Below are 55,967 nucleotides of genomic sequence, written 5' to 3'. Positions count from 1 at the left end.
CCAAAGCGTCTGCTTTTGCTTTTTCCTCAGCAGCTTTCTGAGCGGCAAGAGCTTCGGCTTTCGCCTTGTTTTCAGCGTCCAGTTTGGCTTTCGCCAAAGTGTCTGCTTTTGCTTTTTCCTCAGCAGCTTTTTGAGCGGCAAGAGCATCAGCTTTCGCTTTGTTTTCAGCGTCCAGTTTGGCTTTCGCCAAAGCGTCTGCTTTTGCCTTGTTTTCAGCGTCCAGTTTGGCTTTGGCTAAGGCAGCTGCTTTAGCTTTTTGTACGGCTAATGTCTCGGTTTTCGCTTTATTTTCAGCTTCCGATTTTGTTTTTGCTAAGGCTTCGTTTTTAGTTTTTTCTTCGGCGTTTAGTTTTGCCCGGATTATAGAATCTATTCGTGCTCTGTTTTCGGCGGCTTTTTTTGCTCTGGCTAAGGCGTAAGCTTTGGCTTTTTCTTCTGCGGCTTGTCGTGCTTTAGCCAAGGCCTCCGCTTTGGCTTTGGCTTCTGCTGTTTGTTTCGATTTGATTAAGGCGTCAGTTTTTGCTTTTGCATCAGCGGCTTTTTTAGCTTCTGTTAAGGCAACTGATTGTGCTCTTGCATCCGCGATGCGTTTGGCCTGCGCAATAGAATCGGCTTTTGCTTTTTGTTTTGCTTCAGCGAGTTGTTGCTGTCTTTTTTCTTGCTGTTCTAATTTTAAAGCTTCTTTAAGTTCTCTTAGTCTTTGCGCGTCTTTTGGAGATAGAAGCGGAGAATCTTTTTGCTTCGCAGCAACATATTTTTTCTTTTGTGCTGGCGGGATAATCGAACCTTGTTCGTCTTCGTCGTTGTAATAAAATGTCTTTTTGTTGAATTTGTAAGCAAAAACAATTTCGTGAGAAGCACCAAAATTGGATAAATTTCCAGTGCCTTTTTCGAAATTGTATTCAATAGAAATCTTGGGTGAGATGTTTACTCCAAGGCCGGCGCTCATTCCGTAAACCGAATTGTAACCTGCCTGAGCCCAGATTCCGCTTGGAACAGCAAATAAGACTAAGCCGGAAACTTCTGTTTTGTCTTTTTTTAAATCGGTTTTAATCAATGCCGAAAATTTACTTTTGTCAAAAAAACCATAGGTGTCAAGATAACCGGTGTGCATAATGTGAGCTTCAATGCTTCTTTCGGGATCATCCTGAACAATTTTTGAAGTTTTAAGGTTGTATAAAACCAAGTTGTTTACCGAAACTCCAAAATCCAGAAAAGCCGTTCCGTAGTTGATACCCGGATTGATGCTAATGAGGGAATTGTTAGGGATGTTATTCAGTGAAGGATCATCGTAATTTGTAATTACACGTCCTTTGTTGATGCCGCTTTTGTAAAAACCAAGATTTAATCCAAAGGTTAAATTATTGTCTTCCTGAAGCATGACGTTGTGTGCAAAATTGACGACTCCTCCAAAAGTGGAAAGGACACCGTAATTTTGTTGGAATAATCCAATGGCTGCTCCCTGATTTTCGGCTATTCTGCCGGAATAACTAAATAAATAAGTTTGTGGAGCATCATCAAATTGAACCCATTGTTTTTTGGTATAAAAACTAATATAAGAGCTTTGTTCGCGAACAAAACTAAAAGCAGGGTTGATTAAATATCTGTTGAATTTTAAAGAATTTCTTACGGGAAGACGGTACGAAACAACACCGTCTTCCTGCGCCTGTAACTGCTGGAGAACACAAAGAAATAAACTTAAAATTATAAAAACATTCCTCATTTTATTTCACTAGTGTTATAGACCCCTTTTTGGTTTTTTGATCTTTTGTGGTAATGATATAGTAATACACCGGATTTACATTTTTGAAATTAGTGCTAGTTTCCGGCCAGTTATTTTGATAATTATTGGTTTTCAGTACAATTTCTCCCGTAGCGTTCATCAATACAATTTCGGTATCGGTTCCGCTGGTATATTCCTGAGGAATAATCCAGGTATCGTTGAATCCGTCGTTATTGGGACTTACTAAATTGGGGATTTTTTCTGCATTAGGATCTATTGAAGAAATGATTCTGAAAGTTAGTTCCTGAGCTAAAACACAAGTGGAAGTTTGGGTAATCTCTACTTTGTAATTCCCTGGTTCAGTTGCTTCATACGAAGCTGTGGTCGCATCAGGAATAAGAGTTTCGTTTAGAAACCATTTGTATTCCGGATTTAGTGCATTTGTGGTAACTGTTACCGGAAGTGTTTCATCAGCATTGATAAAATTTGTTTCCGAAACGTCGATACTACTTGAAAACTGATAGGATTGTAAATTAATTGCAGCTGTTGCGGTACATCCTCCAAAATTTACAGCAACGGAATATTGTCCCGCCTGAGTTGCGGTGTAGGTTTGATTGGTTGCTCCAGAAATTGCTTTACTGTCTTTGTACCACTGGTAGCTGTTTCCGGAAACCGTACTCAGAGTTGTAGTGCCATCATTAGAACAAAACGGATTGCCCTGACTGGAACTAATGGTTGTAGTATTGCCGGAAGAAGATTCACTTACGGTTACTCTGTTAGAATAAGAATAAGATGTGCAGCTGCCGTAATTGGTTTCAGCATAATAAACTCCGGGTTGAGTTACGGTCAGACTGTTTCCTGTTGCAATGGGAGTTGTGCCGGGTTCTTTGAACCAGTTAAAAGTCAATGAAGGGTATTTTAACGGCGAATCATTGGTGCCGGTTCCGGGATTATCAATGTTTAAAATATAGCTTGCCCCCGGGCAATAAGTGGCTGTTGAAACAAAATTATTTATTGTAAACGGACTGTCCTGAATTTTGTAATAGGCAGCAAAAGAGGCAGAGTTTGCACTGGTATTTCCCGGGGCAGTACTTTTAATGCGTATTTTATAATTTTCTCCAGCTGTATTTGTTGGTATTGAAAAAGATATCTTCCCTGGTGAAGTTGTAATTTCTCCCGGATTAGAAGTAGCCAGAACTGTTGGTGTGGTACCAAAAAAACCATTTGCAGCTGAAAGCTCTACTATAAATTGATTGGAAGGACTTAAAGCTGTTTCAGGTGTAAAAGTAAAAGTTACCTCAAAAGGCTTTTGAGCATTATAAGTTGCATCGGTACAAATTTGGGTAAAACCTAAAGATGGATTTCCAATAACTAACTGAGCATAAATTTCTTTAGTTAAAGGGGAAAGAAAAAAAACGAGACATAGGAAATAGTTGTGTAGTTTTTTGCTCATTATCTTCGGCGGTTTAATTATTTGTCCTTCGCATTTCGGATTCAATTAATGATTTCGAAATCAGTTTTACATTATTCACTTGAAACGGTAATTTTGCCTATTCGTAATCTGTAATCCGGTTTTTTATCATCTGAAGTGTTTATGAAAGTTTCAACATTGTCGCTTTTAGCATAAACATTGGAGAAGGCGGCATTGCCATACCAGTCTTCTAAATCTTCGTTGTTTTGATTAAATTCGGTAAAAATATTGCCGTTACAGGAATTGAAATACATGTCTTCAAAGCCTAATTTTCGAAGGTTTTCATCGTTAATTTCAATTTTGTTGCTTAGTAATACAGCCGGATTAAATCCGGAAACAACGGTTCTTTTAAAGTTTATTTTAGCATTTTCAGCAATGTAAATCGCTTCTTTGATAAGACCGGATTGGATGTCGGCATTGATGTTTTCGCTGTCGTTAACCAGTGTCATATTAGTAGCGGTGACAAAGGTTTGTTTTTTAGAAAAATCAACTTCTTCTTTTTTGTCATACGAAGCTACATTCATACATCTTGAGCCTAAACTGCTGGTTAAAAAGGAAGAACGAACCGCCAGCGAATTGTTTATTTTACATTGAGCACCATAGTTGAATTTATAATCGTCCCGACTGCATTTGTACGAAACCATTTTGTTCATGTTAAGATTACCGCCGTATATTTCAAAAGAATCTCCTGCGGCATAGCTTACCATAATGTTTTCTAATACAGTTTTGTTTCCTACTCCGGCTAATAGTAATCCGTTGAAGTTTTCTTCTCCTCTTATTTTTTTTCCGGCAAATTCAATACGAACATATCTTAAAATCCCGGAATTGCTTTCGGAGTTTTCACCTCCATAAGTTGTTAAAGAAGTATCCAGTCCCAGATTTATCGAAGAGGAATTTCCGAATTTGTTAATTGGAGCGTCTCCTAAAACGATAATTCCTCCCCAGTCTCCGGCTTTTTTTAAACCCTTATTTGAGGTAAAAACAATTGGATCTGTTTCAAGTCCGTCGGCAATTATTGTAGCTCCTTTGGTGATAATCAAAGCAGCATTTGTTGCATAATCACCAATGATTGTTGTTCCGGGTTCGATGGTTAAAACAGCGTTATTGGTAATATATACATTTCCCTGTAGGATGTATTTGTTTTTCTTGTATAATTTGGTATTAACCGCAATATTGCCTGCTAATATTTGGTCGGCTTCACCATAATCGACTTTGTTTGGTTTAAACTCGGTCCAATTATTTAACCAATTGTTCGAACCAGTGATTCCTTTTTCCTGTTGCGCCTGAACACCAACAACGACCAAAAGGAAAATGCTTAAGATTTGGGATATGCTTTTCATAGGTTGCTAAAGTTTAATGGTTAATGTTAATTGTTTGGGTCTTAGTTATAAAATTAAGAATGCACCGAGAATATATTTAATCGAATGAGTTATAATGCGCCTTTTTTTGTTTTGGCTAAAGGTTTAGCGCTTATATTTCATTAAATTCATGCAAAGCTTTCAGTGTGTTCTCATAAAATAAAATAGCTGCAATTAAATTTTTAGTGTCCGAATAAGGCATCATTCTTTTTTGAAATTCAGTTGTTACATTTAGAAAATCAGCTGTGCTTTCTTCCTGTTCGGTTAATGATTTTTTGTTTTCGTTATTGTCCGGAATTCCTAAATCGGTCAAAGTAACGCCTGGTTTAGTAGCCAAAGCAATATAAGGCAGTGTTTTTACCAAAACAGTAATACGTTCCGTATATAAATCCAATAGTTCTCCTTTTTTCATTTCCTGAAGCTCTTTCAGGTTGTGGTATTTTTTAATCGTGGCGCTGGTGCTAATGATGCTTTTGGATGCTTTTTTATCCTGAGCAGATGCCAGATTTATAGTTGTTAAAAAAAGAAAGCTTAGGAAAATAATTTTACTTTTCATGAAATGAGAATTATAAATTAATATTATTCAAACAAAAATAGATAATTAATCCCTATTAACAACTTTCTTGGAGCTTTTTTACTTGTAAAAAGATTACAAAATTTTAAAAAAAATGCATTTTGTCCGATAAATTTGTATTTTAAACGATGTTTTCGCTGTTTTTGAAAATCCTAAAAGCCTTGAACAACGGAGCTTTTGTTTATAAGATGTTGAAAAAAAATAAATCAGAGTGATTTTTGGAATTATTTTTTTGTTTATCAAATAATTACTTACAATTTGTTTTTTCGGGTAGCGGTTTTTGAAAAAAAAATTGAAAAATAAAGGGTTTTAAAGCGTTTTTTCGGGTAAATTAATTAGTGTTTTGGTGATGAAAAACACATTTGAAAAGGAAGAAATTGGACGGAAAAAATTATTTAACCTGATTGTTTTGACTACGATATTCTCCCGGTGTCAAACTAACGATTTGTTTGAAGATTTTCGAAAAATGAGGTAAATTAGAAAAACCGGTATCTAAGGCAATTTCTAAAAAAGTCTTGTTAGTAGTTGCAATAAGATATTGTGCTCGTTCTATCTTTTTTTCGTGAATGTAATTTAAGGGTCTTTGTCCGGTGTGTATTAGGAATTGTTTTGAGAAATAATCCTGATTTTGATTGACTCTTTGGGCTAATTCAGCAATAGTCAGGTTTTTGTCCAAATGAAGCTGGATGTAACTCATGGTGTCTAAAATTTTTGAAGGAGTACTTTGAGGAGTGCTTGGTTTGAAATTTTTAGTGCTCAAAAATTTGGAAATTAACAGGAGCAGTGTTCCCTGATTTTCGAATTTCAAGTGTAGTTTGAGTTCTTTGTTAAGTGCTTGATATTCCTTGTAATAAGCTTCTTTTTCATAAACTTCAGGATTATCAGAACGATTAATTCCTCTGCCGGGATTGTTTTGAAGCATTTGTTTGATAAGAGTGATGTCGGTTTCGGTGGCGGGTAATTTCATCACATTTCTATTTTGATTAAACAGTGAAATTCCATCGGGAGATTCTTCAAAAAACTGGATGAAATATTGGCTTAGGTATTTTTCACAGTTTAAATTACAAATGGTAAAACTTGGTATAAGATACAGAAATCCGGGTTCTAAAATCAATTTTCCTGAATTATCCGAAATGGAACCCATGCCTTCGTCGATGTAATAAAGTCGGTAATACGGACTAATTACATTGTTGAAATTCCATTTTTGATTCAGTTTTACATAATCAATGTGTAGCAGTGAAAAATAATATTTAAAAATGTTTTTGGACATAAATTGGTTTTGGTAAAAAGTCGGTTTTGTGTAATAAATAATCGGTTTTGGGTAAAAATAGAAGTTGAAGCCTTGTTTATATTTGTAATTATATCCTTTTATTAAGAATCAAAAATAATGAATAATATATTTTTAGTCTTAAATATTTGTGTAAAATATAAGATTAATTCGTTTTTAATAATTGATGTTCGATTTGATAAAATGAATTTGTTGAAATAATTAAAAATATAAAGTCGGAAATAAATAAATGACTTTTTAAAAATAAATACAAATGAACAGAAGAAATGCTTTGAAATTAGGTGCATCGGCACTGGCGGGACTTTATTTATCTCCTCTATTAGGACAATCCTCAATTTTGAATGCTGCTAAAATTGACGGTCCATTCCAGCCTGACTGGGGTTCCTTAGGGAAATATCAGGTGCCGGATTGGTTTCGGGATGCTAAATTTGGTATGTGGGCGCATTGGGGGCCACAGTGTGAACCCGAAGCAGGAGACTGGTACGGAAGAGGCATGTATGAAGAAGGCTCTCGTCAATATAAATTTCATGTTGAAAAATACGGACATCCTTCAAAATTTGGTTTTAAAGATGTGATTAATGTTTGGAAAGCCGATAATTGGAATCCGGAGGAATTGGTGAATTTGTACAAAGATTCCGGAGCCAAATATTTTATGGCAATGGCTAATCATCATGATAATTTAGATTTGTATGATAGTAAATACCAACCACAATGGAATTCGACCAAAGTGGGGCCTAAAAAAGATATTATTGCCGGATGGGAAAAGGCGGCCCGAAAAGCAGGATTGCCTTTTGCGGTAAGCGTTCATGCGGCACACGCCTGGAATTGGTTTGATACTTCTCAGGGTGCCGATAAAAACGGTCCGTTGGCAGGAGTTCCTTATGATGGAAAATTAACTAAGGCTGACGGAAAAGGAACTTGGTGGGAAGGTTTAGATCCTCAGGATTTGTATGCGCAAAATCATGAATTGAGTGCTAAACCATCTGGAAATTCATCTGTTCACAGTCAGTGGGATTGGGGAGATGGAGCTTCAGTTCCTAACTCGGCTTATTGTGAAAAATTCCACGACCGTACCCTTGATTTGATTGACAAATACAATCCGGATATGATTTATTTTGACGATACCGCATTGCCTTTATGGCCAGTGAGCGATGCTGGTTTGCGTATTGCAGCACATATGTATAATAAAAGTTTACAAAAAAATAAAACGGTTCAGGCGGTAATTACCGGTAAAATTTTAACCGAACAGCAGCGCAAAGCTATCGTTTGGGATATTGAAAAAGGGCAAAGTAATAACATCGAACCTTTACCTTGGCAAACCGATACCTGTATCGGGAATTGGCATTACGATAGAAGACTCTATGATGAAAAGCGCTATAAATCGGCAAAAACGGTTATTCATACGTTGGTAGATGTGGTGAGTAAAAACGGAAATTTAATGCTGAATATTCCGGTGCGTGGCGATGGAAGTATTGACGAATTAGAGCGTGAAATTGTAAAAGAAATTGGTGTTTGGATGAAACTGAACAGCAAAAGTATTTACGGTACGCGTCCCTGGAAAATATTTGGCGAAGGCCCGCAACAGGCAAGTGCCGGAGCTTTGTCTGCTCAGGGTTTTAATGAAGGAAAAGGGAAACCTTATACAGCCGAAGATATTCGATTTGCTCAAAAAGACAAAAAGCTGTACGCTACGGTAATGGCATGGCCAGAAAATGGGATGGTGGTAATAAAAAGTTTGGCAAAATCTAATTCGTATCATACAGAAAAAATTAGACAAGTAAAATTAGTGAGTACCGGAGAAAAGTTGAAGTTTAAACAAACCGAACAAGGACTTGAAGTGTATTTTCCGAGTCAAAAACCACAGGCTTCGTATGCAAATGCGTTGGAGATTGTTTAAAAAACCATGCTGTTTATGAAAACCAAGAGATTATGCTTTGCCTGTGATTTAATTGATAAACCAGAATTGATTTTGGAGTATAAGCGTTATCATGCTAAGGAAAATGCCTGGCCGGAAATTACTAAAAGTATCAGGGATTCCGGAATTATTGATTTGGAAATTTATATATTGGCAAATCGCCTGTTTATGATTATGGAAGTAGATGAAACTTTTAGTCCGGAACGCAAACAAGAGATGGATGCTGCCAATCCAAAAGTGCAGGAATGGGAAAAGTTGATGTGGCAATTTCAACAGGCGCCTCCGGGAGCAAAAGAAGGGGAGAAATGGTTACCGATGGAAAAGATTTATAAATTGCCTGACAATTAAACAGCCTGTAGCTGTTGTTATTCTATTGTTGTTTAGGTTTTAAATAAGCTTTTTGCGTCTTTAAACTTTACCATCTAAAATTTTAGACTTATCCATTTTCTGCTATCTTTGCTTCATGCAATTTTCGGAAATTTTAGGACAGGAACATATTAAAAATCATCTTACCCGAACAGTCGATTTGGGTCGGATTCCACACGCGCAACTCTTTGTCGGACCGGAAGGCAGCGGAACTCTGGCAATGGCCATTGCCTATGCACAATATATTTTATGTAATAATTCCGGAGGCGAAAATGATGGTGAAAATCACGCCTGTAATATTAAGTTTCAAAAGTTATCCCATCCCGATTTGCATTTTGCTTATCCTACCGTTACCACCGATGAGGTAAAGAAAAATCCGAAGAGTATCGATTTTATAGCCGATTGGCGGGAGTTTGTGCTTCAAAATCCTTACGGCGGTTTGTTTGATTGGTATGCCGTTTTAGGTGTTCAGAACAAACAGGGAGAAATCCGGGTTGATGATGCACAGGAAATCCTGAAATCCCTTTCTTTAAAAGCCTATGAAGGCGGTTATAAAATTATGATTGTCTGGATGGCTGATAAGATGAATATTGCAGCCTCTAATAAATTACTGAAATTAGTAGAAGAACCGCCAGAGAAAACCATTTTTATCCTTATTTCTGAAAACGAAGAAGATATTATTCAAACCATTCGTTCCCGTTGTCAGGTATTGCATTTTAACGGATTGAGTGAGGCTGTAATTGCCGATGCTTTGGTGGCTCGGGAAGGAATAGATTCTAAATTGGCGGCTAAATTAGCACATCAGGCACAGGGGAATTTTAATGCGGCTTTGCAATTATTGCATGATAATGACGAAGAACATCCGTTTGAACAATGGTTTGTTACCTGGGTTCGTGCGGCTTTCAAAGCTAAAAAAGACGCAGCAGCTATTCAGGATTTGATTCTTTGGAGCGAAAAAATCGCAGCTTTGGGAAGAGAAGCCCAAAAGAAGTTTTTGCAGTTTTGTATGGAAATGTTCCGTCAGGCATTGTTGCTTAATTATGAAGCGCCCAGTTTAGTTTATTTCGAACCAAAAGTTGATAAATTCAAATTGGAAAATTTTGCACCTTTTGTAAACGGAAATAACATTCGGGATATTTTCAAAGAACTTTCAGATGCGATGTATCATATCGAACGCAACGGAAATGCCAAACTTATTTTAACCGATTTATCAATCAAACTGACACGTTTAATCCATAAAAAATAACTGTTATGAATAATCCGGCTTCATTTTTAATTTTGGTGTTCTTCGGGATTACCTATTTACAATCCAGTTATGAAAAACTCTTTTATTGGGAAGATAATCTGAATTGGTTAAAAGGACATTTTGCCCAAACCCGATTAAAAAATCATGTAAAATTAGCGCTGATTAATCTGGTAATAATGGAGCTGATTTCTACCATTTTGTGCTTTGTGGGCTGTGTCGAATTGTATGTTAGCAATGGAAGATTGTTTGGTTTTTATGGTGCGGTATTTTCAGCCATAACTTTGCTTATGATGCTTTTTGGACAACGATTAGCTAAGGATTATGATGGGGCAAGAACCATTGTGATTTATTTTATTCCGGCTGTAATGGCGGTATATTGGTTGAACTAGATATTCATCATTCCAACCAAATCTGAAATTTAAAATCGTTAATCAACGTTCTGAAATCAAATAAGATTATGTCTTTAACTCCAAAAACTCCATCGGAATCTTTAACAATACATACTGATTTGGTTTTGCCAAGTGAAACCAATCACATTCATAACTTATTTGGGGGAGAATTATTAGCCCGAATGGATCGTGCGGCCAGTATTGCAGGGCAAAGACATTCCAGATGTATTACCGTTACAGCTTCTGTAAATCATGTGGCGTTTACGAAAGCAATTTCTTTGGGAAGTGTGGTCACAATTGAAGCCAAAGTTTCAAGAGCTTTCAAAAGTTCGATGGAAGTCTATATTGATGTTTGGGTTGAAGATCGCGAATCGGGAAGTAAAACCAAGGCCAATGAAGCGATTTATACCTTTGTGGCGGTTGATGAAAATGGGAAACCTGTTGAAGTAGCTCCGATAATTCCTGAAACCAAACTGGAAAAACAGCGTTATGATGCCGCTTTAAGACGCAAACAACTGAGTTTAGTTTTGGCCGGAAAAATGAAACCCGAAGAAGCTACAGAATTAAAAGCCTTGTTTGTATAGGTGTTATTTTTTTTGATTCGAAATCTTTGCATCAAAAAAAGAAGTATTTTTACGAACATAAAAAATGAAATGAATCAGTGTTGATTGATTTTAAATCCTTGAAAAAAAATAATTTAACGATAGAAAAGCGAAATAGAAGATGAGTACAGAGAAAGAAGCCAAATTAAAAGCCTTGCAGCTTACCCTTGATAAACTGGATAAAACCTACGGAAAAGGAACCGTTATGAAAATGGGGGATAAAGCCATTGAAGAAGTAGAGGTGATTTCTTCAGGGTCTTTAGGTGTCGATTTAGCCTTGGGAGTAAACGGATATCCAAAAGGAAGAATTATTGAAATTTACGGACCGGAATCTTCAGGTAAAACTACTTTAACACTTCACGCTATTGCCGAAGCGCAAAAAGCAGGTGGAATTGCGGCTTTTATTGATGCGGAACACGCATTTGACAGAAATTATGCAGAGAAATTAAACGTTGATATCGAAAACTTAATTATTTCGCAACCGGACAACGGAGAGCAGGCTTTGGAAATTGCTGAAAATCTAATTCGTTCGGGAGCAATTGATATTGTGGTAATCGACTCGGTAGCGGCTTTGACTCCAAAAAGTGAGATTGAAGGCGAAATGGGAGATTCTAAAATGGGTCTTCATGCCCGTTTGATGTCTCAGGCTTTGAGAAAATTAACGGCTACGATTAGTAAAACTAATTGTACGGTTTTCTTCATCAACCAGTTGAGAGAGAAAATCGGAGTGATGTTTGGAAACCCTGAAACAACTACCGGAGGTAATGCGTTGAAATTTTATGCTTCGGTACGTTTAGATATTCGTCGTTCGTCTCAAATTAAAGACGGAGAGAATGTTATTGGAAACCGAACTAAAGTTAAAATTGTTAAAAACAAAGTGGCGCCACCTTTCAAAGTTGCTGAATTTGATATTATGTATGGAGAAGGAGTTTCTAAAACAGGAGAAATTTTGGATTTAGCAGTAGAATTTGAAATCGTAAAAAAATCAGGTTCCTGGTTTAGTTATGGCGAAACCAAATTAGGGCAAGGTCGTGATGCGGTAAAATCCTTAATTAAAGACAATCCGGAATTAGCTGACGAACTGGAAGTAAAAATCAAATCCAGAATCAAAGAATTGGCTGATAATTAATAAAATACAGTTTGAAATTATAGAAAATGCCCGGTTTTTTGCTGGGCATTTTTTTGTTAAAAAAAAGGTGTGATTGTAATTTTTTTGAAAAAAAATCGTTTTATAAAGCAACCCTTTTAAATGTTCACGCTCTTTATAAAAGAAACCTAACGAAAGATTGTTAATTTATAAAATCAAAAGAGAATGAAAAAAATTGCTTTATTATTAGTTTTAATGACCACTTTTTTAAGTTGTAGTGTAGGAGACGGAGATACTTATACCAATTATGTTTTGCCGGTAGATAGTTATACTTTGCCGGAGGGGACTTTAGAAGTTGGTCAGATTTATCAGGTAAAATTAAAATATGATAAACCGGGTGATTGTTTTAATTATAGAGGAGTTTATTATTATAAAGTTGAAGGGACTAAGGAAAGACTTATCGGTGTTTTAAATGATAAAAAAGACGGAGATAGTTGTTCAGATGATTCTACTGAGCTAACGGAAGTGTCATTTAATTTTCAACCCGAAACTGCAGGAACTTATACTTTTAAATTTTATAAAGGAAAAGATGTAGATGATGCAGATGATGATGGAGATACTACCGAAGATCTTTTTGAAGATGTTGAAATCGTTGTAAACGAAGCGCCATAAAAACTTTTTTTGCCCTAAAATGAAAATGCACCTGCCTTGGCGGGTGTTTTTTTTATATGGTTTCCAGTTTTTTTTCGTTTTCAAAGATTACTAACTGCTGGTAAATGGTTTTATGCACATCTTCCCTAATGGCTTTTCTGTGCGATTCGTTTTTATCAATAGTATCTACCAGTTTGTGGATTTTTACTCTCATAATACCCGGACTTCCTGCAAAAAAAGTATAAGGAAAGCGTTTTTTATTGTCCCCAAAGCTTATCGGAAGAATAGGGATTTGATGTTGAATTGCCAGTTTAAAAGCGCCTTCTTTAAAATGATCTAAAAGAATCGATTCGTCATCCGGAACACCGCCTTCCGGGAAAATACAAACACTGAGTCCGCGCTCAATTCGTTTGTGAGCTTTCGTAAAAACAGCCATCCGACTCTGTGAATCTTTACGATCCACGAGAATACAAGTTCTTTTATAGAAAAAACCAAAAACTGGAATTTTAGCCAATTCTTGTTTGCCAACAAAAACAAAAGGATTTTTGATTACAGCCAACATTAGCATAATGTCGGTCATGGAAGTGTGATTGGCTACAATCATATAACTTTTATGAAGGTCAATTTCCTGTTCGCTATCGACTTTATAATAAAATCCCATGCCAAAAAGGATGAATTTGGCCCAAATTCTGGCTATCATAAAAAAATAAGGATAGCCTTTTTCCGAAATTATCGTTAGAATTAATATTGGAAAAAAGAGTAAAATAGGAACCGCCATTAGTATATAAAACCAAATGCGCCAGAGAATCCAGAAAATTATTTTGATGCCTTTCATGTTTTCAAAAATAAGGAATCAAAAAATAGCATTTTAATTAAATTTATTTTTTTAAACCATATAAGTGTATTAAAGTTTTTTGTCAATCTAAAACTTATATGGCTTATATGGTTCAAAATAGACAAAGTTGTTTTTAAAATTTGCGAATTTGCGGTAAAAAATAAAAAACTTTGCGAACTTTGCGGTTTAAAAATTTCAGCTAGAGAATAAAATATAATGGCAAAAATACTTACAGGAGTTCAAAGTACAGGAACTCCGCATTTAGGAAACTTACTAGGAGCAATCATTCCGGCAATTCAATTATCAAATAATTCTGAAAATGAATCCTTTCTTTTTATCGCCGATTTGCATTCGGTTACCCAAATAAAAAACGGAGAAACCTTAAGAAATAATACCTACAGCGTAGCTGCTGCTTGGTTGGCTTTTGGGTTGGATGTGAATAAGGTAGTTTTTTACCGTCAGTCGGATGTGCCACAAACAGCGGAATTATCTTGGTATTTAAGCTGCTTTTTTCCGTACCAAAGATTGACTTTGGCGCACTCTTTTAAAGATAAAGCCGATCGATTAGACGATGTAAATGCGGGATTGTTTTCGTATCCAATGCTGATGGCAGCTGATATTTTATTGTATGATGCCGAGTTTGTTCCTGTAGGTAAAGATCAATTGCAGCATTTGGAAATGACGCGTGATGTGGCTTCTCGTTTTAATCACCAAATGGGAGAGACTTTTGTACTACCGGAAGCTAAAATTCAGGATGACAGCATGCTGATTCCGGGTACGAATGGAGGAAAAATGAGTAAATCAGCCAATAACATTATTAATATTTTCTTGGACGATAAGGCTTTGCGCAAACAGGTAATGAGCATCGAAACCGACAGTACACCACTGGAAGCTCCAAAAAATCCGGATACTTGTAATGCTTTTGCTATTTATTCTTTGTTAGCCAATGAAGAGCAAATTGCACAAATGCGTGCTAATTATCTAGGAGGAAATTATGGTTACGGTCACGCTAAACAGGCTTTGTTTGAATTAATCTGTGAAAAATTCAAAACTGAAAGAGAAAAATACCACTACTATATCAATAATCTTCAGGAGGTAGATGCCTTGTTGAAAATAGGAGCTGAAAAGGCTGCTGCTGTAGCCAATGGTGTTTTAGGAAGAGTAAGGGAGAAATTAGGTTTCGAACCTAGATAATTTTTAAAAAAATAATTTACCGCAGATTCACAGATTATTATTTTAAATCTGCGAATCTGCGGTTTTTTTGTTTAAAATTTGACAACTTTTTGAAAGTTGTCAAATTAAGTAAATCTGTGAATCTGCGGTTCGCTTTTAAATAGCTTCAAACAATTTCCCTGGTAAAGGTCTGATTACTCCTTTTAATTCCATATTCAATAAAATACTGGAAACTCTGTAAATCGGAAATTCACATTCCAGCGCAATAATATCCATTAATTCCTTTCCGGTTTTGATTAGATAATCGTATATTTTTTGTTCGTCATCATCGAGTGAAACGAATAATTGTTTTTGTATGCTTTTGGTTTCTTCTTTGATGTCCCAATTGAGCATATAAACCAAATCGGCGGCATTGGTGAGTACATTTGCTTTTTGGGTTTTGATAAGGTGGTTACAGCCGGCGCTATATTTATCGGTGGTGCGACCCGGAACCGCAAAAACATCTCTATTGTAATCATTCGCCATATTAGCAGTAATTAAGGATCCACCTCTTTCAGCCGATTCAATTACAATCGTAGCTTCGGCAATCCCTGCTACAATGCGGTTTCGTTTCACAAAATTTTCCTTATCAGGATTGGATGAACTCCAAAACTCGGTCATAAAACCGCCGTTTTGTTCCATTTTGGTCATGTATTTCTTGTGGTTTTTGGGATAAATTTGGTTCAAACCATGAGCCAAAACGCCTATGGTTTGTAAATTATGTTCCATAGCCAACTGATGTGCAACAATGTCAACGCCATAAGCAAATCCGCTAACGATTACCGGATCTAACGGTGCTAAATCTTCAATGAGTTTTTTGCAAAATTCGGTCCCGTAAGAAGTAATTTGGCGGGTTCCCACAATGCTGATGATTTTTCTGTTTTTTAAATCAATCGTGCCAGAAGTGAATAAAATTACCGGTGCGTCAACACAATGTTTGAGTTTGTCAGGATAATTTTCGTCCTGAAAATAAGTAACATTGATGGCGTTTTTTTCAATAAATGCTAGTTCTTTATGTGCTTTATCAAAAACGCTTTCGTCTTTCAAATTTTTGAGAAGCATGCTTCCAATGCCGTCAATAGATGCCAAGTGTTGCTTTTTTGTTTTAAAAACCGCTTCGGCTGAACCACAATGACTGATTAGTTTTTTAGCCATGATGTCGCCTACGCCTTCAATTTTAAGCAAAGCCATTGTATAAAATAAATCCGATGTTGTCATGCTAAATATTTGAGATTGAAATGTATAAATTTTCGCTGGAATTGTTAATAAAAATTGTGAATAAAATTTTGATAACTATATTGGATGTTTAACTTTGTATGTATGAATATAGAAAACTACATAAGCCAGCTATTATATCGTTACCAATGTGTTACCATTCCTGGGTTTGGTGCTTTTTTGACCGAAATCCAATCGGCACAGTGGGTGGAGAGCGCAAATTCTTTTTATCCGCCTAAAAAATTAATTTCTTTCAATACCAATATTAAAAATAATGACGGTTTGTTGGCTAATCATATTGCCAGAACCGAAAAAACCTCTTATGAATATGCTATCAGTGCAATTCAATATGAAGTGTTGAATTGGAAAAAGGAATTGGAAGAAAACCGAGCTCTGACGGTTAAAAATGTAGGTAGTTTTGTGTTGAATGCTTCTGATAATTTAATTTTTACTCCGTCGGAACAAAAGAATTATTTAACGAGTTCTTTTGGTTTGGCTTCTTTTATTGCTCCGGTTGTTAAAAGAGAAGTTGCCGAAGAAAGTATTTCAGCTGTTGAGGAAAGAGACGTAATTGCTTTGGTTCCGGAAGAAAGAATTGGTCGTTCTTATTTAAAATACGCGGCTATTTTTATCTTGGGCTTAGGTTTGGCAGGAACTGTGGCTTATTCGGTTTACAATAATCAAATTGAAACCCAAACGATTTTAGTGGAGAAAGCGGTTCAAAAGAAAGTAGAATCTAAAATTCAGGAAGCGACTTTTTTTATCAAAAGTCCGATGGCTCCGGTGACTCTTTCTGTAAAAGCAGATAAAGAAGAAGCTAAAGAAGTAAAAATGCCTTATCACGTGGTGGCCGGTGCTTTTAGAGATGAAGCAAATGCGGAACAGGTGGTTAAGCAATTAACAAAAGCAGGCTTTAAAGCCAGAAGATTGGAAAAAAATAAACATGGTTTGTATCCGGTTCTTTACGGTAGTTTTGCAACTTATGCTGAAGCTCAAAAAGTAAAGAATGAAGTTCGCGCTTCTGAAAATCCCGAAGCCTGGTTGTTGGTGGAATCTTTATAATTTCAAAGCCTTTCTTAACGGAAAGGCTTTTTTATTTCTTTTTTTTCTGTTGTTGCAGCTGATATTTTCTGGGGCTAATTCCGTTTCGTTGTGAAAAAGTAGAAGTGAAATGCTGTAAGGACGAAAAACCGCAACTAAAGGCAATTTCAGCCATGCTAATGCTTGGACTAGTTTTGAGTAATTGAATAGCTTTTTCAAGTTTTAAACTGATGATAAAGCTGTTGGGAGGAAAACCCGTAAGTTTTTTAACCTCATAAGTGAATTTGGTTTTTCCCATGTTGAAAACGGCAGCCAAATCTTCGATGTGCCATTTTTTAGTTAAATCACTTTCAAGTAATTGGGTGAGTTTTTCAATGAAAGTATCACTTTCCTGATTTTTATGGATTTTATTCGAAAGTTGGCGATGCAAATCGATAAACAAATTTTCCAGAATATTTTGCACTTTGATTTCAAAACCTTCTTCCTGATAAGCCAGTTCGTTGCGTAGTTCGTCAAAATATTTCTTGAAATTTCTGGCTTTTTCAATAACGGAATTATCGGCGTCGCCAATCATTTTTCCTAAGTTTTCTTGAAATGCTACAGGTAATTTGCTCCAGTTTCCAAAGTTTAATGCTTTTTCATTTGTGAATTCCTGAGGTTTGATAATAATCCAGTTAATCTGACCAATATCCATAATCCCTGAAATGCTGCCGTTTTCGTGCCAGGGAGCCGTTACCGATAAATTTTCGGGAAACAATTCGATTGCTTTGCCTTCAATAACCCAGTCGTATTTGCCACTGTTTACATAATGAATTTCGATGCCGTCATTCAGGTGCGGACGCATGCTGTCGTCAATGCGTACTTTCGAGAATTTCATGCTGCCAAATTGCTTGATAAAAGGCAGTTTTTTTAGTGGTCCGGGATTGTTTTCGTGCCACCAAACTCCGTAATTTCCATGTTCATCTTTTTCTCTAAGGTTTTTTGGTAACAAAAAGGAATTCATAAAATAATTTATATTAAATTGGTATAAAGATAATTATTAAATTTATTTCTTAGAAAAGTATCTGTTTTTATAAAATCGACCGTTGTTTAAAAGTATGATTTATTTTGAATAAAAATAGGTAACTTGCCCATCCCAATTTATTTATTTAAAGGGTATTAGAGTCGAAAGACTTTTTTTTAACTTTAAAAATGATAACGTTTACATTTTGAGTTTGCTTAAAATGATAAGGTTTTGAGGATTAGGACGTTTTTGAAATTTATTTATAATTAAAAAATCATTATATGTTTTTAAAAAATCGATATGGTTTGTTCGCTTTTTTAGCGTTGTTTTTTACTACTCTTTCCATGCAGGCTGCGGATATTTGGGTAGCAACTAATGGAAAGGATACCAATGAAGGAACCAAAGAAAGCCCGCTGGCAACCGTACACATGGCTTTGCGAAAAGCCAGAGAATTACGCCGACTAAATGATGCTTCTGTCAAAGGCGGAATCCATATTATTATCAAAGACGGAACGTATTATTTTGATGAAGCTTTATTCGTTAGACCGGAAGATTCCGGAACAGAAGATAGCCCGACAACTATTGAAGCCGATGTAAATGCAAAACCTATTTTTAGCGGGGGAGTTGCCATTAAAAACTGGAAAAAATCAACTACTGTTATTAACGGACAGAAAGCTGGTACGGTTTGGGTAGCCGATGCGCCGCAAATTGCCGGAGAAGTGCTCAATTACCGCCAACTTTGGGTAAATGATGTAAAAGCCGTTCGTGCCAAAAGTACTGCCGGAAATAAAATGGAAAGAATTTTGTCCTGGGATAAGGAAACTGAAACCTGTTGGATTCCATTTAAAGATAAATCGGTGAAATATGAGCCAGGCATGGAAATGTTCATCGTGCAATGGTGGGCTATTGCTCATTTGCGAATCAAGAATATCGAAGTAGTTAAGGACAGCGCAAGACTTTCATTTGAAAAACCCGAAAGTCGCATTCAAAGTGAACATCCGTGGCCGGCACCTTGGATTTCAAAGAACAACGGAAATTCGGCTTTCTTTCTAAACAATGCTAAATCTTTGCTGAATGAAGCCGGAGAATGGTTTTTAGACCGAAGAAATGCGAAGATTTACTATATCCCAAGAAAAGGTGAAAATATGGCTGCCGCCAAAGTAATTGCGCCGGTTTTAGAAAATTTGGTAGATATAAAAGGAACTATCGACAGACCGGTTCATGACGTAAAATTCAAAGGAATTTCGTTCCAGTACAGCAATTGGCTACGTCCTTCGCAACAAGGACACGTGCCTTTGCAAGCCGGAATGTATTTGCGGGATGCTTATAAATTGAAAATTCCGGGAACGCCTAATCAGGCATCTTTGGAAAATCAGGGTTGGGTAGGACGACCAAGAGCGGCTGTAGAAGTGAATTTTGCTCATAACAATACTTTTGAGGGATGTCGTTTTGAGCATTTGTCTTCAACGGGATTGGATTTGAACAAAGGAACAAACCACAATACAGTTCAGGGAAACTTATTTAAAGACATTGGAGGAAACGGAATTTGTTTAGGCGTTTTCTCTGAAGAAGCTTATGAGTCGCATTTGCCTTTGCAAGTAAAAGACGAAAGAGAAATTTGTTCGAATGAATTAGTAGCCGATAACTTAATTACCAATGTTGCCAATGACGATTGGGGTTGTTTGGGAATTGCTGCCGGATTTGTGAGAGATGTTACCATTGCACACAATGAAATTTCGGATGTGGCTTATAGCGGAATTTCCTTGGGTTGGGGTTGGACTCATACCGAAAATGTGATGAAAAACAACAAAATTTTGGCAAACAAAATTCATCATTATGCCAAGCATTTGCATGATGTAGCCGGAATTTACACACTTTCTTCTCAGCCTAATAGTTTTATTGAGGAGAACTATATTGACAAAGTATATCACAGTCCTTACGCACACGATCCATTCTTATGGTTGTATTTGTATACTGATGAAGGTTCGCAACATTTTACTATCAAAAACAACTGGATTCCAATTCAAAAAATCCTGAAAAACAACAATGGACCAAAAGGAAATCTTTGGCAGGATAACAATCAGTTTGTAAGCAATGCCATTAAAGAAAATGCCGGAATTCGTGCGCCATTTACTAATTTGAAAAAAGAAGTGGTTATCGATGAAGCCTGGGGATTGCAGGAAATGCCAAAATCGGTTGCGATTGAAGTGATAGGAAAGAATCTGGATGTAGCCAAAATCAAATCGACCATCAAAGGTTTTAGAATCGTGGGTGAAGAATTGTACCAATGGGAAAATCATCTGGTGATTTACGGTTTGATGAATCAACCAGAACGAACCAAAAGAAAATTAGCCTTGGCTTTCCCTGATTTGCAAATAAAAATATATGAAAATCCGGTTTACGATTTTCAAAATTTTGAAAGATGTCCGGGTGTAAAACCAGCATCTGAATGGGAAAATATCGTTTTGACAGCCAATTTGGTAGAAGATCCAAAACTGCAACAGGAATATTTGGATTATCATAAAACTCAATTTGAAAAATGGCCGGAAATAGCCAAAGGTTTCTGTAATGCCGATTTTCAACAATTGCAGGTTTTCAAAAATGGCAGACAATTAATGTTGGTTATCAGTATTCCAAAAGGAGAAGATTTAGACAAATTAAATCCAAAAACTACCGAAAATAATCCGCGAGTTGACGAATGGAATGCTCTGATGAAAAAATACCAAACAGGAATCGAGGATGCCAAAGCAGGTGAAACTTGGATTTTTTTGAAGAAAATAAATTAATAATTAGGCCACGAATTCTCGAATGATTTAAAGAAAACAGTTTTCAATTTCACAAATTTCTATTAGAATTAGTGGAATAGTAACTACAAAGATCAAAAAGAAAAAATTCGTGAATTCGTGGCAAAACAAATAAACAAAAAGCAATGTTAAAAATAGCCATTTTAGGTCTTGGAGAAGGACGCAGTACCATGTCAGCCGCTATAGAAAGCAGCAAAGTAGAGTTGGTCAAAGTATGTGACAGAAATGAAGAATTGTGCAAACAGCGCGCTAAGGAATTTGATTTTCCGCATTACACCACCAATTATAATGATTTGTTGCAGGATGAGGCTATCGATATCATTGCTATTTACACCCCGGATCATTTGCATGCCGATCATGTAAAACAGGCATTATTGCACGGAAAACATGTAGTTTGTACCAAACCTTTTATTGATGATTTGGCTGCTGCCAAAGAGTTAATTGCCATTAGTGAACAAACTGGAAAAAGAGTTTTTGTGGGACAGAGTTCCCGCTTTTTTGAACCGGCAAAAAGGCAAAGAAAAGATTTTGAAGAAGGATTAATAGGAGATTTAATAACGATTGAATCGCACTATCACGCAGATCATCGTTGGTTTTTAAAGAAAGAATGGTCTTTGTTGCAGTCTTTCAAATGGTTGTATGGAGGATTGAGTCATCCTGTGGATTTCATTCGTTGGTATTTACCAAATATAGAAGAAGTAATGGGCTACGGAATGATAAGCAGCAACGGAAAAACAGCAGGTTTGAAAAACGAAGATACGATGCACTTTATTTTCAAAGCCACCGACGGTAGAATTGCACGTGTGAGTGGGGTGTACACTTCGCCAACACAGCCAACCAAGCGTGACAGCGGAATGACCGTAATTTTAAGAGGTACAGAAGGAGCTAGCCAGGCCGATTATCACGAATTGCGTTATTCGGTTACCGATAAAGAAGGAGAAGAAAGAATCATTCATTGGGGTGATGCTACGATTAAATATTATTTCCGTTTTGAGGGACAAAGTCATCATGGTGGAGAGTATCAAAATTATTTGGAATATTTTGCAGATAGCATCGAACAAGGCTTCACTGCTTATCCGGATATGAAAGAAGGAATTGGAACTGTTGCTTTGTTACAGGCAATGGACAAAACCCTGCAAACCGGAATGCCGGTTAAAATTGCCGATGTTTTAGCAGCTTATGATATCCAACTTTAATAGACAGAACAAATGAGTAAAATCAGTAGTTTTTTAGAACCCATAGATTATGCCGTTGTTATTGGTTATCTGTTGATATTAATTGCCTTTGGGTATTATATTTCTTTTGTAAAAAATAAAAAATCAGAAGACGAAAGTATCTTTCTAGCTGGAAATACTTTAGGTTGGTTGAGTATCGGTTTGAATATGTGGGGAACCAATGTGGGGCCTTCGATGTTGATTGCTTCTGCCAGTGTGGGATTTACAACAGGAATTGTGGCGGGTAATTTTGCCTGGTATGCGTTTATTTTTATCCTTTTATTGGCGGTGGTTTTTTCGCCAAGGTATTTGGGGGCTAAAGTACTGACCTTGCCTGAATTTATGGGAAAACGCTTTGGAGATTCAACTCGAAATATTCTTGCTTGGTACACATTAATAACCATTTTGATTTCTTGGTTGTCTTTAACCTTGTTTGCAGGAGGTGTTTTGGTGAAACAATTATTGGATTTACCAATGTACCTTTCTGTAATTATGATGGTCATACTGTCCGGTTTTTTTGCGGCTGCAGGAGGATTAAAGGCAATTGCATATACTAATGTTTTCCAGATGTTATTACTAATTGGCGTTTCGTTATTATTGGTGGTAATGGGTGTTAACAAAGCAGGAGGATTGGAGCATGTTTATCAAAGTACTCCCGGTTCTTATTGGAATTTATTATTGCCGGCAGACGATAAAAACTATCCTTGGTTGGCCATTTTATTGGGTTATCCTATCATGGGAGTTTGGTTTTGGTGTACCGATCAGTCTATGGTGCAATCTATTTTGGGTGCCAAAAATTTAAAACAGGGACAGTTAGGAGCCAACTTTATCGGTTGGTTGAAAATTTTAGATGTGCCTTTGTTCATCCTTCCTGGAATCGTATGTTTTGTTTTGTTTCCGAATTTAAAAAATCCGGATGAGGCTTATATGACTATGGTAACCCAGTTGTTTCCTGCTGGATTGAGAGGTTTGATTATTGTGGTATTAATTGCAGCCTTAATTAGTACGATTGGTTCGGCATTGAATTCTTTGAGTACCGTTTTCACGATGGATGTTTATGTGAAAAATCACAAACCAAATGCGACCAACAAAGAGATTGTTAAAATAGGAAGATTGGTGACTTTGTTTGGTTGTATTCTTTCTATTTTAATCACCTTGGCTATTGATAGTATTAAAGGTTTGAATCTATTTGATATTTTTCAATCGGTATTAGGATTTATTGCTCCGCCAATGTCGGTTGTGTTTTTGTTTGGCGTTCTTTGGAACAAAACTACTACCAAAGCAGCCAATTTAACGCTAACTTTAGGAACAATCATAAGTTTAGGAACAGGGGTTTTGTACTTATGGGTTTTCCCAAATCAAGTGTATGAATGGCCTCATTTCTTATTGTTATCGTTTTACATTTTTGTAGCATTGGCAGTAATGGCTTATCTGATAACAATTACCGACAAAGCAGGACAAAAAGACAATCAGGAGTTGTTGAAAATCAATCCTGCAGCCAAACCAGATAAGCAGGTCAAAATGCTTTGGGTACTGCTAAGCTTGGTTATGATTGCACTTTACGTTATTTTTAATGGACATTAAAATCAAATAGATATAATATGAATAGTATAGCGTCTTTAATAAAAAAAGGAAGTTTTCTAACTTTAATAATTGTTTTTTTGTTCCAAGGATTTTCAGGTCTTGCGCAATCACAACCAAAAGAAAACAAAGCCACCTGGATTTGGTATCCAGGGGATTTTGAAGTTTGGTTGAGTAACAAAATGCAGGTAAGACGTACAGAAAGAGAAGCCGTTTTTCCGCCGCTTTGGCAATATTATAGTCCGTATGCTTTAGTCACTTTTCAAACAGAAGTTGATATTCCAGAAGCCGATGAGGTGAAAATTTTCACCGAAGGTCCTTTTCAGTTATTATTAGATGGAGTGCAAATTTACGGCCAACCAAAATCACTAAAAATACCTGCCGGGAAACACAAAATTTCCTTTAAAGTTTACAATCAGGAAGTGTTGCCTGCTATTTATATTGCAGGTAAATATGTCAAATCAGATGCTTCTTGGAAGGTAACCAATGAAGACAAACTGTGGATTGATGAAAACGGAAAAGCACAGCAATCTGGTACGCCTTGGGTACCTGTGGGTTCTTGGAATTTTGATGCGCCAGAAAATAAGCCTTCAGGTTTTAGACTGGCAACCACTACTTGGAAAGCCAAAAATACAGAACAAACAGCCGCAGGTCAATTGGTTGATTTTGGAAAAGAAACCTTTGGTTATATCAAAATTCAGGGTCTAAAAGGCAAAGGAAAAGTAGCCTTGTATTATGGTGAGTCTCGTGAAGAAGCCCTAGATACCGCCAAATGTGAAACCTTAGACCATTTGTCTTTTGACGGAAAACAGGCGGAAACCTACACGCATAATGGATCCAAAGCATTCCGTTATGTGCAGGTTGTAGCCGATCCATCGGTAAAATACGACGCCATTTCTATGGATTATGAATATTTACCTTTGGAATATCGGGGCGCTTTTAAATCTTCTGATGCGGAATTAAACAAAATTTGGGATGTGTCGGCTTATACGATGCATCTAACTTCCCGCGAATTTTTCATTGACGGAATTAAGCGTGATCGTTGGGTTTGGTCCGGCGATGCCTATCAAAGTTATTTGATGAATTATTATTTATTCTTTGATTCGCCTTCGGTTGAACGTACCCTTTTGGCACTTCGTGGAAAAGATCCCGTAACAGCGCACATCAATATCATCATGGATTATTCGCTGTATTGGTTTGTGGGTGTTTACGATTATTATCTGCACACAGGCGATACCAAATTCATTACAACTTTTTATCCTCGAATGAAATCCTTGATGGAATTCTGTCTCGAAAGAAGGAATAAAAACGGATTTTTGGAACCATTAGAAGGGGATTGGGTTTTTATTGATTGGGCAGATGGATTACCAAAAACAGGCGAAGTTAGTTTTGAACAAATGCTTTTAGCCAGAAGTTTGGAAGCCATGGCGGTGAGTGCAAAAATTGCTGGCGAAAGTGAAGACCAAAAACAATATGAAAAATTGGCAGCCGATTTAAAAACCAAATTATTTGATGTTTTTTGGGATAAAAAAGAGAACGTCATGAAGCACCAGCGTATTGATGGTAAAATGCAAGATATTGTGACCCGATACGCTAATATGTTTGGAATTTTCTTTAATTATTTTGATGAAGATCAAAAGCAAAGCATTAAAAATAAGGTGTTGTTGAATGATAATATTCTTCAAATCACCACGCCTTATATGCGTTTTTATGAGTTGGAAGCCTTGTGCGCTATTGGCGAACAAGATTATGTAATGAAAGAAATGAAAGATTATTGGGGTGGTATGCTCAAAGAAGGAGCGACTTCTTTTTGGGAAGAATACAACCCAAACAAAAAAGGCAAGGAACACCTAACGATGTATGGTCGCCCTTATGGAAAAAGCCTTTGTCACGCCTGGGGTTCCAGTCCAATTTATTTGTTAGGCAAATATTATTTGGGTGTAAAACCAACAGCTCCGGGATATTCGCAATACGAAATCAAACCTAATTTGGGCGGATTGCAATGGATGGAAGGCAAAGTGCCAACTCCAAAAGGTGAAGTGAGCCTTTATGTAAGCAAATCTGAAATCAAAGTAAAAGCTGCCGAAGGCGAAGGAAAATTAATCATCGAAAGTAAATCAAAACCAAAAACCAATTCAGGAACGATTGTTGTGTTAGGGAAGAACAAATATCAGTTAACCGTTAAACCAAATGTAAGCTATCAAATTAGTTACAAAGCACTTTAGTCATTGCGAGTTCCGATTACTATCGGAACGAAGCAATCACACTTGCATAGTCAAGTTTTGTGAATTGTTAGGAGATTCCTCCTTCGTCGGAATGACAGAATCGTAGAAAAACTGCTACTTAAAAAGAAAAAATATGTTTTCAAACAAAATGAAATATCATTCTAATTCAAAAATAATAATTGCAGTATTGTTGTTTCTTCTGAGTTTTCAAATATATGCTCAAAAAAACAATTGGAAAGCTGCTTCTTTCGAAGTCGTAAAATCCAAATATAAAACTTTCAAAACCACGCAATACGCCCATGTTTTTTCGGGAAGTAAACACAATATTGTCAGTTTAGCTCCGGAATTGGAAGGTTTAACAGGTGTTGAAATTCCGTTAGATTTATATAAAAATGGAACGAATGCTCCTTTGAAATTGAAATTCAAAGAAAATGCGGTAGTACTTGTGGGAATTTTTCAAGACAAGGGAAATAAAGAATTTTTGCAATTAGAACCTTCTTCTAAGTCAACCTTGTTACTTCAAAATGGTGTAACCATTACCGGATTGCCGCCGGTTAATGTGTATGCGCTTTCGTTCGAAAAAGGAACACATTCAATTTTACCTGATGCTAAAGGACTTTTTGCGGTTTTGGGTGTGGTTCAAATGAAGCAAGCTTTAGTGCAAAGAAATGCCGAAAAATTAGACGGAAGATTATGGAATCCAACGTATATCATCGAAGGATTTTCGGATGAAAAACCTTTGTTCGAAATTATCGGTGGAGAAAATAAACCGGTTATTGACGAAGGGTTCCCTGGAACGGAAGGAATTCAAGGCGGTTTTGAAGGCGGACGCGTAGTGAAAGTGGGCGATACTTATCATATGTTTCCAACCGAAAGAGCTGGAGAAAAAGGAGTCGAAATGTACTACGATCGCGTGAAAACCAAAATCGGGCACTGGACCAGTAAAGATGCAATTCACTGGAAACGCGAATCAACTATTTTACAAGCCAGCGGAACGTATGCTATTACTGAAGATGATAATCCAATGAACGATCGTCGTGCAGCCATTTGGTCGTATATGCCGGTTTTTAACGAAAAAGAAAATAAATGGTACGGCTATTATTTGGCTTATACCGTTCACAAAGAAATTCAACCCAATCATTCTTTCGGACGTATCTGGAGATGTGAATCTACTGTAGCAGGAATCAACGGCATTGCCGGACCTTACAAAGACATCGGCATCATTATGGAACCAGGATTGGATTCGCAACCCTGGGAAGGTCGTCAGGGCGTAGCTTCCTTTTTTCCGTATCAAGTAGGAGATAAATATTATGGTTTTTACAGCGGAGCCTATCCTTTTGAAAGTTGGAAAGATTATCCTAAAAAATCAGGAAAAGGTTGGTTTGTGGCTTTGGCCGAATCCAATAGTTTAGAAGGCCCTTGGTTTCGTATGAATAAAGGTGTTGAACCAATTAAAACGATTCATCCGGTTTTTGTTGAAAATCCAATTGTGAGTCAGTTGCCTAATGGCTTGTACATCGCTGTTTTTGACGGAGGTCCTGAAGGTTGGGGGCATCATTTGCCTAATATGATGGGGTACACACTTTCTAAAGACGGTATTCATTGGTCCGAAGCACATTATTGGCCAATAGAAACCAAAGTGGATAAATGGTGGGATATTATGCGAACACCTTTGTGTTTGATTCCTGAAGGTAATGATGTGTATACGATTGTGTACAACGCCATCGATTTGAAAAAGCGTTTTCATCCTACCGGAATGGTAAAACTGAAATTGAATCGTGAGGTGATGGATGCCCGATTGAAGGAAATGAAATAAGAAAATAGAATACAGAATAAAGACGATTGAGTAAAATCTGCGAAATCTGCGTGCCCAAAATGAGAAAAAATTAGCCACAGATTGTACGGATGAAACGGATTTATACAGATGGTTTGATTTTAAAAGTTAGAAGAAATCTGTGATAATCTTTTTAATCTGTGGCAAGAAAAAAAGAAAAAGAAATCCGCGTAAATCGGTTTAATCCGTGTCATCCGTGGCCTATAAAAATTTTAAAATGAAATATTCAGTTAAAAAGTTTGTTTTTGGAATAGTAGCTTTAGCTACAGTAAGTTGCGCGACCCATTACAAAAAACGTGAAATCACGGATAGTGTAATGAACGAAATTTACAACGAAATCAAAACGCCCTACAAATACGGTCTCGTAATGGTGCCAACCGACAACTCCTATAAAATGGATTGTCCTTCTGTTTTCAAAAAAGATGGAAAATGGTTTATGACCTATCTAATTTATGATGGGCGTGGGTACGAAACCTGGCTGGCTGAAAGTGCGGATTTGCTAAACTGGAAACACCTGGGTAAAGTAATGTCTTTTTCAGAAAATGAAAAACATTGGGACGTGAATCAAAAAGCGGGATATATTTCATTGCAAGATCTTACTTGGGGAGGTTCATACAAATGGAACAAATACGATGACAAATACTGGATGAGTTATTTTGGCGGAAATACTAAAGGTTACGAAGCAGGAGTTTTGTCAATCGGTATGGCTTATACCAAGGATTCTCCAACAAAAGCACACGAATTTGAACGATTGGGATATCCGGTTTTGACACCAAAGGACAAAGATGCTCGTTGGTGGGACAACAGTACTATGTATAAAAACTCAGTTATCGAAGACAAAGAGCGCCTCACGGGAAGCAAATTTATTATGTATTACAATGCCCGTGGTGATAGTATCAATCCTGCAAAAGGTGCCGAGCGAATTGCTATGGCAGTTTCAAACGATATGAAAACCTGGAAGCGTTACGGAGATAAACCTTTAATCAATCATCACAGGGGGATTTCAGGGGATGCTTATATTCAGCGAATTAATGATACCTGGGTGATGTTTTATTTTGGGGCTTTCTGGACAGGTTGGGATCAGGGTGCTTTTAACCGCTTTGCCGTTTCAAATGATTTGGTTCATTGGAAAGAATGGAAAGGTGCTAATCTTATAGAATCTTCGGAACCTTATGATAATCTGTTTGCACACAAATCATTTGTGGTAAAACACAAAGGTGTTGTTTATCATTTTTATTGTGCTGTAAACGAGGCTGAACAAAGAGGCATTGCAGTGGCTACTTCAAAAGATTTAGGAAAAAGTGAAGTACATTTTGTCGCTCCTCCGGAGAAAAAGAAGAAATAAAGTTTTCAGTATTCAGTAGCAGTAATCAGTTTTAAGTAAGATAAAAAACACTATGATCAATTTTGTTCAAGAGAAATTAAGTAATAAACGGTGTATCGAAAGGTTTTCAAAATCAATATGTATTGACTCGAAAATCTTAATTCTTAATACTTTATTCTTAATACTTCCTTTTATTAGCCAAGCCCAACTGGTAACGGGTGAGCCTGCAGGTATTCCAAGAATCCCTCAAAAATATGCTTTTACGCCTTGGGAAAATCCAATGGTTACCAGCATTAATAGAGAACCGGCAAGAGCTACAGCTTATTCTTTTACTAATGTTGCCGATGCATTGGAAGGAAAACGTGAAAAAAGCCGAATGAAAATGTTGAATGGCGAATGGGATTTTAAGTTTGCCAATAATCTTCAAGAAGCTCCACAGGATTTTTATAAAAACGAAGTAAAAGGCTGGGACAAAATCGAGGTGCCATCCAATTGGGAAATGAAAGGCTATGGCATGGCGATTTACAAAAGTGCTGTCTATTCCTTTCGTCCGGTAAATCCGCCTTTTGTGCCTCAAGACGACAATCCTATTGGTTCTTACCAAAGAAAATTCATAGTTCCAGAAAACTGGAATGGGATGACAGTGAGTTTGCATTTTGGCGGCGTTAGTTCGGCTTTTCAGGTTTGGGTAAACGGCGATTTTGTAGGTTATGGACAGGATAGTTTTAATTCGTCTGAATTCAATATTACCCCTTATCTTCATAAAGGAGAAAATATTTTATCGGTTCGTGTTTTGCGTTACAGTGATGGTTCTTATTTAGAAGATCAGGACCATTGGCGTTTAAGCGGAATTCAGCGTGAAGTGTATTTGATGGCAGAGCCAAAATTGCGCATCGCCGATTTCTTTTACCAAACCAAACTAGACAAAAACTTTGAAGATGCTGTTTTCCAATTGCGTCCTCGTTTGGATAATTTTACAGGAGATACCATCAAAAATCAAACTTTTGAAGTACAATTGTATGATGCTCAAAATAAACCTTTGTTTGAAAAAGCTTTAGTGAGAAAAGCTTCTGAAATCATTGAAGAAGTATCGCCACGATTGGACAAAGTACGTTTTGGTTTTTTCCAGGAAACTATTAAAAATCCTTTAAAATGGAGCGCCGAAAAACCGAATCTGTACACTTTAGTAATGACCTTAAAAAATCCTGATGGAAGTATTAGCGAGGTGAAAAGTTGCAAATTAGGTTTTCGATCAATAGAATTTTCGAAAGAAAATGGCAAAATGCTCATTAACGGAAAAGAAACGTATGTATATGGCGTCAATCATCACGGGCATCATCCTGAAAGAGGAGAGGCGGTCAATCATCAGGATTTAGAAGAGGACGTAAAACTGATGAAGAAATTCAATTTCAATTTTGTGCGAACTGCTCACTTTCCCGATGATCCTTATTTTTATGAATTATGCGATAAATACGGTCTGATGGTCATGGACGAAGCCAATCTGGAAACGCATGGTTTAGGAGGTCATTTGAGCAATGATCAGCTTTGGACCAGTGCTTATTTGGAGCGTATGACCCGAATGGTGCATCGTGACAAAAATCATCCGAGTATAGTTATGTGGAGTTTGGGTAATGAAGCAGGTAAAGGACCTAATCATGCGGCAATGGCAGCCTGGACACACGATTACGACATTACCAGACCGATACATTATGAACCGGCACAAGGAAATCCACGTTTGGAGGGTTATATTGATCCGTTGGATCCCCGTTATCCTAAAACCGTTGATCATTCCCATCGTTTTGAAAATCCGCAAGACGAACCTTATGTAGATATGGTAAGCCGTTTTTATCCGGGTGTATTTACACCTAAGTTTCTGGTAGATCAAAAGAAAGACACCCGTCCAATTTTGTTTGTTGAATATGCGCACTCGATGGGAAATTCTACTGGGAATTTAAAAGAATTATGGGATGAATTCCGTTCGACTCCAAGAGTTATTGGTGGTTGTATCTGGGATTTAAAAGACCAGGGTATGCTTCGCAAAGATCCAAAAACGGGTCAGGAATATTTTGGTTACGGAGGTGATTTTGGAGAGAAAAAACACGATGGAAATTTCAATATCAACGGAATGGTATCTTCTGACGGAAGACCAAAAGCAGCTATGTATGAAAACAAATGGATTTATCAACCGGCAACTTCTAGTTTAAATGCGGATAAACTGACCATTCACAACCGACAAACGGTCCAAAATTTAAGTGATTATATTCCTGTTTTGAAAGTTTTAGAGAATGGAAATATCATAAAAGAAGTTGTTCTGAAACCGCTTGATATTCCTGCCGGAACTGATTTTATTTTGGATGTGAAAAAATACCTTCCTAAAATGAAATCGGATTCAGAATACTTTTTGAATATTGAATTCCAACTTTCTAAAGACGAATTTTGGGCATCCAAAGGTTATGCGGTTGCTACCGACCAATTTTTGTTGCAAAAGAAAGCCGAAGTTGCTTTGGCGGAGGCCAAACAAAAAAGCAATTTACAAGAAACGAAAGAAGCCTACACCATCAACGGAACTGATTTTAGCATTAGCATTAATAGAGCAAATGGAGCTTTGAGTTCGTATGTGTACAAAGGCAAAGAGCAGTTAAAATCCGCATTGATGCCTAATTTTACCCGTGCTTTAACGGATAATGATCGGAAAGGATGGAAACCTCAAAAAGTTTTGAAACAATGGTTTTTGGCTAAGCCAATATTGAAAAATATAAAAATGGAGCAATCAGCTGGTGAAATAAAAATTAGCAGTGATTACGAAATCATTAAAGACAGTGCTGCGGTAAAAGTAGTGTACAACATCAATCCAAACGGAATTATAAAAGTGGATTACCAACTCAAAGCTACGTCAAAATTGCCAAACATTCCTAGAATTGGAATGCAAATGGGAATCAATCAGGATTTCGACCAAATTTCATGGTACGGAAAAGGGGAATTAGAAAATTACAGCGATCGTAGTTTTGGTTTCACTGTTGGGAAATATGCATTGCCAATAGATAAATTCGTTGAGCCTTATGTAATGCCGCAGGAAAATGGTAATCGTACCGAGGTGCGCTGGATGGCTTTTACTACGCCAACAAGAAACTCCGGTTTAGTGGTGGTGAAAGATAATACCAATTTGAGTATGAGTGCCTGGCCTTACACCCAACAAAATTTGAACGAAGCCAAACATACATTTGACTTAGTAAATCCTGGTTTTCTAACGGTAAATATTGATTTAAAACAAATGGGCGTGGGCGGAAATGACAGTTGGTCACCAGTAGCAGCACCAATGGAAAAATATCAAATTCCTTCGGGTGATTATCAATATAGTTTTTATATCCTTCCTTTTACGGAAGCAAAAAATGGATTGGAAACTAATTTGAAGAAATTTAAGTATTAATGAGGTCATTGCGAGGAACGAGAAATCACATAATCTAAATTACTAGATGAGATTCCTCCTTCGTCGGAATGACAAAGTAAACGGATAAAAACAACAATAATGTTCAACAAAAAATACTTCTTTCTTATATTACTCTTTGCGGGAATGCTTTCCGCACAGGAGTTTCATAAAAAAGAAAATGCTCTTTTTCAGCCAACCATCGAATCCTCCAGGCCTTGGGTGTATTGGTATTGGATGAAATCGGCCTATTCTAAAGTGGGTATAACTGCCGATTTAGAAGCCATGAAACAAGTCGGAATCGAAGGTGCTTATTTAATGACCATCAAAGGACCCGCTGAGCCGCCTTTAATTTCACCACCGATTTTGCAATTGAGTCCAGAATTTTGGGATATGGTGAAATGGGCTTTTATCGAAGCTAATCGATTGGGGGTAAAACTAGCTTTTCATGCCGCAGATGGTTTTGCTGTTGCCGGTGGCCCTTGGATTACGCCTGAAATGTCGATGCAAAAGGTCGTTTGGTCCACGACTGAATTCACAGGAGGTAAAAAAGTTGCTGTAAAATTGCCCGTTCCGGAACATTACAAAGATTTTTATAAGGACATTGCTACTTATGCGATTCCAATAAAAGAATTTGAACAAAGTTCGAAGAATATCCTTCCTAAGGTGAGCACTTCCAATGGGGAAGAAGCCGCTTTTTTAGCAGATCCATCAAAAGACGGAAATTTAAAAATCAGCAACAAAGGCTGGATTTTATACGAATTTGAAAGTCCGTTTTTATGCCGAAATATCAATATTCAAACCAAGGGCTTGGACTTTCAGGCGCAACGATTAATTGTAGAAACCAGTAATGATGGAGTGAATTTTTCTTTTCATCAACGATTACAACCGCCGCGTCAGGGTTGGCAAAATACCGATTACGGAACAACAAGCAGTGTAAAGGCAGTTAAAGCCAAATATTTCCGATTTGTTTTTGATCCGGCCGGAACAGAACCGGGTGCCGAGGATTTGGATTTTGCCAAATGGAATCAGGCGAATTTAAAAGTGAGCAAAATCACCCTTTCCAATCAATTTGTAATTGATAATTACGAAGGAAAATCGGGAGCAGTATGGCGATTAGCGCCAGCGACTACAGAAGATTTGATTCCAAATTCCGATGCGTTTCCTAAATCAGCCCTTATCAACGTTTCCCAATTTGTTGATGGCAATGGTAATTTAAGTTGGAAAGCGCCCAAAGGAAAATGGAGAATCATCCGGATGGGACATACGTCAACAGGGCATGAAAATGCAACTGGTGGAGCAGGAAAAGGTTTGGAAGTGGATAAATTCAATCCGGAATTGATTCGTTTTCAGTTGGACCATTGGTTTGGAGAAGCCGTTCGTACTGCCGGACCGGTATTGACTTCGAAAGTTTTGGAAATTTTACATTTGGATAGTTGGGAATGTGGAAGCCAAAATTGGTCTGCTGTATTTCAGGGGGAATTCAAAAAAAGAAGAGGTTATGATATTATAGATTATTTGCCGGTTATGGCGGGAATTCCTATCGAAAGTGCCGCTACTACCGAAAAAGTATTGTATGATGTTCGAAAAACCATAGCCGAATTAGTCGGAGATAATTTTTTTGGTACTCTGGCAACAATAGCTAAAGAAAATAAGGTAAAATTCAGCTCTGAAAATGTAGCACCAACGATGATGAGTGATGGTTTGTTGCATTTTAAATATGTAGATTATCCTAGTGGTGAGTTTTGGCTAAAAAGCCCTACGCATGATAAGCCTTTTGATATGTTAGATGCCATTTCGGGCGGACATATTTATGGAAAAGATATCATTCAGGCGGAAGCTTTTACAGCTTTGCGTATGGATTGGGACGAGCATCCGGGGAATTTAAAAGTAATTGCCGATCGAAATTATGCTTTGGGAATCAACCGTTTTTTCTATCATGTTTTTGTGCATAATCCTTGGTTAGACAGAAAACCGGGAATGACTTTGGACGATATTGGTTCGTTTTTCCAAAGAGACCAAACCTGGTGGAAACCAGGAAAGGCATTTTTTGATTATTGTCAAAGGGTACAATTCCAATTACAAAAGGGTAAACCGGTCGTGGATTTGGCTGTTTTTATTGGTGAAGATTTGCCTTCCCGTTCCTTAGTTCCGGATCGATTGTTTCCTTTTGTCCCCAATGTTTTTGGACAGGAAAGAGTGGCAAGTGAAAAAATCCGATTGGAGAATGAAGGTCAGCCGACAACCAAAATGCCAAAAGAGGTCACGTTTTCAAAAAATAACACTGATTTGTCCCAATGGGTCAATCCGATGAATGGTTATCAATATGATTCTTTTAATGCCGATGTTTTATTAAACAGAGCCAAAGTTGTCAATGGAAAAGTGAGTTTTGGTGGCGGAATTGAATATGGTGCTTTAATATTTCCGGGAAGCAGAAGAATGGCTCCGAATAATGTTATTTCATTGGCGGTAGCTGAAAAAATGCTGCAATTAGTTAAGGATGGAGCCACTTTGTTTATTGACGAAAAACCTATTGACGCACCAAGTTTTCAAACTGCCGACGAAGCTAAAAAATGGGAGAATGTTTTAGATGAATTATGGTCTAATAATAAAAACAGAACTTCCGGATCAAGACAATTAGGGAAAGGAACAGTAATCCAACTTCCGTTTTTAGGTACTGATTTTTCTAAAATTGGAATTAATGCCGATTTGTTATTTGAGGATGCAACAGCTAATGACCGAGGCTCTATAGCCTGGACACACAGAAGAGCAGCCGATGAAGAAATTTATTTTATTTCTAATCAGTTGGAAGAAAAACGATCTGTTGTTTTTTCTTTTCGCGAAAGCGGTAAAATTCCGCAATTGTACAATCCTGTGACTGATGAAACCACTGTTGTTAAACAATGGAAAGTAGAAAACGGTAGAACGATTATTCCATTAGAATTGGATAAAAATGAATCTTATTTTGTTATTTTTAAAGAAAAAACCACAGTTTCAAAATCTGAAAATGGTTCGAATGCATTTCATTATGAAACGGTTAAAACTTTGGATGAAAATTGGAAATTGCAATTTGATTCGGCTTATAAAGGCCCTGAAAAAGCTTTGTCAATCAATAAACTTTTTGATTGGAGCACTTCGGAAAATGAAAGTATTAAATATTATTCGGGAACGGCGGTTTATACGAAGGAATTTATGTGGAATCAAAATACAAAAGAACCCGTTTATATAAATTTAGGTTCGATTGCAAATCTTGCCGAAGTGACTGTAAACGGAATAGATTGTGGAACGATTTGGACCTTTCCATATCGAACCAATATTTCAAAAGCGCTGAAAAAAGGAAAAAACACCCTTGTTATTAAGGTAACAAATACCTGGGCAAATCGTTTGATTGGTGACCAAAAATTGCCGGAAAAAGACCGATTGACCTGGACAACGGCTCGCTATAGACTGGTTGAAAGTGAAAATTTATTAAAAGTAGGATTGCTTGGGCCAGTGACATTAGAAAGTAAAAAATAAAGAACAAAATAAATTTTTCCACAAATTCACGAATTTTATTAAATAAAATTCTTATGATAATTCGTGAATTTGTGGCGATTAAAATGAGAATAAATGAGAAATTTTAGTAAATCAATTATTGCGATTTTATGTTTAATTGGAAGTTTCCAAATGAACGCAGCTATCAAATTACCCGCTTTGTTTTCGGATAATATGATGTTGCAACAAAAAAGCAACGCTCCTATTTGGGGTTGGGCAGATAAAAATCAAAGCCTAAAAATCAAAACTTCCTGGGATGCCAAAACCTATGAAGTCAAAGCCGATAAGGAAGGAAAATGGAAAATCGCCTTGCAAACTCCAGCTGCCGGTGGACCCTATGAAATTTCAGTTTCAGATGGTAAGACTTCTCAAACGATTAAAAACATTTTGATAGGTGAGGTGTGGTTGTGTTCCGGCCAATCCAACATGGAAATGCCTTTGAAAGGATTTCCGGGTCAGCCTGTTTATAAAGGAAACGAGGCCATTGTGCATTCGAAAAATAATCAAATTCGTTTTATCACCATTCCACGTGCTACTGTTTTGACACCAAATGAAGATTTTGTTGGGAAATGGAACGCAGCAGGGCCACAAACTACAGGAGATTTTAGTGCCACTGCCTGGTATTTTGGTTCGTTGTTGCAGGAAGTATTAGAAGTGCCGGTGGGATTAATTCACGTTTCTTACGGTGGTTCAAGCATGGAAGCTTGGATGAATCAGGAAATGCTGAAAGATTTTAGCAGTGCCAAAATTCCAACCAAAAAAGAAGATTTGGCCAAAGACCCTAATCGTGTGGCAACGACTTTGTTTAACGGAATGTTGTCGCCGGTTATTGGTTACGGTATCAAGGGATGTATCTGGTATCAGGGTGAATCCAATTATGAAAGAGCGTCGGAATATTCAGCTTTAATGCAAAAGATGGTAAGCAGCTGGAGAACGCTTTGGGGACAAGGGGATTTCCCGTTTTATTACTGCCAGATTGCACCGTTTAATTATGCACAATTTCATCCGAATGATTATGTAGAAAAATACAATTCGGCATTTTTGCGTGAAGCACAATTAAAAGCTTCTAAAGAAATTCCGAATTCAGGAATGGCAGTTTTGATGGACATTGGCGAAGAAAATAACATTCATCCTATTCATAAGGAAGCAGGAGGAAGCAGATTGGGGTATTTGGCTTTGACTAAAACCTATGGTCTAAGTGGTTTTGAGTTTGAAAGCCCTGAATATAAAGCCATGGAAATTAAAGACAATTCGGTAACGGTTTCCTTTGATAAGGCGCCAAATGGTATTACCGCAAATGGAAAAGATGTAACTGGTTTTGAAATAGCTGGTGCAGACAAAGTATTTTATCCGGCCAAAGCAGAAGTACGAAGAAAGTCGGTGGTGTTAAAATCGGATAAAGTGACTAATCCGGTTGCGGTGCGTTATTTGTTTAAAGATTTTGCTGAAGCGCAGATTTTTAGTACTGGTGGATTGCCGGTTTCGTCGTTTAGAACGGATAATTGGTAATTGATCTAAAAATACACACAATTTTGTCATTCCGACGAAGGAGGAATCTCCGCAACGGAAATAACTAACGAAGATTCCTCCTTCGTCGGAATGACAATCAAGACTAAAAAAATGTCAAGTTTGAAAAAAATAATTTCCATACTTCTACTAATTCTATCGCTTTCTGTCCAAGCTCAACTTCCTGTGCTTGAAAATTACAACCAAATTTGGACAACGCAAAGCAATAATTCATCCGAATCCATGCCTTTGGGGGGTGGCGATATTGGTGCCAATGTTTGGGTTGAAAAAGGTGATTTGTATTTTTATTTTTCTCGCTCTGGGACCTTTGACGAACATAACACTTTATTGAAATTAGGAAGAGTAAAACTAAGTTTGAGTCCGAATCCTTTTCAAGGAAACGAAGGCTTTAAACAAGAATTACAATTGAAAAATGGTTCGATTAACATTTCACAAAATGGAACTACTATCAAACTTTGGGTCGATGTTTTTCATCCGGTGATTCATGTTGAGGTTGCGAGCAAAAATCCAAGTCAAATGAAAGTGGCTTACGAAAGTTGGCGTTACAAAAACCGAGCTTCCTTAGGCAAAGCCAACAATGCCAATTCGTACAAATGGGCGCCACAAGGAGAAATTTTTACTTTTAAAGATTCTATTTCTTTCGAAAAAAATGGTGTGCAATTTTATCATAGAAATAGAGCCAATACGGTTTTTGATGTCGCTGTGAAACAACAAAAAATGGAATCGGTAAAAGAACAAATGCTGAATCCATTGGCAAATTTAACCTTTGGTGGAAAACTTTTCGGTGTTAATTTAATTGCAGATGGAACTTACACCGGAATCTATCAGGATACCGATTTTAAGGGCTATCAACTGAAAACTGTAAAAGCATCCAAAAAGCACCAATTCCAAATTCAGTTGCACAGCAATCAATCGGCAGATGCTGGTTTGTGGAAGCAAGAATTGCAAAAGCAAATTGTAAACTATAAAAAAGACGAAAAGAAGACAATTTCATGGTGGCATAACTTCTGGAACCGTTCTTTTATTTATACCCAAAAAGGGAAAAGCGAAACAGATTCTGTTTATCAAATGGGTCAAAATTATCAGCTGTTTCGTTATATGTTGGGCTGCAATGCTTACGGAAAATACCCGACCAAGTTCAATGGTGGATTGTTCACCGTAGATCCTGTTTTTACCAACAAGGATTTGAATTTTACCCCTGATTTTCGCAATTGGGGAGGTGGAACCATGACAGCACAAAACCAACGCTTGGTTTATTTTCCTATGCTGAAAAGCGGCGATTTTGATATGATGACTTCGCAACTGGATTATTATTTGAGTTTGCAAAAAAATGCCGAACTGCGTTCTCAGGTATATTGGAAACATAACGGAGCTTCTTTTACCGAACAATTGGAGAATTTTGGTTTGCCAAATCCTGCTGAATACGAGTGGAAACGCCCAGCTGATTATGATCCGGGAATGGAATACAACGCCTGGCTGGAATATGAATGGGATACGGTTTTGGAATTTTGCCAAATGATGTTGCAACAAAAAAATTATGTAGCGACAGACATTAAAAAATACAATCCGTTTATATTAAGTTGCCTGCGTTTTTTTGATGAACATTACCAATATTTGGCCAAACAAAGGGGACGAAAGGCTTTGGATGGTGACGGAAAACTGGTTTTGTATCCCGGTTCAGGAGCTGAGACTTACAAGATGACTTACAATGCCAATAGCACAATTTCGGCTTTAAAAGTAATTACGGAACAATTATTGATGCTATCGGAAAACGATTTATCAAAAGAGGAAGTGGATTATTTGAAAGCATTTCAAAATCGAATTCCAGCTTTGAATTTCAGAGAAATTGACGGACATAAAACTTTGGCTCCGGCCAAACTTTGGGAACGAATCAATAATAGCGAAGTACCGCAATTGTATTCGGTTTTTCCTTGGAAAATTCACGGTCTAGGCAAAGCCGATTTGGACATCGCCCAAAACACCTGGTATTTTGACACCGACGCATTGAAATTTAGAAGTCATGTTGGTTGGAAACAGGATAATATTTTTGCTGCTCGACTAGGATTAACCAAAGAAGCAGCCAAATATAATTTGCTAAAAATGGCCAATTCCGAAAGACGTTTTCCAGCTTTTTGGGGACCTGGATTTGATTGGGTTCCAGATCATAATTGGGGCGGAAGCGGAATGATTGGCATGCAAGAAATGTTGTTGCAAACCAATGGAGATACAATTTATATTTTTCCAGCCTGGCCAAAAGATTGGAATGTGCATTTTAAATTGCATGCAGCAAAAAATACCGTTGTCGAAGTGAAATTGGAAAATGGAAAACTGACTTTGTTGGAAGTTTTTCCGAAAGAAAGAAAACAAGATATCATCAATCTGTTGGGAATGAGTGCAGCAGATAAATTACAATTAAAATAATAAAATTATGAGTTTAATAAAACAGCTGGCATTTTGCGCCGGAACAATGATAACGTTTACATCGGGATTAGTGGCTCAGGAAAAGCAAATTTTTCCGCTTACCCAGTCGTTGAAAGTTGATTTTGATTTGGCGCAACGCCGTACTCTGGAAGTCAATGATCCTAATTATATTTCGTGGCCAATTAGTGAAGGAACTTCCATTGAGAAGAATTTTGGAACTATTAAAGTAACTTTAAAAGGGATTATTAATTCAAGTTGGTACAAAACCGGAGTGCAATCGCCTTATTATGCCCGACTGGTTAATGATGGAATTGTTGCCGATAAAAATGTTGAAATGCGAATTAGCGGATTAGCGAGAGGAAAACATACGTTGCTGACTTTCAATAATACGTTCGATAGTCCGGAAGTGGCTCATTTTGCTCCGGTGAAAGTGTTTGTAAACGGCGTTTATTCGCAAACTATTTTGCCAAGTAACAGAGCGACAGCAACTATCGATGCGGCTACTTCGTATATTAAATTTGAAGTAAAGGATGCTAAAGAAGTGGTTATTCGTTTTGAATCGGATGCTGAAGTTATTGGGAAAATTCAAAAAGTGGTTTTGAACGGTTTTGAATTGGATTTGCCAAATCTGAAAAAACAGGCCAATACGCCTAAACCGTTGAATAATGACGAACATGTGGTTTTAGCCGAAGATTTTAAATTGGAATGGAATGCACCCGAAGGAACAGCTTCGCATGATTTTTATTTTGGTGAAAACGAAAAAGAAGTGGCGGCTGCCGATAGAAATTCGGCGGCATTCAAAGGAAATTTGAAACAAACAGAAGCGAAGATTGACTTAACTTCATTGAGTAATTTGAAAAATTATTATTGGAGAGTGGATGAAATTGATGCTGATAATGAAGTGACCAAAGGGAAAGTATGGTATTTTAAACCGGCACAATTAGCTTTTCCGGGAGCCGAAGGTTATGGACGTTTTGCCATTGGTGGAAGAGGCGGAAAAGTTCTCACAGTAACCAACTTGAATGACAGCGGACCGGGAAGTTTGCGTGATGCGGTAGAAAAGGAAGTAGGTCCAAAAACCATTGTGTTTAATGTTTCGGGAAATATCCAATTGAAATCTAGGTTAGTGGTGAGTCAGCCTTATGTAACTATTGCGGGACAAACCGCTCCGGGTAAAGGAATTATGATTAGCCGTGCGCCAATTGGTTTAACCGGAAATGACGGTATTATTCGTTTTTTGAGAGTTAGAATTGGTGGCGGAACAACCTATGACGGTATGGGATTAACAGGAGCTAACAATAGTATTATAGATCACGCTTCGATTAGCTGGACCATTGATGAATCGTTCAGTTCCAGAGGGGCACACAATATTAGTTTACAACGTACTTTGATTGCCGAAGCACTAAATGTGGCGGGTCATGATAAATATGGTGCTGGTAAAATGCACGGTTATGCGGCGACCATTGGTGGTGATGTAGGTAGTTTTCATCATAATTTATTAGCGCATAATTATGGTCGTAACTGGAGTATTGGTGGCGGTTTGAATGGAGATGGCTATTATGGCGGAAAAATTGATATTCGTAATAATGTGGTGTATAACTGGGGACACCGCGCTACTGACGGTGGTGCCAATCAGGTGAATTTTGTCAATAATTATTACAAACCAGGCGCTTCGACTAATTTCTTTTTTGCTTTAAATGCACAACATGAAGGCGTTGGAAAAGGGAAACAGCAATATTATTTTGATGGGAATGTAATGCCGGGTCATTTTAATGAAAAAAATCAGGAAAAAGGAAGAACGGTTAGTTATTCAAATGGTGATAAATCAAGTTATGAAACTTATTTAGACAAGCCTTTTTTCGAATCTCATGTAACAACTCAATCGGCTGAAGCTGCTTATAAAAATGTTTTATCTGATGTAGGAGCTAATCAACCGTTTTTTGATGGGCACGATCAGCGAATTATCAAGGAAACTTTGAAAGGTACTTATACGTATAAAGGAAGCAAAAGTGGTTTAGGTGGAATGATTGATAATGAAAAGGATGCCGGAAGTTGGGAAGATTATCCAAATGAAAGCCGTCCGGCCGACTGGGATACCGATCAGGACGGATTGCCAAATTGGTGGGAAATTGCCAAAGGATTGAATCCAAATTCGGCTCAGGGTGATTTTACCGATGCGAATGCAGCTAGTGGAAACGGATATACGCAGTTAGAAGATTATTTAAACTGGTTGGCGCAACCACATTATTTTGTGAATGCAGGAGAAAAATTAAATTTTTCGGTAGTTGATTATTTCAAAGGGTACGAGAAGAAACCGACTTATTCCTATAATGATGTTGTTAATGGAAATGTAGTTCTAAAAAGGAAAGAAATTGAATTTTCTTCTGATAGTAAAGGATTCTCTTCTTTTGTGATTAAAGTTCAGGATGCCGATGGCGATAGCATGAGTAGAGTTATAAATGTATTTGTAAAATAAATGATTACCGCAAATTCGCAAATTTAACTCTTTCAATAGGTTTTAATAATTTGCGAATTTGCGGTTAAAAGTTTTAAGTGGATTCAAAAAAAGATATGAAATGAAAAAGAACGTTATTCTATTATCAGCCGTGCTTTTTTCGGTAGTTACATTTGCCCAAAATAAAGGTTTGGTGGATAATTCGGCGAGTCCGTACACCAAATTAAAGAGTGTGGGTTTACAGGATGTAAAATGGACCGGCGGATTCTGGCAACAACAGCTAAATGTGGAAAATCAGGAAACACTGCCGTATATGTGGGATTTGTATCATAATGACGAAGTTTCACATGCCTACGCCAATTTTGAAATTGCTGCCGGAAATCGAAAAGGAACTTTTAAAGGTCCTTCTTTTCATGATGGTGATTTTTACAAAATTTTTGAGGGTTTGGCAGCTACTTATGCCGTGACTAAAGATAAAAAGCTGGACAAACAAATGGATGAAGCTATTGCTTTGTTTCAAAAAGTGCAGCGTAAAGACGGATATTTGCATACTCCGGTTTTAATTGATGAACGTTGGGGGACTTTGGGGCCTGAAGAAGTAAAAAAACAGCTAGGTTTCGAAAAATACAACATGGGACATTTAATGACTGCTGCCTGCGTACATTATCGTGCTACCGGTAAAAGTAGCTTTTTGAATGTTGCTAAAGGAGTTGCTGATTTCTTATATGATTTTTACAAAAAAGCCTCTCCGGAATTGGCTCGAAATGCCATTTGTCCATCACATTATATGGGAATTGTCGAAATGTATCGTACGACAAAGAATCCAAAGTATTTAGAATTAGCTAATAATTTAATCGATATTCGCGGAACTACGAATGACGGAACTGACGATAATCAGGATAGAATTCCGTTCAGACAGCAAACTACCGCGATGGGACACGCTGTGAGAGCCAATTATTTGTATGCGGGAGTGGCCGATTTATATGCCGAAACCGGAGAACAAAAACTATTAGACAATCTAAAATCCATTTGGGAAGATGTCGCTTATCGCAAAATGTACATTACCGGAGCCTGTGGTGCTTTGTACGACGGAGTTTCACCAGATGGAACTTCTTATAATCCGACTGAAGTTCAAAAAATCCACCAAGCTTATGGACGCCCCTTTCAATTACCAAATGCTACGGCACATACGGAAACCTGTGCGAACATTGGAAATGTATTGTGGAACTGGCGTATGCTGCAACTTACTGCTGATGCCAAATATGCTGATGTAATTGAATTGGCTTTGTATAACAGCGTGTTATCCGGAATTAATTTAGAAGGAAATAAATTTTGCTACAACAATCCGTTGAATGTATCGGTTGATTTGCCATTCAAACAAAGATGGGGTAACGAGCGCGAAGGTTATATTGCTTTGTCCAATTGTTGCGCGCCTAACGTAACCCGCACTGTGGCTGAAGTAAGCAATTATGCGTACAGTTTAACCAAAGAAGGATTATATGTGAATTTGTATGGAACAAATGCATTGAATTCTAAGACTGAAGAAGCTGCGCCAATCCAATTGCACCAACAATCCAATTATCCTTGGGACGGAGCGATAGCGATAACATTTGATAAGGCTCCAAAAGGAGATTATGCTTTGTTTCTAAGAATCCCGGGTTGGAGTAATGGTGCTGTTGTGAAAGTAAATGACAAAGTAGTAGATGCCAATAGTATTTCGGGAAGCTATTTGAAAATCAATCGCCAATGGAAAAAAGGAGATGTTATCAGTTTGGACATTCCAATGCCGGTGCAGTTGATGGAAGCGAATCCCTTAGTAGAAGAAACTAAAAATCAGCTGGCTGTAAAAAGAGGTCCTTTGGTGTATTGTTTAGAATCGAATGGAATTTCTAAAGAGGCATCTATAAATGATGTGGTTTTAGATATTAATTCCAATTTTAAAACAGAAACGATAAAGGTGGATAATAGAGATTTAGTTGCCATCAAAGCTCAGGGCTTTTTGAACTCAGAATCCTGGGATAAAAAATTGTACCAACCGATTCAAAAAAGTAAAACTGAGGTTTCTTTACAATTAGTGCCGTATTTTTCATGGGGCAATGCCAATAGTAAGGAAATGACGGTGTGGTTTTCGCATTAAAAAACTTATTAAAATCAAAAAAATAATACGATAAAGAAAATTTAACATAAAAAAAACACGAAAACTAAAAAAAAATGTGCTAAAAAATCGTGTTGTAATAAAATTTTAGTACATTTGAAAAATGTAAACGTTTACATTTGATTGAGTTAGCTCAGTTTCAGTTGTTAAAATCTGATTTGTCTTACGAAATGTAAACGTTTACATTTAGAATTTGTAAAGAATAAAATACAATTAAATGTTAACAAGACCTAAAAAGAGGCAGTTGTAATTAACATGATCCCATTTGATTTCTCATTTTTTAGAAATATAAACCAAACAACAATTAATTTTTTAACCAAAAGAAACACACTTATGAAACAAACATTTAAAATGGTATTTAGTGTATTGCTTTTCAGTATGATGGCTCTGACCGGCTTTGCGCAAAATGCAAGAGTTACCGTTACAGGAAAAGTTATAGACAAAGACGGACTTGGTGTTATCGGTCTTAATGTTATTGAGAAAGGCACCAAAAATGGTGTCCTAACAGATATCGACGGAGCCTATAAAATTCAGGTTCCTAAAGGAGCTGTGTTGCAGTTCTCTTATATTGGGATGAAAACTCAGGAAAGAACGGTAGGTAATGCAGGGGCAATTAATATTACAATGCAAGAAGATAATGCTACTTTAAATGAAGTGGTAGTTGTGGCCTATGGTGCGCAAAAAAAATCAAATTTAACAGGGGCTATTGCTACAATTAAACCTGATGATATTCAGGATTTACCTGTTTCAAATTTAACAGAAGCACTTAGAGGTCAGATTCCAGGTTTGTCAATTAGCAATGCTAATGGTTCCAGTCGTCCTGGTGGTGCTGCTGATATTACTATTCGTCAGACTTTTGGTTTTTCAAAAGATGGAAACTCAACTATTCCATTGATTGTAATTGATGATATGATACAAATTGATCCTGAAACGGGAAAACCTTCTCAGGAAGCATTCAATAGACTAGATCCTTCTGAAATTGAAAGTATTACAGTGTTGAAGGATGGTTCTGCAGCTATTTATGGTTCTCGTGCTTCACAAGGTGCAATTATTGTTAAAACTAAAAGAGGTAAAGAAGGAAAAACGAAGTTTACTTATTATTCTCAATTTGCAGTTAATGATGCAATCAGTCATGTGAAAACAATGAATGCGTATGAGCATGGAATTTGGAAGAATAGATTTTTAAACTCAAGAGGTGATACTAATACTGCAAATTATTTTTCTGCAGATGAGTTAGAAGCCATGAAAGGTTTGGATTATGATTGGTTGAAAAAAGCTTGGAAATCAGCTACCCAACAAAGACACGTACTGAATGTAAGTGGTGGTACGGATAAGTTTACTTATTTTGCCGGAGCGACATATTTTACTCAAGGTGCTAATATGGGTGATCAGGATTATAATAAATGGAATTTCAGAACTGGTATTAATGCAAAAGTTACAGACGATATAGATTTCTCTGCAGCTATTTCTGTTAATACAACTGACGTACAAAAATCATTTACAAAAGCTTCTGCTAACTTAAATGATAGTAGTTTTGGTGCTCTAGGAGGTGGTGAGCAAGCGGATTATATGTATTTATTACACATGCCTAAATACATTCCTTGGGAAACAACTAAGGATGGTGTAACATATTGGATGTCCCCGTTTGCAAGAACTGATAGAAACTTAAACTCTGCAAATGCAAATACTACTATTGCTGGTTGGAACTATTTTGCAGCATTAGAATCAGGTAAGCAAATTGATCAGGAATTTGCTTATAATGTGAATTTAAATTTGACTTATAAATTGCCTTTTATTAAAGGAATGGCAATTAAAGGAAGTTATGCCAGAAGTCAATCAAGTTCTAAAACGGAGCAGGTACAATTACCTTACGATTTATTAAGAATTTCAAACTATAATACTGCAGGGAATCACTTGTTGAATGAAAATTCAACTTATGCAAATAGTGGTAAGCCTGAAACAAATGTACGTGGATCAAGGGTGTATTATAATACAGATTTAAATAAAGTGGTTCAGTCTAATATTTTTGCCACCTATACCAGAACTTTTGGAGATCATGCAGTTGATGCTATGGCAGGTATAGAACGTTCTGAATCTGATTATAGTAATGTGCGTTTAGCTTATGAAGGAACAGGTAAAGATTATTTAGGCTCTAATACTACTGCTGGTACAATCAGTACGAATTCCACAGCAGATAAAGGAGAGGCTGGAACTTTGTCTTATTTAGGGCGTTTGAATTATAGTTTTAAAGATAAATATCTGGCACAATTTATTTTCCGTTCGGATGCATCTACAAAGTTTGCACCTCAGAATTATAGAGCTTTCTTCCCGGGAGCCCAATTTGGATGGGTTGTTTCTAAAGAAAATTGGTTTGCTGATAATGTATCTTGGGTAGATAACTTGAAATTACGTTATTCAATTGGTAAAACAGGTAAAGATAATATTCAAGCTTGGAGATGGTTGCAATTATGGGAGCCTGTGGTAGATAAAGGGGCTCAGTTTGGTTCAGCCGGAGGTACCTTAGGACCTACTATTAATCCAAGAGTTACTGTGAATCCAGATGTGAAATGGGATAATACCATTAAAAACAACTTTGGTATTGATTTAGCGGTTTTGAAAAACAGATTGCAAATTAGTGCAGATTATTATTATGACAAAACAACAAATGCATTGATTAGTTTGGCCGGTGAGGTAGGTACACCAATTTCTGTAGGAGGTGCTTTTGCGGAACAAAATTATGCGGCGATTAATGCTTGGGGTTATGAATTTGCTTTAAATTGGAATGATAAAATAAAAGACAATTTTAGTTATAATGTAGGGGTTAACTTTGGTTTCTCTAATAATGAAATTAAGCAATATCCTGAAGCAGCTGAAAGAGATCCTTCTTTCAATGACAGAGTAGTAGGGAGATCAATGTATATGCCAGTTTGGGGATTCAAAGTTTGGAAAGGAACTTCAACGGGTGATGGTATCCTGCGTACAGATGATGATGTAACCAATTATTGGAATTATTTAACTGAGCGTGCTGCTGCAGTTAATGGGACTCCTAGTTATTTAAATATTACAAATGTCTCTCAAATGAGAAAAGGGATGCTTGCTTATCAGGATGTGGGAAGTGCTTATGATGCTTCAATAAATCAAAGAGGAGGTGCAGATGGTAAAATTGTAAGAAATGAAGATTATCAAAAGTTAGTGAATCAAAACAGAACATATGGTTTTACTACAAATCTTGGATTTAAGTATGGAAATTTCTCTTTAAGATCACAGATTGCTACTTCTTGGGGAGGGTTTAATACTTTGGATATGATTAAGCAAGGAACTGCTTCTGCTCATAATGATTGGGCTCATGAGATTTTCTGGAATGATATGTATGACGCTACAGATAATCCAAATGGAAAATACCCAAGCATGGGACAACAGGATTATATTTTTGAAACTTCAGATTTCTGGCAATTGAGTAACTTTAGATGTGTGGTTAGAAATTTAACTGTAGGGTTTGAGATTCCAAAAGAAGCATTGAAAACTATTAAAATTGATGGTATTAAATTCGGTATTACTGGAAATAATCTTTGGGATTTATACAATCCATATCCAAAAAAATATCGCAATATGTACGATGACTCAAGTACTAAATATCCTACACTTAGAACCTGGTCTCTTAGTATGAATGTAGCATTCTAATTTAAAATTAATTGCAATTATGAAAACAAAATTTAATAAATATATAGTAGTATCGCTTTTATTCGTCTTGGGCATTTCTTCTTCTTGTAGTGATGATTTTTTAGAAGAAAAAAGACAATATAAGTATTATCAAGAAGAGTTTTATCAAAATGAAGATAGAGTAAATCAGTATGTTGCAGGTTTATATTATAGATTCTTTGATGGTTATAAAACACCTGCAGGTATTAGAGTAGGTTCGTTTACAACAACAGAAGCTTCTTATACAGAAGAAGTAGGTGGTATATCTGACTTAATAAACCCTAATAAGACTTTGGTGAATGCTCAAGATGCTTCTGGTTATTATGGGCCTGTTTTGAGAGATGCATTAGATAACGTGCCTTATACCAGAATCAGAGACTGTAATGGTATGCTTGAAAATATTGATGTCTTAGGTGCTAATTTATCACAGGATTTTAGAGATAAAATTAAAGGACAATTGTATTATTTACGTGCTATACAGTATTACGATTTAATGCGTACATATGGAGGTGTTCCAATTGTTTTAACAGTTCAGAATGCTTCCAATGATGATCCTAGTATTCAATTGCCTAGAGCTTCGGTTACTGAAGTGGTGAATCAAATAGTTTCTGATTTAGATATGGCAGCAACTTTATTGCCACCAAATTGGGATTCAGCTAACTATGGTCGTTTTACAAAAGGAGCGGCTATGGCACAAAAATCTCGTGTATTATTAACTTATGCCAGTCCGTTATTTAATAAAAACTGGGATACTGATAATTCTCGTTGGCAAGCTGCTTTAGATGCTGGTTTAGCTGCAGAAACACAATTAAAGGGAGATGGTTATGGATTATATGGTACTACTGCTAAGCAATGGGCTGAAATGTTCTATATTAGTAATAATGCTAAGATAAGTGAAGCTATTACTGTTAAACTTTTGTCTGATGGTACAACATCATTATATTCAAATAATTCCTGGGAAAGAAGTATGCGTCTTGCAAGTCAAGGTGGTCAAGGTAGTGGAGGAGTTGATGTTCCAAAAATGATGATTGATCTGTTTCCAATGAAAAATGGAAAGCGTCCAATGGATGTTAATGGTACAGCAATTAATGGATATAATGCTTTTACGTTTTTCGTAGATCGTGATCCTCGTTTTTATAGAACTTTTGGTTTTTCTGGTTGCTATTGGCCATATAATAATACTCTTGGAAATACTACTCAGCCAACTGTTTGGGCTTATCGTTGGTCAACAAATGCTACTACAGGTGTAGCTTATAGTATGGGTAATGATGTAGCAAGTCCTGCTTTTGTTCGTAAGATGTCTAGTCCTACTGTAAGTAATGCAAGTAATTTCCAGTATTCTGGAACTGATATTATGGAATATCGTTTTGCAGAATTGGTGTTGAACATTGCTGAATGTTATGCTGCTATGGGCGATATTACTAATGCAACTTCTTATTTGGAACAAATTAGAAAACGAGTGGGTATTACTAATACTAACAGTGATCATTATGGAATTGGTACCTTAGCAACAAAATATGAAGCTATTGAAGCGGTTTTATATGAGCGTAGTGTTGAGTTAGCCTACGAAGGAAAACGTTTCTGGGATATTCAACGTTGGATGTTGTTTAATGATGATGCAACTGCTAATAATACGACATGTGCAAAACTTGGTGTAGCACCATTAAATGGAAAACAGAGAATAGGTAATTATTTGCATTATAAATTAGGAACTAGTGCTTCAGGTACAGATCCATTAGCGTCTGCTCGTGCTTCTATTTCTGTGGATCCGGATAATGCAAACTTTGCTACTCAAATTACAGCTTTAGCTAATTTTTATAATACTAATTTTGAGTTACGTTCTCCTCCGTCACCAATGGATGCTGTAAATAGTGTAGCAACCGATATTTTGTGGAGACAAAATTATTATATTAGTGGACTTAATTTATCTGTTTTACAACAAAACCCTTGGTTAGAACAAACCATAGGATGGGGTGATGCTTCTGGTTCCACAGGAACTTTCAACTATCAGAACTAAAATAGTAATAAAAAAGAAATGCCTGATTTATTCAGGCATTTTCTTCTATAATAACTAACAAAATTTTTAATTTAATAAATAGCAGTTCTAACCAAACATTTTTTATTAATTAAGAAAACTCTAAAATGAACAAATTAAATTTTTTATTGGCTTTTTTGGTTTTGGGAAGTGCGAATTGTTTTGCACAATATCCAAAAATATCCCCTGAAGTGCAGGCGAGAGAGAAAGCGATTAAGGCGGAAGCAGAAAAACTTTCTAATGAGGCTTGGGAAAGAGCTAAAGTAATTGTGGAACAGGACGCCAGTCATGGTAAACCTTATGTGCCTTGGGCATCCAGACCTACCGATTTGCCACAGGCTTCCATTCCTGCTTTTCCAGGTGCTGAAGGAGGAGGAATGTATAGTTTTGGTGGTCATGGAGGTAAGGTGTACACGGTAACCAGTCTGGAAGACAGAGGTCCGGGAACTTTGCGTGAAGCTTTGGAACAAGGCGGAGCCAGAATAGTTGTTTTTAACGTTTCGGGAATTATCAGGTTAAAAAGTCCTTTAATTGTTCGTGCGCCTTATGTTACCATCGCGGGACAAACTGCTCCGGGAGACGGAATTTGCGTAGCGGGTGAAACTATTTGGATTGATACCCATGATGTGGTCATTCGTCACATGCGTTTCCGTCGTGGAGAAACTTTTGTAGGTCGTCGTGATGATGCTATAGGAGGAAATCCGGTTGGAAACGTAATCATCGATCACGTTTCGGCTACCTGGGGATTAGACGAAAATATGTCTTTTTACCGTCACATGTACAACGATGAAACAGGAGGACCTGAAAAGAAAATGGGAATCGTAAATGTAACCATCCAAAACAGTTTGTTTGCTGAAGGTTTGGATACTTACAACCATGCTTTTGGTAGTACTTTAGGAGGTGAAAATTGTTCTTTTGTTAAAAATTTATGGTCGTCAAATACGGGGAGAAATCCTTCTATTGGTTGGAACGGAATCTTCAATTTTGCCAATAATGTTATCTTTAACTGGGTAAACCGTTCTATTGACGGAGGTGATTATACCGCTCAGTATAATATCATTAACAACTATTTCAAACCAGGACCGGCTACTGATTTGAATGATCCGGTAAGTTACCGAATTTTAAAACCGGAAGCAGGTAGAAGTAAATTGCCTTATTTGACTTTTGGTAGAGTATATGTAAACGGAAACGTGGTGGAAGGAAACGAAAAAGTTTCTAAAGACAACTGGAATGGTGGGGTGCAAATGGAAAACAAAAAAGGAGATCATATGTCTTTTGAAGAGGCATCTACTTATTTTCCTAAAATGCGTTACGATAAACCATTTCCAATGCCTTGGTTGAAAAAGTTTATGACGGCTAATGAAACTTATGATTATGTAGTAAAAAATGTTGGAGCTACTTTGCCATTGCGTGATCCTGTAGATACGCGTATTTTGAGAGTGGTTCAAACCGGTAAACCGGAATATGTTAAAGGTTTAGACCCAAAATCATTTTATCAGTTTGAACACAGACGATTAGGTCAGGATTCTTATAAATTAGGAATTATTACTGATATTTCTCAAGTGGGTGGCTATCCGGAGTACAAAGGAAAAGCCTATAAAGATTCAGATAAAGACGGAATGCCGGATGCGTGGGAGAAAAAATACGGTTTGAATCCTAATGACGCGTCAGATGCTAACGGTGACATTAACGGCGATGGCTATACTAACATCGAGAAGTATATTAATGGTATCGATCCTACGAAAAAAGTAGATTGGACAAATTTGGATAATAATGAAGATACTTTGGCTAAAAACGGAGAAGAATTAGCGAAGTATAAGAAATAATTTAATTGTAAATGGCACACTTCTTGCTTCGTCTATAACGGATGAAGCAAGAATTTTGCTTTATAAATATTAAGTTTTAAAAAAGATAATAATGAAAATGATGAAAATGTTTCAAAAGAATCTGGTAGCGGTTTTATTTCTTGCTATCTGTTCAAACGTTGTAGCACAATCTAAGGTTGATCCGGAATACGTAAAAGTAACCAACGAGAGAGCGCAGAAAATCGTGGATGATTTAAAATTAAATTCTCCGGCAGATCAATTAGCCGTTAGAGATATTATTGCAGAGCAATACCGTTCTTTAAATAAAATTCAGGATGGACGCGATGCGAAAATTGATGCCGTTAAAAAATCAGTTACTGATAAAGAAAAACAACAAAAGTCAATTGAAAAAATTAAAAATTCGGCTGACAAAGAAATTCTTTCTTTACATAAATCTTACTTGAAAAAACTAAGTAAAAAGTTAACGAATAGTCAGATTGTTCAGGTTAAGGACGGTATGACTTACGGAGTATTGCCTATTACTGTTTTAGGATACAATGATATGTTGCCTAATTTAACAGAGGCTCAAAAAAAATATATTTACGATGCGCTTGTTGAAGCCAGAGAACATGCGATGGATGGAGGTTCTTCAAAAGAAAAACATGCTTGGTTTGGAAAATACAAAGGAAGAATCAACAACTATCTTTCAAAACAAGGATACGATTTGAATAAAGAAAGTGCTGACTGGCATAAAAGACTGGAAGAAAGAGAAAAAAATAAGAAAAAATAATACGCTTATCCCGAGTATAGTATCATTTTTATGTCCTTTTTATTTTGAGACTGTCCTTAAACTTCGGGATATCAAAGACTCTTTTTATCCAAGGTAACAAATTATTAATTCATTCTAAAAAACCTCAAAAAATGAAAAACCATATAAAGCAGCTGTTAGGATTAGGTATTGTAATACTTAGCTCTTCAGTGATGCGCGCACAATATCCGGATATTCCACCGGCACTTCAGGAAAAGACGGATGCCGACTTGGCTCAGGAAGAAGTACGATTGGCTAAAATTTGGGCCGATAATGAAGCAACTATTAAAAAGGAGGCACTGCAAGGGCGTCCGTATTTGCCTTGGGCAGCTTATCCAAAAGACTTTGTTCCGGCTAGTATTCCTGCTTTCCCGGGAGCCGAAGGTGGTGGTGCTTATACTCCCGGAGGAAGAGGCGGAAAAATATTCGTAGTTAATAGTTTGGCTGATAGCGGACCGGGTACTTTCAGAGAAGCCTGTGAAGCAGTGGGAGCGAGAATTATTGTGTTTAATGTTTCGGGAATTATTCAATTAAAAAAGCGCATTAGTATGCGTGCGCCTTATGTTACGATTGCCGGGCAAACGGCTCCTGGCGACGGAATTTGTATTGCCGGAGAAACTTTGGAAATCGATACGCACGATGTGATTATCCGCCATATGCGTTTTAGAAGAGGTGCTACCGAAGTTACCCGCAGAGATGATGCGCTAGGAGGAAATGTAATTGGAAATGTAATTATCGATCACTGTTCGGCAAGTTGGGGATTGGACGAAAATATTTCATTGTACCGCCACCAGTTTCAAGCGAACGAGAAGTCTAAATTAGAAAAATTACCTGCTGTTAATATTACTATTCAAAACACGATTTCTTCGGAAGGTTTAGATACTTACAACCACGCTTTTGGAAGTACTATCGGAGGATTGAACAGTACCTTTATGCGTAACCTTTGGGCGGATAATATTTCCAGAAACTGCTCTATCGGGATGTATGGCGATTTTAACTTCGTAAACAATGTAGTATTCAACTGGTGGAACCGTTCTTTGGATGGTGGTGATTACCGTTCGATGTTTAATATTATCAATAATTATTTTAAACCGGGACCAATTACGCCAAAAGATGAGCCTATTCGTTACCGAATCTTAAAACCGGAATCAGGTTACATGGTTCCCAAAACTTTTGGACGTGCTTACGTAAACGGAAACTATATTGACGGTGTTCCGGAAGTAACAAAAGACAACTGGAATGGCGGAGTACAATTGGAAAATCTTAGTTTTGAACAAGCCAAAGAGAAATTAGCTTACATCAGGCAGGATAAAGCCTTCCCGATGCCAAAAATTACGGTGATGAGTGCTCAGGAAGCTTACGAATTTGTTTTGAATAATGTAGGGGCTACTTTGCCAAAAAGAGATGCAGTGGATGAAAGAATCATCAAGCAGGTTCGTACCGGTCAAATCGATGTAAAAGACGGTTTGGAAAACACGATTGGCAAAGAATTTATCAAAAGAAGATTGCCTGCTGATTCTTATAAAAAAGGAATTATCACTCATCCTGATCAGGTAGGTGGTTATCCGAAATACAAAGGAAAAGCTTATAAAGATTCAGATAATGACGGGATTCCGGATGCCTGGGAGAAAAAATACGGTTTGAACCCTAAGGATGCTTCTGATGCAAACGGCGATATGAACGGTGATGGTTATACCAATATTGAAAAATATTTTAACGGAATCGACCCAACTACAAAAACAGATTGGACGAATCCTGATAATAATACGGATACTTTATCTAAAGCCTTATTGCAATAACTTTAGGCTTCTTAATTGTAAACTTCATTCTATAATGAATTCTATATTTAAAAATATCATTACAATAAATAAAGACAAACTGCTACTTTGCAGTTTGGCTTTATTTTTTTTTGTAAATAAAGCTACTTCGCAGGAAAAATATCCTGATATAGTCATTGCTAAAGGAAAAATTTCTCAAACTTCGGACGCCTTAGGAAATCAGATTCCTGATTTTTCTTATGCCGGTTATCAGGCTTCAGAAAAGGCAATTCCGAATGTGGACAATAAAATCTTTGTTCCTGTACAAAAAGGCGATGCTACTCAAAAAATCCAGGCAGCTATTGATTATGTGAGTAATCTAAAAGCAAATAAATCCGGTTTTAGAGGAGCGGTTCTTTTAGATAAGGGAACTTTTAACGTTAGCGGAACTTTATACATTCGTACTTCCGGAGTAGTTTTGCGCGGAAGCGGGAATTCTGAAAACGGAACAGTACTTTTAGGAACGGGAATCAAGAGAGAATCGGTAATTCGGGTTTTAGGAACGGATGATAAAAAAATCGGTGAAAGTTTCGAATTGAATGCTGCTTATACACCTCTTGGTACACAAAAAATCCAACTAAAAAATGCAGCTAAATTAAAGCCTGCTGACGAAATAATTATTACACAACCACTTGCCGATAACTGGATTAAGGAATTAAAAATGGACGATTTTGGTGCCGAAACCGGATGGATAAGTTGGAAAAAAAAGGATTGGGATATTAGTTGGAATCGTGTCGTTACTGCCGTTAATGGGAATGTGGTTAGCCTGAACGCACCTTTGACAATGACTTTGGATGCTAATTTTGGTGAGGCTAAAGTAAACGTTTACAGCTGGTCTGGCCGAATCGAGAATATTGGGATTGAAAATATGTTGATGAAATCTACTTTCAATGCCGCTAATCCAAAAGATGAGGAACACAGATGGCAGGCTATCAGTATCGAAAATACCCGTAATGCCTGGGTAAAGCAGCTTAATTTTAAACATTTTGCCGGAGGAGCAGTTTCCGTTTTAAAGTCTTCCCAACAAATTACGGTTGAAGATTGTATGGCTACAGAGCCAGTTTCGGAAATAGGAGGATTTAGACGTCATACTTTTTATACCGAAGGGCAACAAACGCTGTTTCAAAGATGTTATTCGGAATATGGTTATCACGACTTTGCCGTGGGCGGTTTTGGAACTACGGGACCAAATGTTTTTATCCAATGTGAATCGCATTTGCCTTTTAACAATAGTGGCGCCATAGGGAGCTGGGCAACCGGAGTTTTATTTGACGTTTCTTATGTTGACGGTCATGCCTTAAGTTATAACAATCGCGAACAAAACGGTCG

Annotated in this window: 35 protein-coding genes (1 of these 35 only partly in view); 27 read left to right on the top strand and 8 right to left on the bottom strand. The window is 37.0% G+C overall.

Features of this window, described 5'->3' with window-relative positions:
* The 5 genes from B6A10_RS08385 to B6A10_RS08365 form a co-directional block, all read right to left on the bottom strand.
* On the bottom strand, positions 1–1,723 hold a 1,723-nt coding region (locus B6A10_RS08385), incomplete at its 3' end, for a PorP/SprF family type IX secretion system membrane protein (protein WP_188220524.1).
* Position 1,724: 1 nt separating this feature from the next.
* Positions 1,725–3,176, bottom strand: coding sequence for a T9SS type B sorting domain-containing protein (locus B6A10_RS08380; protein ID WP_188220523.1), 1,452 nt, complete (start codon positions 3,174–3,176; stop codon positions 1,725–1,727).
* 71 nt (positions 3,177–3,247) lie between these two features.
* Positions 3,248–4,534, bottom strand: a complete 1,287-nt coding sequence (locus tag B6A10_RS08375; RefSeq protein ID WP_188220522.1) for a hypothetical protein — start codon at positions 4,532–4,534, stop codon at positions 3,248–3,250.
* Positions 4,535–4,664: 130 nt separating this feature from the next.
* Entirely contained in the window at positions 4,665–5,108 is a 444-nt protein-coding gene (locus tag B6A10_RS08370; protein WP_026713940.1) for a hypothetical protein, read from the bottom strand.
* A 409-nt stretch (positions 5,109–5,517) separates the two neighbouring features.
* Positions 5,518–6,396, bottom strand: a complete 879-nt coding sequence (locus B6A10_RS08365; protein ID WP_188220521.1) for a helix-turn-helix domain-containing protein — start codon at positions 6,394–6,396, stop codon at positions 5,518–5,520.
* Between the two features lie 271 nt (positions 6,397–6,667).
* Here B6A10_RS08365 and B6A10_RS08360 point away from each other — a divergent pair, with 271 nt between their 5' ends.
* From B6A10_RS08360 to B6A10_RS08330, 7 genes are all read left to right on the top strand, one after another.
* Positions 6,668–8,311, top strand: a complete 1,644-nt coding sequence (locus tag B6A10_RS08360) for an alpha-L-fucosidase (protein ID WP_188220520.1) — start codon at positions 6,668–6,670, stop codon at positions 8,309–8,311.
* Positions 8,312–8,326: 15 nt separating this feature from the next.
* Positions 8,327–8,677, top strand: coding sequence for an L-rhamnose mutarotase (locus B6A10_RS08355; RefSeq protein WP_188220519.1), 351 nt, complete (start codon positions 8,327–8,329; stop codon positions 8,675–8,677).
* Between the two features lie 115 nt (positions 8,678–8,792).
* Positions 8,793–9,941, top strand: coding sequence for a DNA polymerase III subunit (locus tag B6A10_RS08350; RefSeq protein ID WP_188220518.1), 1,149 nt, complete (start codon positions 8,793–8,795; stop codon positions 9,939–9,941).
* A 5-nt stretch (positions 9,942–9,946) separates the two neighbouring features.
* On the top strand, positions 9,947–10,330 hold the full coding sequence (locus B6A10_RS08345; RefSeq protein WP_055094853.1) for a hypothetical protein: 384 nt from the start codon (positions 9,947–9,949) through the stop codon (positions 10,328–10,330).
* 68 nt (positions 10,331–10,398) lie between these two features.
* The gene (locus B6A10_RS08340) at positions 10,399–10,914 is read left to right on the top strand and encodes an acyl-CoA thioesterase (RefSeq protein WP_188220517.1); all 516 of its coding nucleotides are present in this window, start codon (positions 10,399–10,401) and stop codon (positions 10,912–10,914) included.
* A 139-nt stretch (positions 10,915–11,053) separates the two neighbouring features.
* Positions 11,054–12,061, top strand: a complete 1,008-nt coding sequence (recA, locus tag B6A10_RS08335) for a recombinase RecA (protein ID WP_055094857.1) — start codon at positions 11,054–11,056, stop codon at positions 12,059–12,061.
* 183 nt (positions 12,062–12,244) lie between these two features.
* Positions 12,245–12,691: a hypothetical protein gene (locus tag B6A10_RS08330; protein ID WP_188220516.1), complete on the top strand. Its 447-nt coding sequence runs from the start codon at positions 12,245–12,247 to the stop codon at positions 12,689–12,691.
* Between the two features lie 52 nt (positions 12,692–12,743).
* On the opposite strand, the gene B6A10_RS08325 is transcribed toward B6A10_RS08330, so the two are convergent.
* Positions 12,744–13,505, bottom strand: a complete 762-nt coding sequence (locus B6A10_RS08325; RefSeq protein WP_188220515.1) for a lysophospholipid acyltransferase family protein — start codon at positions 13,503–13,505, stop codon at positions 12,744–12,746.
* Positions 13,506–13,721: 216 nt separating this feature from the next.
* Between B6A10_RS08325 and trpS the strand changes: the two genes are divergently transcribed.
* Positions 13,722–14,699 (top strand): tryptophan--tRNA ligase, encoded by a 978-nt coding sequence (gene trpS / locus B6A10_RS08320; RefSeq protein WP_188220514.1) that lies wholly within the window; start codon positions 13,722–13,724, stop codon positions 14,697–14,699.
* 135 nt (positions 14,700–14,834) lie between these two features.
* Here trpS and dprA read toward each other — a convergent pair whose 3' ends face one another.
* Entirely contained in the window at positions 14,835–15,935 is a 1,101-nt protein-coding gene (gene dprA / locus B6A10_RS08315; protein ID WP_188220513.1) for a DNA-processing protein DprA, read from the bottom strand.
* Between the two features lie 102 nt (positions 15,936–16,037).
* Between dprA and B6A10_RS08310 the strand changes: the two genes are divergently transcribed.
* On the top strand, positions 16,038–16,994 hold the full coding sequence (locus B6A10_RS08310; protein ID WP_188220512.1) for an HU domain-containing protein: 957 nt from the start codon (positions 16,038–16,040) through the stop codon (positions 16,992–16,994).
* A gap of 31 nt (positions 16,995–17,025) precedes the next feature.
* Here the strand turns inward: B6A10_RS08310 and B6A10_RS08305 are convergent, their stop codons facing one another.
* Positions 17,026–17,976, bottom strand: coding sequence for a helix-turn-helix domain-containing protein (locus B6A10_RS08305; protein ID WP_188220511.1), 951 nt, complete (start codon positions 17,974–17,976; stop codon positions 17,026–17,028).
* A 281-nt stretch (positions 17,977–18,257) separates the two neighbouring features.
* Between B6A10_RS08305 and B6A10_RS08300 the strand changes: the two genes are divergently transcribed.
* The 18 genes from B6A10_RS08300 to B6A10_RS08215 form a co-directional block, all read left to right on the top strand.
* The gene (locus tag B6A10_RS08300; RefSeq protein WP_188220510.1) at positions 18,258–20,762 is read left to right on the top strand and encodes an L-rhamnose mutarotase; all 2,505 of its coding nucleotides are present in this window, start codon (positions 18,258–18,260) and stop codon (positions 20,760–20,762) included.
* A 143-nt stretch (positions 20,763–20,905) separates the two neighbouring features.
* Positions 20,906–21,976 (top strand): Gfo/Idh/MocA family protein, encoded by a 1,071-nt coding sequence (locus B6A10_RS08295; RefSeq protein WP_188220509.1) that lies wholly within the window; start codon positions 20,906–20,908, stop codon positions 21,974–21,976.
* A gap of 12 nt (positions 21,977–21,988) precedes the next feature.
* Positions 21,989–23,578: a sodium:solute symporter family transporter gene (locus B6A10_RS08290; RefSeq protein ID WP_188220508.1), complete on the top strand. Its 1,590-nt coding sequence runs from the start codon at positions 21,989–21,991 to the stop codon at positions 23,576–23,578.
* Between the two features lie 17 nt (positions 23,579–23,595).
* Positions 23,596–25,800 (top strand): alpha-L-rhamnosidase-related protein, encoded by a 2,205-nt coding sequence (locus B6A10_RS08285; protein WP_188220507.1) that lies wholly within the window; start codon positions 23,596–23,598, stop codon positions 25,798–25,800.
* Between the two features lie 133 nt (positions 25,801–25,933).
* Entirely contained in the window at positions 25,934–27,616 is a 1,683-nt protein-coding gene (locus tag B6A10_RS08280; RefSeq protein WP_188220506.1) for a glycoside hydrolase family protein, read from the top strand.
* A gap of 235 nt (positions 27,617–27,851) precedes the next feature.
* Entirely contained in the window at positions 27,852–28,979 is a 1,128-nt protein-coding gene (locus B6A10_RS08275) for a glycoside hydrolase family protein (RefSeq protein ID WP_188220505.1), read from the top strand.
* Between the two features lie 52 nt (positions 28,980–29,031).
* The gene (locus B6A10_RS08270; RefSeq protein WP_188220504.1) at positions 29,032–32,385 is read left to right on the top strand and encodes a glycoside hydrolase family 2 TIM barrel-domain containing protein; all 3,354 of its coding nucleotides are present in this window, start codon (positions 29,032–29,034) and stop codon (positions 32,383–32,385) included.
* A 99-nt stretch (positions 32,386–32,484) separates the two neighbouring features.
* On the top strand, positions 32,485–35,898 hold the full coding sequence (locus B6A10_RS08265; RefSeq protein WP_188220503.1) for a glycosyl hydrolase: 3,414 nt from the start codon (positions 32,485–32,487) through the stop codon (positions 35,896–35,898).
* Positions 35,899–35,991: 93 nt separating this feature from the next.
* Positions 35,992–37,425 carry a sialate O-acetylesterase gene (locus tag B6A10_RS08260; RefSeq protein WP_188220502.1) on the top strand — a complete coding sequence of 478 codons (1,434 nt, stop codon included), beginning with the start codon at positions 35,992–35,994 and terminating at the stop codon, positions 37,423–37,425.
* Positions 37,426–37,545: 120 nt separating this feature from the next.
* Entirely contained in the window at positions 37,546–39,864 is a 2,319-nt protein-coding gene (locus tag B6A10_RS08255) for a DUF5703 domain-containing protein (RefSeq protein WP_238929381.1), read from the top strand.
* 7 nt (positions 39,865–39,871) lie between these two features.
* The gene (locus B6A10_RS08250; protein WP_188220500.1) at positions 39,872–42,340 is read left to right on the top strand and encodes a pectate lyase family protein; all 2,469 of its coding nucleotides are present in this window, start codon (positions 39,872–39,874) and stop codon (positions 42,338–42,340) included.
* A gap of 100 nt (positions 42,341–42,440) precedes the next feature.
* A complete protein-coding gene (locus B6A10_RS08245; protein WP_188220499.1) occupies positions 42,441–44,456 on the top strand; it encodes an aceric acid hydrolase in 2,016 nt (671 codons plus the stop codon).
* Between the two features lie 351 nt (positions 44,457–44,807).
* Entirely contained in the window at positions 44,808–48,155 is a 3,348-nt protein-coding gene (locus tag B6A10_RS08240) for a SusC/RagA family TonB-linked outer membrane protein (RefSeq protein WP_188220498.1), read from the top strand.
* Between the two features lie 67 nt (positions 48,156–48,222).
* Positions 48,223–50,190, top strand: coding sequence for a RagB/SusD family nutrient uptake outer membrane protein (locus tag B6A10_RS08235; protein ID WP_238929380.1), 1,968 nt, complete (start codon positions 48,223–48,225; stop codon positions 50,188–50,190).
* 125 nt (positions 50,191–50,315) lie between these two features.
* Positions 50,316–52,034, top strand: coding sequence for a polysaccharide lyase (locus tag B6A10_RS08230; RefSeq protein WP_188220496.1), 1,719 nt, complete (start codon positions 50,316–50,318; stop codon positions 52,032–52,034).
* Positions 52,035–52,125: 91 nt separating this feature from the next.
* On the top strand, positions 52,126–52,803 hold the full coding sequence (locus B6A10_RS08225) for a DUF3826 domain-containing protein (RefSeq protein ID WP_238929379.1): 678 nt from the start codon (positions 52,126–52,128) through the stop codon (positions 52,801–52,803).
* Positions 52,804–52,934: 131 nt separating this feature from the next.
* Positions 52,935–54,620, top strand: a complete 1,686-nt coding sequence (locus B6A10_RS08220) for a polysaccharide lyase (RefSeq protein WP_188220495.1) — start codon at positions 52,935–52,937, stop codon at positions 54,618–54,620.
* A 34-nt stretch (positions 54,621–54,654) separates the two neighbouring features.
* Positions 54,655–55,967 carry the 5' end (the start) of a DUF6298 domain-containing protein gene (locus B6A10_RS08215; protein WP_188220494.1) on the top strand. The gene runs 1,840 nt beyond the window's last position, so the window shows 1,313 of its 3,153 coding nt (coding positions 1–1,313); the start codon lies at positions 54,655–54,657; its stop codon lies off the right edge, out of view.

Origin of the sequence: Flavobacterium pokkalii, assembly GCF_014596575.1 — a bacterium.
GTDB lineage: Bacteria > Bacteroidota > Bacteroidia > Flavobacteriales > Flavobacteriaceae > Flavobacterium > Flavobacterium pokkalii.
This window is presented reverse-complemented; position numbering and strand designations above follow the sequence as displayed.

What these genes read in the sequence shown, in the direction of transcription:
- B6A10_RS08285 (WP_188220507.1), top strand. Translation starts at nt 23,596, where the DNA reads ATGAATAGTATAGCGTCTTTAATAAAAAAAGGAAGTTTTCTAACTTTA.
- recA (WP_055094857.1), top strand. Translation starts at nt 11,054, where the DNA reads ATGAGTACAGAGAAAGAAGCCAAATTAAAAGCCTTGCAGCTTACCCTT.
- B6A10_RS08325 (WP_188220515.1), bottom strand. Translation starts at nt 13,505, where the DNA reads ATGAAAGGCATCAAAATAATTTTCTGGATTCTCTGGCGCATTTGGTTT.
- B6A10_RS08305 (WP_188220511.1), bottom strand. Translation starts at nt 17,976, where the DNA reads ATGAATTCCTTTTTGTTACCAAAAAACCTTAGAGAAAAAGATGAACAT.
- B6A10_RS08360 (WP_188220520.1), top strand. Translation starts at nt 6,668, where the DNA reads ATGAACAGAAGAAATGCTTTGAAATTAGGTGCATCGGCACTGGCGGGA.
- B6A10_RS08280 (WP_188220506.1), top strand. Translation starts at nt 25,934, where the DNA reads ATGTTTTCAAACAAAATGAAATATCATTCTAATTCAAAAATAATAATT.
- B6A10_RS08370 (WP_026713940.1), bottom strand. Translation starts at nt 5,108, where the DNA reads ATGAAAAGTAAAATTATTTTCCTAAGCTTTCTTTTTTTAACAACTATA.
- B6A10_RS08340 (WP_188220517.1), top strand. Translation starts at nt 10,399, where the DNA reads ATGTCTTTAACTCCAAAAACTCCATCGGAATCTTTAACAATACATACT.
- B6A10_RS08375 (WP_188220522.1), bottom strand. Translation starts at nt 4,534, where the DNA reads ATGAAAAGCATATCCCAAATCTTAAGCATTTTCCTTTTGGTCGTTGTT.
- B6A10_RS08260 (WP_188220502.1), top strand. Translation starts at nt 35,992, where the DNA reads ATGAGAAATTTTAGTAAATCAATTATTGCGATTTTATGTTTAATTGGA.
- B6A10_RS08350 (WP_188220518.1), top strand. Translation starts at nt 8,793, where the DNA reads ATGCAATTTTCGGAAATTTTAGGACAGGAACATATTAAAAATCATCTT.
- B6A10_RS08290 (WP_188220508.1), top strand. Translation starts at nt 21,989, where the DNA reads ATGAGTAAAATCAGTAGTTTTTTAGAACCCATAGATTATGCCGTTGTT.
- B6A10_RS08230 (WP_188220496.1), top strand. Translation starts at nt 50,316, where the DNA reads ATGAACAAATTAAATTTTTTATTGGCTTTTTTGGTTTTGGGAAGTGCG.
- B6A10_RS08345 (WP_055094853.1), top strand. Translation starts at nt 9,947, where the DNA reads ATGAATAATCCGGCTTCATTTTTAATTTTGGTGTTCTTCGGGATTACC.
- B6A10_RS08245 (WP_188220499.1), top strand. Translation starts at nt 42,441, where the DNA reads ATGAAAAAGAACGTTATTCTATTATCAGCCGTGCTTTTTTCGGTAGTT.
- B6A10_RS08380 (WP_188220523.1), bottom strand. Translation starts at nt 3,176, where the DNA reads ATGAGCAAAAAACTACACAACTATTTCCTATGTCTCGTTTTTTTTCTT.
- B6A10_RS08300 (WP_188220510.1), top strand. Translation starts at nt 18,258, where the DNA reads ATGTTTTTAAAAAATCGATATGGTTTGTTCGCTTTTTTAGCGTTGTTT.
- trpS (WP_188220514.1), top strand. Translation starts at nt 13,722, where the DNA reads ATGGCAAAAATACTTACAGGAGTTCAAAGTACAGGAACTCCGCATTTA.
- B6A10_RS08240 (WP_188220498.1), top strand. Translation starts at nt 44,808, where the DNA reads ATGAAACAAACATTTAAAATGGTATTTAGTGTATTGCTTTTCAGTATG.
- B6A10_RS08250 (WP_188220500.1), top strand. Translation starts at nt 39,872, where the DNA reads ATGAGTTTAATAAAACAGCTGGCATTTTGCGCCGGAACAATGATAACG.
- B6A10_RS08355 (WP_188220519.1), top strand. Translation starts at nt 8,327, where the DNA reads ATGAAAACCAAGAGATTATGCTTTGCCTGTGATTTAATTGATAAACCA.
- B6A10_RS08365 (WP_188220521.1), bottom strand. Translation starts at nt 6,396, where the DNA reads ATGTCCAAAAACATTTTTAAATATTATTTTTCACTGCTACACATTGAT.
- B6A10_RS08330 (WP_188220516.1), top strand. Translation starts at nt 12,245, where the DNA reads ATGAAAAAAATTGCTTTATTATTAGTTTTAATGACCACTTTTTTAAGT.
- B6A10_RS08275 (WP_188220505.1), top strand. Translation starts at nt 27,852, where the DNA reads ATGAAATATTCAGTTAAAAAGTTTGTTTTTGGAATAGTAGCTTTAGCT.
- dprA (WP_188220513.1), bottom strand. Translation starts at nt 15,935, where the DNA reads ATGACAACATCGGATTTATTTTATACAATGGCTTTGCTTAAAATTGAA.
- B6A10_RS08220 (WP_188220495.1), top strand. Translation starts at nt 52,935, where the DNA reads ATGAAAAACCATATAAAGCAGCTGTTAGGATTAGGTATTGTAATACTT.
- B6A10_RS08270 (WP_188220504.1), top strand. Translation starts at nt 29,032, where the DNA reads ATGATCAATTTTGTTCAAGAGAAATTAAGTAATAAACGGTGTATCGAA.
- B6A10_RS08265 (WP_188220503.1), top strand. Translation starts at nt 32,485, where the DNA reads ATGTTCAACAAAAAATACTTCTTTCTTATATTACTCTTTGCGGGAATG.
- B6A10_RS08225 (WP_238929379.1), top strand. Translation starts at nt 52,126, where the DNA reads ATGAAAATGATGAAAATGTTTCAAAAGAATCTGGTAGCGGTTTTATTT.
- B6A10_RS08310 (WP_188220512.1), top strand. Translation starts at nt 16,038, where the DNA reads ATGAATATAGAAAACTACATAAGCCAGCTATTATATCGTTACCAATGT.
- B6A10_RS08295 (WP_188220509.1), top strand. Translation starts at nt 20,906, where the DNA reads ATGTTAAAAATAGCCATTTTAGGTCTTGGAGAAGGACGCAGTACCATG.